The organism is Frigidibacter sp. SD6-1 (genome assembly GCF_030143255.1).
GTDB lineage: Bacteria > Pseudomonadota > Alphaproteobacteria > Rhodobacterales > Rhodobacteraceae > TMP-24.
On sequence record NZ_JARJNR010000001.1, the window covers coordinates 166612 to 222799 of the forward strand.

Consider the following 56188-nt stretch of genomic DNA (forward strand, 5'->3'; position numbering starts at 1 on the left):
GGTCATCGCGAACGCCTTCGGCGCCTGAACCCGACCGTCCGGGGGCCATTGCATCCGCCCGCCCGCTCGGCCATCACTGGCCCGACAGTGAAAGGACACGCGCCATGAAGCTCAAGGTCGCCCTGCAGATGGACCCGATCGAGCGGGTCAATATCGACGCCGATTCGACCTTCCGGATCGCCCTGGAGGCCCAGGCGCGCGGCCATGAGCTCTTCTACTACACGCCCGACCGGCTCTCCTACCGCGAGGGCCGGGTGCTCGCGCGCGGCTGGCCGCTGACCGTCCGGCGCGAGAAGGGCAACCATTTCACCCTCGGGCCGGAAACCGAAATCGACCTCGCCGACTGGGACGTGGTCTGGCTGCGTCAGGACCCGCCCTTCGACATGGGCTATATCACCACGACCCATATCCTCGACATGATCCACCCCAAGACCTTGGTGGTGAATGATCCGTTCTGGGTGCGCAATTACCCCGAGAAGCTTCTGGTCCTGACCTTCCCGCATCTGACGCCGCCCACGCTCATCGCCCGCGACCTCGCGACGATCCGCGCCTTCAAGCATGCCCATGGCGACATCATCCTCAAACCGCTCTACGGCAACGGCGGGGCAGGGGTGTTCCGCCTCGACCCCAACGACCGCAACCTCGCCTCGCTGCACGAGCTGTTCACCGGCATCAACCGCGAGCCGCTGATCGCGCAGAAATACGTCCCCGCCGTGGTCAAGGGCGACAAGCGCATCATCCTCGTCGATGGCGAGCCTGTGGGGGCGATCAACCGGGTGCCCGCCGAGGGCGAGACGCGCTCGAACATGCATGTGGGCGGGCGGCCCGAGAAAGTGGGTCTCACCGACCGCGACCGCGAGATATGCGCCGCCATCGGCCCCACCCTGCGCGAAAAGGGCCAGATCTTCGTCGGCATCGACGTGATCGGCGACTGGCTGACCGAAATCAACGTGACCTCGCCCACCGGCATCCAGGAACTGGAACGGTTCGACGGCACCAATGCGGCGGCGAATATCTGGCAAGCCATCGAGGCGAAGCGCCGGGCATGAGCCTCAGGCTGCGCCTCGCGACCCTCGGGGCGCGCTGGTTCGTGCGGCCCTGGCTGTCATCGACGGCGACGCCCGCGCGGGCGCGGCGCGACTTGGAGGTCTTCTCGCTTCTGATACCCGTGCCGCGCAAAACGCTTGTCCACATCGAGACCGGGGCGCGCCCCGTTCATCGCATCGCCGCGGGTGCTGTCAGAGAGCGGCCCGTCATCCTCTATTTCCACGGCGGCGCCTATGTTGCGGGCAGTCCGCGGAGCCATCGGTCGTTGCTGGCGCGACTGTCCGCCCTGACCGGGCTTGAGGTTGTGGCCCCTGCCTACCGGCTGGCCCCGGAACACCCGGCTCCTGCGGCCTTCGAGGATGCGCGGGCCGCCCACGAGAATTTGCTGCGCGAGGGGTTGCGACCGGACGAGATCGTTCTGGCCGGGGACAGCGCCGGGGGCGGTCTGGCGCTGGCGCTCTTGGCGCACCTCTGCGCGGAGAATCTGCGGCCCGCCGGGCTGGTGGCCTTCTCGCCTTGGGCCGATCTGACGATGAGCGGAGCTTCGCTTCGCGAGAACGCGGGGCGCGACCCGCTCATCCCGGCGGCGCGCATGGAGGATACGGCGAGGCTGGTCGCGGGTGGTCTGTCCCGCGCCGATCCACGGCTCTCGCCGCTCTTTGCAGATGTCCATCGCCCGCCGCCGGTCCATCTGCAGGTCGGATCCAGCGAAGTTCTGCGCGACGATGCGCGTCGCATGGCGGACCGGCTGCGGGTTGCGGGCGGGACGGTCCGATTGACCGAATGGGCCGGTGCGCCCCATTGTTTCCAGTTTCTCAGCCCGTTCGTTCCCGAGGCACAAGCCGCATTGCAGGACGCTGCCGATTTCATCGCCAGACTGTCTTCGGACGTCGCGTGACCCGACGCTTGCCCCGTGCCACGCGGCGCGCGGGCAGCCCGAACCGCCGGGGTGGGGGCGGGCACCGAGTATCGGAGAATGCGCTGACTTGTGACCCCCTTCCCGCCCTTCTCCAGAACGGCTATACGGCCCGCCATGACCGAGCTTTCTCAGATCCGCAATTTCTCCATCGTGGCCCATATCGACCACGGCAAATCCACCCTTGCCGACCGGCTCATCCAGTCGACCGGAACGGTGGCCGACCGTGACATGAAGGCCCAGCTTCTCGACTCGATGGATATCGAGCGTGAGCGCGGCATCACGATCAAGGCCAACACCGTCCGCATCGACTACAAGGCCAAGGACGGCAAGGCTTACGTCCTGAACCTCATCGACACGCCCGGCCATGTCGACTTCGGCTATGAAGTCTCCCGCTCCATGCGCGCGGTCGAAGGCTCGCTCCTCGTCGTCGACGCCTCGCAAGGGGTCGAGGCGCAGACGCTCGCCAACGTCTACCAGGCAATTGATGCCAACCACGAGATCGTCCCGGTCCTGAACAAGATCGACCTTCCGGCGGCCGAACCCGAACAGGTCAAGGCCCAGATCGAGGATGTGATCGGCCTCGACGCCTCGGACGCCATCCCGATTTCCGCGAAATCCGGCCTCGGCATCCCCGACGTCCTCGAAGCCATCGTCACCCGCCTGCCCGCCCCCAAGGGCGACCGCAACGCGCCGCTGAAGGCCATGCTCGTCGACAGCTGGTATGACGCCTACCTCGGCGTCGTCGTCATGATCCGCGTCATGGACGGGGTGATCCGCAAGGGCGACCGGATCAAGATGATGCAGACGGGCGCGCTTTACGGCGTCGACAAGCTCGCGGTCCTCCGCCCCCGGATGGTCGACATCGCCGAACTGGGGCCGGGAGAGATCGGCGTCTTCACCGCCTCGATCAAGCAGGTCCGCGACACCCGCGTCGGCGACACGATCACCCACGAACGCAAACCCTGCGCCGCCGCCCTCCCGGGCTTCAAACCCTCGCAGCCCGTGGTCTTCTGCGGCCTCTTCCCCGTCGACGCCAACGATTTCGAGGCACTCCGCGACGCGATCGAGAAACTCGCCCTTAACGACGCCTCCTTCTCGACCGAGATGGAAACCTCCGCCGCCCTCGGCTTCGGCTTCCGCATGGGCTTCCTCGGCCTTCTCCATCTGGAAGTCGTCCGCGACCGGCTGGAACGCGAATATGACCTCGACCTGATCACCACCGCGCCTTCGGTCGTCTTCCACCTGCACATGAAGGACGGCGAGGTGCGCGAGCTGCACAACCCCGCCGACATGCCCGACCTGACCTACGTCGACCATATCGAGGAGCCACGCATCAAGGCCACGATCATGGTCCCCGACGATTACCTCGGCGACGTCCTCAAACTCTGCCAGGACCGCCGCGGCATCCAGATGGACCTGACCTATGCCGGCAACCGCGCCATGGTCGTCTATGACCTGCCGCTCGCCGAGGTCGTCTTCGACTTCTACGACCGGCTGAAATCGGTGACCAAGGGCTATGCGAGCTTCGACTATCAGATGATGGGCTACCGCGAGGATTGGCTCGTGAAGATGTCGATCCTCGTGAACGACGAACCGGTCGACGCGCTTTCGATCATGGTCCACCGCGACCGGGCCGAGGCGCGAGGCCGGGTGATGGTGGAAAAGCTGAAAGAGCTGATCCCCCGCCACATGTTCAAGATCCCGATCCAGGCGGCCATCGGCGGCCGGGTGATCGCGAGGGAGACCCTGTCGGCGATGCGCAAGGACGTGACCGCCAAGTGCTACGGCGGGGATGCCACGCGCAAGCGCAAGCTTCTCGACAAGCAGAAGGCCGGCAAGAAGAAGATGCGGCAGTTCGGCAAGGTGGAGATTCCGCAGGAAGCGTTTATCAATGCGTTGAAGATGGATGGGTGAGTAACTTTTTGCTTTCAAACATCTTGTGGTTGTGATTCTTTCGAGTCAAAGGACCCGACTCGGAGATGATGCAGTGGACCAGCAGCTCGTTTTCAAACTAGACGGCGGGATGGCGTCGGACGGCGAAGTTCCTGCATTTGCGTCGCTAGAAAGCGTTCACGGTTTTTCGCAAGCGATAATGATGATCTTGCACTTCTCCGAGACGGGTGAGATTCGCAGGCGAGGCTTTAAAGAGTTAGATACTGACCTTCGCTTGGTCGCTACAAAAGACGGGTCGTTCGATTTCCTATTTGAATTTAAGGATGTTGTTCCAGTTTTTGTCGAGGCTTATGGCAAGGGGCTGGCAAACGCATCTTGGGAATTAATTCGGACTGTTTTTTCTAGAGCGATTGGTGCTGCGGGTTCTCCTGAAATCGAAGCTGTCGAGGAAGAGGGAGCACTCAATACTGGCGACTTGGGCGCGCTCGTGCAGGCCGCGGAGCCGGCAATTCGAAAGGCTCATTCTGTCATTAACAATGGCTCAAGCAACATTAACATATTCATAAATGGCGACGGCAATAGAATAATTCTTGATTCCAGATCCAAAGAATATATGCACGAGAACATTTTTAACGATGAAACCCGTTCACAGAGGTTTCTTGTCACAAGTTTTGATGGCCGAAACAGAACTGGTCGCCTTTTCGATCTTGAGGCCGAGCAGGCATTTACCTTTGATCTAACGCAGGAAGCGGACCGGGCATCTCTTACTGTCATCGTTGACGCCGCTCGAGCTTACGCGCTTAGAGAGAAAGGGAAGTTCGACGAGTTGATGGAAGTGGTTTGTGCATTTACTTCCATTGACGCCGCCGACGGTAGGACCAAGAGACTCAAGGTGTACGCCGCTGCTCGCGACTTTGATACGTTGGAGGCGGGTGAGTTCATTCCCGTTGTGAAAGCCGCCCCACGAGCGATTGGTGGCGACGACGATCTCATCGAACGCGATGACAGTTAAGCGCGTTTGCAAGCGGGCCGTAGCGAGCTACGTCCCGTAGGGTGCGTGCTCGCACGCACCATTTCATCTCGCCATTGGTGCGTGAAATCACGCACCCTACCCAATTCCATCCCCCAAAGCGCGGGGCCATCGCCCCGCGCGTTCGCGACCGGCCGCCGCCGTCCCGGCCGTGCGCCCCGAGCACGGCCGGCCCCTCCCGGCCGCGCCACGGGCGCGGCGTTCTTCGGGGAAACGTGCCACTGGCACGTTTCTTATCCCTCATCACCCCCCCGGGCGGCGGGGGCTTCGCCCCCACCGGGGCGGGCGCCGTCCGTGCCCCAGCGTCCGGCTCATCCCTCTTCCCCGCCCGCGCGACGCGCGCGGGCGTTCGGCGGGGGAAGCGTCCACTGGACGCTTCCTTGATCCCGCCTCACCCCTTGGCGCTTCGTTGCCTCAGCGCCAATCGGACCGGGCATTCGGGGGCTTACGCCGCGCCACTGGCGCGACGGTCCCCCTCATATGCCACTGGCACGTTTCCTGCCGGTCCTCTGACCCCGCCCCACGCCCGGCCGCCGGGTGCTTCCCTCCCCCCTCGTGGGGGAGGGAGAGGGTGGGGGGCTCCCACATGGCACCCGCGCCCCGGACCTGCTCCGGGGCCTCGGCTCCCTCCCGCACCGAGGTCCCGGGTCAAGCCCGGGACGCGCTGTCTCTGCGCCCCACCTTCACATCCCCCCGCAACCCGGCCCAAACGCTGATCAAATCGACTTCCCCACAGGATATCCACAAGGAAAATCAAATATTTATCCCCCGAAAACTTGCGCCGCACCCCGATTTTCCCTTGCGCGACTCACCCCTGCCGTCCCACCCTTTCCTTACCGCAACGGATCGCAAGATGACCGGGCGGGCGCAACGGCCTCCGGGCGGCTGCGGGCGGGACGGTCGGGTGCAAGCCCGGGTCGGACCAACCGAAAGCGAACGGACGAGCGCGGATGCAAAGGGTCTCACGACCTGAAGGATCGGCGGGGAAACGGGCGGAGCGGCTGCGGACGGTTTTCGGACCGGACGTGGCAGGGGTTCTCACGAATCCCGGATGCGGGAAATCCGGCAACGGACGTACCCATCAGGAAGGCGTCAGGGGGGTCGCAAGACCCGTGCAAGGACCGCGTCCGAGCACCTGGCGCCTTTTCTGATTCCCCCCCTCGTAAAAAAGAAACGGGACCCGTCATTGCTGGGGGTCCCGTTCCCGTCAGGGTTACTTTCCGCGTCCGTAGCACCTGTGCCTGATCCATAACGCGGATCGGTCTCGCGATCAACCAGATCATGCGGGGCAGCGGGCGCCGCATCCCATATCTTCGCGGGCCCACCATGGATTGTGGCCCCGCCGCAACGCGCCTCGACTACCGGGGATGCGTGCCTTACCCGTTCCTTGCCGCACCGCGCGATCCTGTCGGGACGGATGCCATACGCTTGCAGGACGCGTGTGGGACGCGTGCTGGCCCCCGGTCTTCTTAAGGCTTCGTTAACCAGGAGCCGTCACTCTGGCGCCATGCGTGGTCTGATCCTGCCCCTTTTCCTTGCCGCCTGCGGCGCCTCCCCGGCCCCGCAATTCTTCGGTGCCACCCGGCATGAGGTGACGAAGGGCGGGATAGATTTCGTTATCTTTCAAAAGGATAGCTATGCAGAGGTCGTGCGCCTTGGCTATCTGACCCGCGCCGAGCGCGCGCCGGTGCCGCAGTTGATGGAAGAGGTGGTCGAGCAGGCGACGGGCTGCCGCGTCGTCCCCGGTTCCATGGTCACCGGCCTGCCGGGCGACACCGGCGAGGCGAAGTTCCGCCTGAGCTGCTGATCAAGGCGTCGTCGACGCCTCCGCCTCGATCGCGGCCCCCGCGCTCTGCAGGTCGCGACCGGCCCCCTTGACGGTTTCGCAGGCGGACAGCGCCAGAAGTGAAAGGATAATCAAGGTATTACGGATCATGACGCCTCTCCGGACAGTCCTGTTGCCTGCCGAGCCTAGCAAACCGGTTGGCGGATGCTCAAGACAGAAAAGTGCGCAAGGCCGCCTCGAACTCCCGTGGTTTCTCGGCATGCAGCCAATGCCCGGCGCCCGGAATTTTCGCCATCACCGCCTTGGGAAAATAGCCCTTAATCCTTTCGCGGTAATCTGCCGTCACATAATCGGACAAAGCCCCGGAAAGGAACAGAACCGGCCCTTCGTAAACCCCGTCAACCTCTTCCGGCCAGCCGGTGATCTTGTCCATCTCGACATCAAGGACCGACAGGTTCAACCTCCAGCGTGGCGGTTCTGCTTTGAGATCAAGGGATTGCAGCAGAAATGCCCGCGTCCCCGGATCGGTTACGGAAGTCTGAAGCCGCCGGTCGGCCTCGCTGCGCGCGCTTAACCCGTTAACGTCGAGATCGCGCATCGCATGGACGAGATGCCGGTTCGAATGGCCGTAAGCCACCGGCGCGATATCGGCAACGACCAGCCGGTTCACCAGATCGGGCCGCGTCAGCGCCAGCACCATCGCGGCCTTGCCCCCCATGGAATGGCCGACGACATCCATGGGAAATCCTTCGCTTTCGATGACTTCGGCAAGGTCGGCCGCCATGTCATGATAGCTCTGCGTCTCTGCACGGAAGCTTTCGCCATGATTGCGCTGGTCGACCGCCAATACCCGCCGGTCCGATGCCATCCGCTTCTGGATCGCGCCCCAGTTCCGCGCCGAGCCGAAAAGCCCGTGCACGATCAACAGGGCCTGAAAGGCGCCATCGTTTCCAGCCTCGATCCGGTTCAGCATCGCCGACAATCCCCCCTTCCCCCTGCCGGGGATTCGGTCTTAACCTGCCTTTCCGGGGGTAAACGACATGTCGATCTCAGTCCAGCAGATGGCCGACCGCGTGGCCGAACTGATGGAAGCGCGGCTCAGGGTGAAGGGCGAGGGGCTGCCCGCCAAGCTCCGCCGTGGCGGGCGGCATCTGCCGCGCAAGGTTCTGCACGCGGCCGAGGCGCTGGCCCGGCAGGCCCAGATCGCGGCGATCCCGCGCCTCCAGATGCAGGTCGATCCGGAAGAGGCGGCCGAAGCCTATGACGCCTGCGTGCGCTACCTTAAGCCGCTGGGCGCCGGCGCGCGCCGCCGGGCAATGCTTTGGCAGGTGACGACCGCGATCGCGACGGGCCTTTTCGTCACGCTTGTGGCGCTGGCCGCGGTTCTGGCCTGGCGCGGCTTTCTTTGAGCGGCTCGCGCACCACCAGCGTCACGGTCACGAAGCTGACGTAGAGCAGAAGATACCACGACCCCATCTTGGCAAGGCTCACCATCTGGCCCGCATGCTGGCCGCCATAAAGCCAGGTGCCGGTCTGCGTGCCGATATTCTCGGCCAGCCACAGGAAGCCGCTGGTCAGGAAGGCAGCAAGCGGCAGGGGCATCCAATAGTCATGCTGCGCAATCCGGAACCAGATCCGGGTGCGCGCGTAAAGCAGGACCGTGGCGGCGAAGAGGCCGAGCCGCATGTCCGGCAGGAAATGGTGGGCGAAGAAATTCGTATAGATTGCCAGCGCCAGTGCCACCGTCATCCAGAACGGCGGATAGGGCGCGAAGCGCATGTCGAAGAGGCGGATCACGCGGGCCATGTAGCTGCCGACGGAGGCATACATGAAGCCGGAAAAGAGCGGGACGTTCAGGATCTTGAACAGCCCGGGTTCAGGATAGGCCCACGACCCTGCACCCACCTTGAACCATTCCATCACCGTGCCGGTGAAGTGGAACAAGAGGATGACCCGTGCCTCGGCCCAGGTCTCCAGCCGCGCCCAGAGGAAAAGTGCCTGAACCGCGATCGCGAAGAGAAAAAGCGCGTCATAGCGGTGAATTGGCCAGTCGGCCTGCCATATGGCCTTGGTGATCATAAGGGCCGCCAGCAGCAGTCCGCCGAACAGGCAGGCCCAAGCCTGTTTCAGCCCGAACATCACAAATTCCGCCAGCGCGAAGGGCAGGCGGGCGCGGGCCCAATCGCCGAGCCTGCGCTCGATCCGGTCGGTCGTTTGGTGCATTCAGTTAGTCCCCTAACGCTTCCGGCCTTTTGGCATGTGCTCAGGACACGGTCCAGCCATCCCCTTGTCCGCCGAGGATCACGCGTTCGCGCTTGACCCCCTGTGCTTCCGGGCTCAGGAACTCGCGGGCGAAGCGGTGGCCATCATGGACGGCGTGGGCGATCAGGCCGGGCGCGCGGGCGTCGCCGATGCGGGCGAGCGTGGCGAGCCCTCGGTCCTTCAGCGCCTGCCAGAGGCCATCTTGCGGCTCGCGCGACGTCACGGGGACGAAGGTGCCGCAGGGCAGGCGGCTCGGGCCACCCGAATAGGCGCAGGCAAGGAGCGCCTCACCCGGTGCGAGGCCGGAGACGACATGAGACGTGATGATCTTCACGCCCCGCTCGATCAGCCGGGCCTGCAGGCGGGCCTGTTCGACGGTATAGCTCGTCCAGTCTGCGACCGCGCCGAAGGGCGTGACATAGGTCACCTCATGCCCCTCGCCCGCCAAGAGATCGGCGAGGCCCGCGGCGATGTGATAGCCCTCGTCATCGAAGATCACCACCGGCCCGCCTGACGGCCTTCTGCCGTCGAGCAGCTGGTCGGGTGTGATCGTGCGCGCCTCGGCGAAACTCGGAACCGGCCTTGCATGGCTGCGCCCGCGCCCGTCTGCGCGCCAGAGGCTCCCGGTCGCCACCATCACATGCCGTGCTTCGGTTGCCAGCACATCCTCGACCGACATCGGGCTGGCCGGATAGAGGCTGACGTTGGCCATCTGGCGAAGCTGCGAGACCCGCCAGTCCCGGACCCGCGCCCATTCCGCTAGGCCCGGCAGGCGCGCCTCGCGGCTGACCCGTCCGCCCGGCTCGTCCGACGCCTCGGCCAGCAGGACCGTCGCCCCGCGCCGCCCGAGCGTCAGCGCCGCCTCGAGGCCCGCGGGGCCCGCGCCGACGATCAGCACCGGTTCCTCGGACCGTTTCAGCGCGGGCACGCGTTCGGGGTGCCAGCCGCGCCGCCATTCCTCGCCCATCGTCGGGTTCTGGGTGCAGCGGATCGGGGCGCCGAGGCCATCGTGCGCGTAGCAGATATTGCAGCCGATACATTCGCGGATGTCTTCAAGCCGCCCCTCGCGGATCTTTGCGGGCAGAAAGGGATCGGCGATCGAGGGGCGGGCGGCTCCGATGAAATCCAGAACCCCGCGCCGGACCTGGCCGAGCATCGTGTCGGGGCTGGTGAAGCGGCCGACAGCCACCACCGGCTTTCCCGTCGCGGCGCGGACATGGGCGACATGATCCTCCAGCGCCGCTTCCCTGACGAAGCGGGATGGCCCCATTTCGGTGCCGTAATCGGGGATCGTCACGTCGAAGACATCGACGAAGGGGGCAAGATCGGCCAGCAGGCGTGCGCGTTCCTCGGCGCCGGTGCCATCCTCATCCGTCACCTCGATGCGGATCGCGACCGCGCAGCGGTCGCCGACGGCGTCACGCGTTTCCTCGACCAGTTCCCGCACCAGCCGGGACCGGGCGGCGAAGTCTCCACCATAGTCGTCAGCACGCGGATTGGTGGAAGGATCAAGGAACTGGGTCAGCAGGTAGGTATGCGCGGCGTAGACGTAGACGACGTCGAAATCCGCCGCCTTCGCCCGGATCGCCGCCGCCCGGTGCCAGTCGCGCAAGGCCTTGATATCCTGCCGGTCCATGCGCTGGCTTTGCCAGGGCACGGTTTCGGCCAGCATGCTTTCGGGTCCCAAAGGCGCCTCGCGGGAAAGCACATTGCCCGACCGCCAGCCGCCGTGCCACAGCTCCACGCCTGCAAGCGCGCCATGTTCGTGAACCGCCCCGGTCATCGCCGCCATGTTGGCGATGTCGCCCGCGTCCCAAAGCGAAGCATAGGGCGCGGGCGTGTCGTCGGAACTGGGATGGATCGAGCAATATTCCGTGTTCACCACCCCCCAGCGGCCCTCGGCCTTCACGGCCCGCATGGCGGCGAGCGTGGCGGGCAGCGCGAACCCCATGCCGGTGCAATGCGGCACCTGCCAGAAGCGGTTCGGGGCGATGACGGGGCCGATCTTCACCGGCTCGAACAGGATATCGAAACGCGGATCGCGGGGCATGAGGCTCTCCTTGCGCCGCGATTTTGGACGGGCGGTCAAAATCCTGTCAAGGCAGTTGCAGCGGGTGCCGGAGCCGGTGTGCAGTCGGCGCCGGAAACTTTCAAAGTTTCCGGCACGATTTCTTTCAAGAAATCGTCGCCCCACCCAAACGAAAAGACCCCCCGCCGCGCGGGGGCCTTTTGCCTGATCAGGTCCCGCTCACAGCGTCGGGTACATCGGGAACTTGGCGCAGAGCGTCGCGACCTCGCCCTTGACCTTGGCTTCGACCGCCGCATTGCCTTCCTCGCCGTTCGCGGCAAGGCCATCGACGACCTCGACGATCCAGCGGGCGATCTGGCGGAACTCGGCCTCGCCGAAGCCGCGCGTGGTGCCTGCGGGCGCGCCGAGGCGGATTCCGCTGGTCACGAAGGGCTTTTCGGGGTCAAACGGCACGCCGTTCTTGTTGCAGGTGATGTGAGCGCGGCCAAGGGCGGCCTCGGTCGCCTTGCCGGTCACCTTCTTGGGGCGAAGGTCCGCAAGGCACAGATGGTTGTCGGTGCCGCCCGAGACGATGTTGATCCCGCCCTTCATCAGCTCGTCGGCCATCGCGGCGGCGTTCTTCTTCACCTGCGCGGCATAGGCCTTGAACTCGGGCCGCAGCGCCTCGCCGAAGGCCACGGCCTTGGCCGCGATCACATGCATCAGCGGACCGCCCTGAAGCCCTGGGAAGACGGCCGAATTGATCTTCTTAGCGATCTCTTCGTCATTGCACAGGATCATGCCGCCACGGGGGCCGCGCAGCGATTTGTGCGTCGTCGTGGTGCAGACATGGGCATGCGGCAAGGGCGAGGCATGGACGCCACCGGCAACGAGGCCCGCGATATGGGCCATGTCGACATGCAGGTAGGCGCCGATCTCGTCGGCGATGGCGCGGAACGCTGCCCAATCCCATTCGCGGCTGTAGGCGGTGCCACCCGCGATGATCAGCTTCGGCCGGTGCTCCAGCGCCTTGGCGCGGACGTCTTCCATATCCAGCCGTTGGTCCTGCTGGCGCACGCCGTAGGAGACGACGTTGAACCATTTGCCCGACATGTTGACGGGCGAGCCGTGGGTCAGGTGACCGCCGGAATTGAGGTCAAGGCCCATGAACGTGTCGCCGGGCTTCAGAAGTGCCAGGAACACCGCCTGGTTCATCTGGCTGCCGGAGTTCGGCTGCACGTTGGCGAACTTGCAATCGAACAGCTGCTTCGCCCGTTCGATCGCCAGCGTCTCGGCGACGTCGACATACTGGCAGCCGCCGTAATAGCGCTTGCCCGGGTAGCCCTCGGCATATTTGTTGGTCATCACCGAGCCCTGGGCTTCCAGCACCGCGAGCGACACGATGTTTTCCGAAGCGATCAGCTCGATCTCGTCGCGCTGGCGACCAAGCTCTGACGTGATCGATCCCCAAAGCTCGGGGTCGCTCGACGCAAGATGCTCGGTGAAAAAGCCTTTCTGGGCGGTCATTCTGGTCTCCTCGCGGTCCGGTTCGGGCGGGTTGTAGCCGAGCTTCCCCGCCCGAGGAAGGCGAATTCCGACCTTCCCGCATCACGGGGCGAACGTTACCGCTACCCTTTGCGGCCAGGCGGCGCTCAGACCACGGTGAACTGCTTCATCATGCCCTGATCCTCGTGCTCGAGGATATGGCAATGCATCATGTAGGGGCTGACCGGATCGGCATAGTCGGTGAACTCCATCCGCAGTTCTACCCTTTCGCCGGGCTGGGTCAGGACCACGTCCTTCAACCCCGCCTCGCGCGGCGCAGGCGGCTGGCCATTGCGCGAGACGATGCGGAATTGCACGTCATGGACATGCATCGGATGCAGCATCTGCGATCTGTTCTCGAACACCCAGGTCTCGACCGCGCCAAGGGGGACGGTGAAGTCGATGCGGTCATGGTCATAGGGAGTGCCGTCGATGACTGGCGTGCCCATCAGTCCCTCGCCGGTCATGCCCAGCGTGAAGGTCCGCGCGGCGCCGGTGGCATCCGGGACGGGCGGCAAAACCGCCAGCCGGTCGGGCAGGGCGGGCGGCGCGGGCCGCGCGCGATCGGGGCGGATCTCGATCACGTCGCGCACGCCATTCGATCCGGCAAAGGGCGCCTCGGCGCCATAGACCTCGGCGCGCAGCATCAGGGGCGCGCCCGCGCTCAGATCGACCAGCAGTTCCACCCGCTCGCCCGGCGCGACGAGTGCCTCGGTCAGCATGACCGGGGCTTCGAGGAGCCCGCCGTCGGAGGCGATCTGCACGAAAGGCACATCCCCCGCGACATGCAGCCGGTAGATCGAGCCATTGGCGCCGTTCAGGATCCGCAGCCGGGCGAGCGGCGCGGCGACGGGCAGGTACGCGCCCACCTGGCCGTTCACCAGCATCACGTCACCGACCTTGCCTGCCATCAGGTCGTGCATGTCGGGGGCGTAGGTCATGGCGCCGTCCGCGCCGAAACGCCGGTCCTGCAGGACCAGCGTGAAGTCATCCTCGCCATGCATGCGGGGCAGCGGCAGTGCCCCCTCCTCCTCATCCTCGACCCGGATCACGCCCGCGAGCCCCGACCAGACCTGCGCCGCCGTCCGGCCATGCCGGTGCGAATGGAACCAGAAGGTCCCGGCCTTCTGCTTCAGCGGAAATTCGGCCGTCCAGCTGTCGCCGGGCGCGATCGGCTGGTGCGGTCCGCCATCCATGGCGGCCGGCAGATGCAGCCCGTGCCAGTGCAGCGTCGATGCCTCTTCGAGCCCGTTCTCGACACGCAGCGATAGCGCTTCGCCCGCCCGCGCCCGCAGGATCGGCCCGAGGTAGGCGCCATTTATCCCGTTGGTTTGCGTCGCCAGCCCCGCCAGAAACTCTGTCTCGCCCGTCAACAGGCGCAGATCGAAGGCGCGTCCGCCCGCCGTCACCGTCCCCTCCTCGATCGCGGGCAGGGCCAGCGCCCGCCCCTCCGACGCGAATGCAGGCCGCAGCCGCAGAAGCGCGGGGCTGGCCAGAAGACCGGTCAGGAAGGCGCGGCGGCTGGATGTCATCGGTCGGTCCTGTCGAATGCGGGGTTGCACAGATGTCCGCAACGGTGATCAATGCCGATGTGGAAGCGGAGCGGAAGATGTGAAGAGGTCGCAGCGTATCACTTTTCTGGCAAGCGAGGCCGAGGCCGCGCGCGAGGCGCTGGCACGGCTGAGCGCGCGCTATGGGTCGGTCGCGTTCGAGGAAGCGGATGTGATCGTGGCCCTTGGTGGCGACGGGTTCATGCTGCAGACCCTGCACGCGACCGAGGCGCGCGACCTGCCGGTCTATGGCATGAACTGCGGCACCATCGGCTTTCTCATGAACGAATATGCCGAAGACGCGCTCTTGCAGCGGCTGGCGGCAGCCGAGGAAACCGAGATCGCGCCTTTGCGCATGCGGGTCGTCGATGCCGATGGCGCCATGCACGAGGCGCTGGCGATCAACGAGGTGGCGCTCTTGCGCGCCGGGCCGCAGGCGGCGAAGCTGAGGATCAGCGTCGATGGCCGCGTCAGGATGGACGAGCTGGTCTGCGACGGGGCGCTCCTGTCCACGCCCGCCGGGTCGACTGCCTACAATTATTCTGCCCACGGCCCGATCCTGCCGATCGGGTCCGACGTGCTGGCGCTGACCGCAATGGCGGCCTTCCGGCCAAGGCGCTGGCGCGGCGCCATCCTGCCGAAGGCGGCGGTGGTGCGCTTCGACGTGCTCGAGGCCGCGAAGCGGCCGGTGATGGCGGACGCCGACAGCCGGTCCTCGGTGCGCGATGTGCTCAGCGTCGAGATCAGTTCCGACGCCACGATCCGCCACCGCATCCTTTTCGACCCCGGTCACGGACTGGAAGAACGGCTGACGCGCGAGCAGTTCATCTGAGCGAGGCTGTCAGCGCTCGTCGCTGTCCCTGGCGTCGTCCGCCTTCGCCTGCCAGGCCTCGATCTTGCGGTAAAGCGTCGAAGGGGCCACTTCCAATACCCGCGCCGCACGGGTGATCGAGCCGCCGTGCATGGCGATTGTCGCCTCGATGATCATCCGTTCGGCCTCTGCCAGCGGGCGGCCCAGGATGGCGCCGATCTCGATCTTGCTGGCGGCAGGGCGCGGCGCACCCGCGAGGTTCGGCTTGACCGGCGCCTCGGTCAGTTCCGGGGGCAGCATCGCGGGCGTCACCTCGCGCCCGTCCTGCATCACCACCACCTGACGGATGACGTTCAGAAGCTCGCGCACATTGCCGGGCCAGGCATAGAAGCGGAACAGCGCCGCCGCCTCGTCGCTGAGACTGCGGAAGCGACGGCCTTCTTCCCTCGACATCCGGGCAAGCGCCTGTTCGGCGATCTCGATCACATCCGCGCCGCGATCACGCAGGGGCGGCATATGCAACGGCACGACATGCAGGCGGTAATAGAGGTCCTGCCTGAGCTGCCCCATCCTTATCGCCTGCGCCGGATCGCGGTTGGTGGCGCAGATGATGCGGACATTGACCTTGCGCGGCCGGTTCGAGCCGACCGGCTGGATGGTCGAGGTCTGGACGAATTTCAGAAGCTTCGCCTGAACCGAGGGGTCAAGCTCGCAAATCTCGTCAAGAAAGAGCGTGCCGCCGTCGGCCGCCGCCGCAGCCCCGGTCCGCTCGGCGATGGCGCCGGGGAAAGAGCCCTTCATATGGCCGAAAAGTTCGGATTCCAGCTGATCCGGCGGGATCGTGCCGCAGGACAAGGTGACGAAGGGCTTCGCCGCGCGGCTTGACAGATGGTGGATCGCTTCGGCGCACATCTCCTTGCCGGTGCCGCTTTCCCCGGTGATGAAGACCGGCGCCATCGAGCGGGCAACCGAGCGGATGCGGGCATAGACCTGCGCCATGGCGGCCGACGATCCGACGAAATCGCCGGGCGACGGCGCGGTGCGGTCCGCCGCCTTGGCGGCGGCAGATGCGGTCTCGGCCGCGGCTATGGCATTGTCGACCGCATTGAGCAGTCTCTGCTCGTCGAACGGCCTGACCAGGAAGTCATGCGCTCCTGCCCGCATCGCCTCGACCGCGAGGCTTGTAGAGCCGTTCGCAGTGATGACAATGACCGGGAGCCCCGGTCGCTGCGCCAGAAGATCGGCCGTCAGCTCGATCCCGTCGCGGTCAGGCAGGGCGAGATCGACGATGACGGCCTGCGGGGCGGTATCGAGAAAGAGGGCAAGCCCCGTCTCTGCGGTTCCTGCGGTCGTTACCCGGTATCCCTGTTGGCGCAGGACCGAGGCATAGGTCACCTGCAGCGAGACGGTGTTCTCGATCAGAAGTAGGGTACGGTCAGATGTCATGTCGGCCACTTGCGTGGACCCGAATGCCAGGGGTCAAGGGCGATTCAAGCGAAAGTTGCATAATGCAACGTTTTTACGTGACGAATCGCCCCGCGCCAACTTGTCTGAATCGCCATGACCTTCGGGCAGCAACGAAAGGCAGTGACCTTCGGCCTCTCGTGCGGATAGCCGCCGGTGCCTAGCCGCGCGGATAGCCGAGCGCCTTCAGCGCCTCGGTGATCTCGTCGAGGATGGCCGGATCGTCGATTGTCGCGGGGGTCTTGTAGGCCTCGCCGTCGGCGATCTTCACCATCGTCCCGCGCAGGATCTTGCCCGACCGGGTCTTCGGCAGCCGGTCGACCACGCAGGCGGTCTTGAAGGCCGCGACCGGACCGATCTTCTCGCGTACAAGCCCCACGCATTCCTTCACGATCTCGCCGTGCGGGCGGTTCGTGCCCTTGTTGAGGCAGAGGAACCCCAAGGGCGCCTGGCCCTTCAGATCGTCCGCGACCCCGATCACCGCGCATTCGGCGACATCTTCGTGCGCTGCCAGCACCTCCTCCATCGCGCCGGTCGACAGGCGGTGGCCCGCCACGTTGATGACGTCATCGGTGCGCGCCATGATATAGAGATAGCCGTCCTCGTCGATATAGCCCGCGTCGCCGGTTTCATAATATCCGGGGAAGTGGTCGAGGTAGCTCTTCCTGAACCGTTCATCGGCGTTCCAGAGGGTCGGCAGCGTGCCGGGGGGCAGCGGCAGCTTGACCGCGATGGCACCCAATGTGCCGGGCGCGACCGGATGGCCGCCCTCGTCCAGCACCTGGACGTCGTAGCCGGGCATCGGCACCGAGGGCGAGCCGATCTTGACCGGCAATTCCTCGATCCCGATCGGGTTGGCCGCAATCGCCCAGCCGGTCTCGGTCTGCCACCAATGGTCGATCACCGGTACCTTGAGGTGCCTTTGCGCCCAGAGGATCGTATCGGGGTCGGCGCGTTCGCCTGCAAGGAACAAGGCCCTGAGGCCGGAGATGTCGTAATCCTTGATCAGCTCGCCCTGCGGATCCTCGCGCTTGATGGCGCGGAAAGCGGTGGGGGCGGTGAAGAAGCTTTTCACCCCATGGTCCTGGATCACCCGCCAGAAGGTGCCCGCGTCGGGGGTGCCGACCGGCTTGCCTTCGAAGACGATGGTGGTGCAGCCCGCGATCAAGGGGCCATAGCAGATGTAGCTGTGGCCGACGACCCAGCCGACGTCCGAGGCCGCCCAGAACACATCGCCTGCGCCCACCTTGTAGATATTGCCCATCGTCCAGTTCAGCGCGACGAGGTGGCCTGCGGTCGGACGTACAACGCCCTTCGGCTGGCCGGTGGTACCGGAGGTGTAGAGGATATAGGCCGGATGGTCGCCCGAGACCGGAACGCATTCGGCGGGCTGCACGCCATACTGGAAGGAATGCCAGGCAAAGTCGCGCCCGTCGATCAGCTTCGCCACTTCCTGCTCGCGCTGGAGGATCACGCAGAAGGCAGGCTTGTGGCTGGCCTGGTCGATGGCGGCGTCGAGAAGCGGCTTGTAATGGACCACCCGCCCCGGCTCGAGCCCGCAGGAGGCGGCGATGATCGCCTTGGGCTTGGCATCGTCTATGCGCACGGCCAGTTCGTTCGCGGCAAAGCCGCCGAACACCACCGAATGGATGGCGCCAAGCCGCGCGCAGGCCAGCATCGCCTCCAGCGCCTCGGGCACCATCGGCATGTAGATGATGACCCGGTCGCCCTTCTCGATCCCCTTGGCGCGCAGCGCACCGGCAAGCGTCGCCACCCGGTTCCTGAGTTCCGCATAGGTGATCTTGCGGACCGAGCGGGTGATGGGGCTGTCGTGGATGATGGCAATCCGTTCGCCATGGCCCGCCTCGACATGGCGGTCGACGGCATTCCAGCAGGCGTTGACCTCGGCATCCTTGAACCATTCGTAAAGCGGCGCTTTCTCGGCGCTCAGCGCCTTCGAGGGCGGCCTCACCCAGTCGATGGCGCGGGCGGCGCCCATCCAGAACCCTTCAGGGTCCGTGCGCCAGCCGTCATAGATATCCCGGTAACTCCCCGCCGTCGCCATCTGTCGCCTCCTCCAAAGCTCGGGCGGAGCCTAGGGCAGGGGGCGGGGGCGGATCAATCGCGTTAGCGGTCGCAGGGGGCGTCGGTGTGGTGGTATTTGCAAAAATGGCCGGTCGGATACGGCAAATTTTTGCAAACTCTCCGCATGTGCGCAAAGTCGAGCGTCTGGCGGGGCGGGTTTGCAAATTGTTGCCGCGTCTCTGCAGAATCGCCCTGGCCTAACTGTAAACGGTCACCGGCGTTCCGGCGATGGCCGACATGTTCAGAAGCCCGCGCGCGGTGATCGACGGCGTGACGATATGCGCCCTGTTGCCCATGCCCATCAGGATCGGCCCGACCTCGAGCCCGCCCGCCCGCATCTTCAGGATGTTGCGCGCGGTATTGGCCGCATCGGTGAAGGCGAAGATCAGGATGTTGGCCGCACCCTCGAACCGCCCGTTCGGGAAGATACGCGCCCGAAGTTCTGGGTCGAGCGCGGCATCGACCGACATTTCGCCGTCATGGGCGAAATCGACGCCCTTCGCCGCCAGTATGTCCATCGCGCCGCGGGTGCGGCGGCCGGAATCGGTGTCGAGATTGCCGAAGTTGGAGTGCGAGCAGATCGCGACCTTCGGCGTCACCCCAAAGCGGCGGGCGTGCCGCGCGGCGCCGATGGCGGCGCGGGCGATCTCCTCAGGTGTCGGCACCGCATTCACATGGGTGTCGCCGACGAAGAGGGGTCCATCCTCCTGGATCATAAGGCTGAGCGCGCCATGCGGGCAAAGGCCGCCCCGGCCGAGGATCTGGTTCACATAGTTCAGGTGCCACAGATACTGGCCGAAGGTGCCGCAGATCAGGCTGTCGGCCTCGCCGCGATGAACGGCCACGGCGGCGATGGCGGTGGTATTCGTCCGCATCACGGCGCGCGCGATGTCGGGCGTGACGCCGCGCCGTTCCATCAGCGCGTGATAGGTTTCCCAGTAATCGCGGTAGCGGGGGTCGTTTTCGGGGTTCACGATCTCGAAATCGCGGCCCGGGCGGATCGGCAGGCCCGCGCGTTCGCAGCGCCGCTCGATCACCTCGGGGCGGCCGATCAGGATCGGGCTGTCGGTCATCTCCTCGAGCATCGCATTGGCGCATCTCAGCACGCGCTCATCCTCGCCTTCGGCGAAGATGATGCGCCGTGCCGCCTGACGTGCGGCCTCGAAGACCGGGCGCATGATCAGCGCCGATTTGTAGACTGACCCGTCGAGCTTCTGCTTGTAGGCGGGCAGGTCGGCGATGGGGCGCATCGCGACCCCGGTTTCCATCGCGGCCTTGGCGACCGCGCTTGCCACCACGCCGATCAGGCGGGGATCGAAGGGTTTGGGGATAAGGTAGTCCGGCCCGAAAGTCAGCTTCTCGCCCCGGTAGGCCGCCGCCGCCTCGGCGCTGGTCGTGGCGCGGGCAAGCGCGGCGATACCGTCGATGCAGGCCAGTTCCATCTCGTCGTTGATCGTGGTCGCGCCCACGTCGAGCGCGCCGCGGAAGATGAAGGGGAAGCAGAGGACGTTGTTGACCTGATTGGGAAAATCGCTGCGCCCCGTGGCGATGATCGCGTCCGGCGCCACCGCGCGCACCTCGTCGGGCAGGATTTCCGGTGTGGGATTTGCCAGCGCGAAGACGATCGGGCGTGGCGCCATCTTCTGCACCATTTCCTGCGTCAGCACGCCCGGGCCGGACAGGCCAAGGAACAGGTCCGCGCCCTCGATCACCTGGTCGAGCGTCGCAGTCGCCGTGCCTTGCGCATAGTCTTCCTTCTGCGGCGTCATCTGCTCGCCCCGGCCTTTGAAGACGAGGCCGGCCAGATCGCAGAGCCACACGTTCTCGCGCTTCACACCAAGCTTCAGAAGCATGTTGAGGCAGGCGATCCCGGCCGCACCACCGCCGGTCGAGACGACCTTGATGTCCTCGAACTTCTTGCCCGCCACATGCAGCGCGTTGGTGGCCGCCGCGCCGACGACGATCGCGGTGCCATGCTGGTCGTCATGAAAGACCGGGATGTTCATCCGCTCGCGGCACAGTTTCTCGACGATGAAACAGTCGGGCGCCTTGATGTCTTCGAGGTTGATCGCGCCGAAGGTCGGCTCCAGCGCGCAGACGATATCGGCCAGCTTCTCGGGGTCGGGTTCGTTCAGTTCGATGTCGAAACAGTCGATATTGGCGAATTTCTTGAAAAGGACCGCCTTGCCTTCCATCACTGGCTTCGAGGCGAGCGCGCCGATATTGCCAAGGCCCAGCACGGCGGTGCCGTTCGAGACGACGGCAACCAGATTGCCGCGCGCGGTATAGCGGCTGGCGCTGGCGGGATCGGCCTTGATCTCCAGACAGGCCTCGGCCACGCCGGGGCTGTAGGCGCGGGAAAGGTCACGACCGTTGGCCATCGGTTTGGTCGGGCGGATCTCCAGTTTGCCGGGCTTGGGAAACTCGTGATAATCAAGTGCCGCCTGCCGCGCGCTGTCTTGCCGTGTCTCGTCCAAATCCGCCTCCCGCCTGATTTGTTTAATATTAAACTATTCACAGAGTCGCGCAAGTTCCTCGACTTTCCGACAGATACAATCGCCATACAAGAATTTCCTTGAAAAGTTATTTTGAACTTGAAGAATGCCGTCAGACCCGGAGGAGACAGGGATGAGCGACATGCGCGCCGAAGTGCTTTTGCCGACGACGGCCCTGACGAAGGACCTCGGCTTCTTCACCAGGGACCTCGGCTTCCGGCTCGACATGATCTACCCGGCCGACAATCCGGCGGTTGTCGTCCTCTCCGGCCACGGCCTGCGCCTAAGGCTCGATGCCCATCTCAAGGCCGCGCCCGGACAGATTCGTATCCTGACGGACGATTATCTGACGTTTGCAGAAGGAAAGACCGAGCTGACCTCGCCCGGCGGCACGATCGTCACATTGCACGAACTGAACCCGCCGCTCGTGCTGCCCGCCACCGAACATGCCTTCGTCGTTCGCCGCCTCGCCGACCAGGCGCCCTGGGTGATCGGCCGCGCCGGGATGGCCTACCGCGATCTGGTGCCCACCCGCCTCGGCGGCGCGATCATCGCCAGCCACATCCGCGTGCCCGACGGCAAGGTGCCGGACATGGTGCATTACCACAAGGTGGGCTTCCAGCTCATCTTCTGCGTCAACGGCTGGGTCGATGTGCTTTACGAGGATCAGGGTGGACTGCGTCGCCTGACGCGCGGCGACTGTTTCATCCAGCCGCCGCAGATCCGCCATCGGGTGATGGAGGCGGGCGAGGATATCGAGGTGATCGAGATCGGGGTTCCGGCCGAGCATGTCACCGAGATCGACCATGAGATGACACTGCCCACGCCCCACGACCGCCCCGACCGGGAATGGGACGGCCAGCGTTTCGTCCACAATCTGGCACAGGGCGCCGCCTGGACCGCATTCCGCCAACCCGGCTACATCTGCCGAGACACGACGATCAACGCCAATACCAAGGGCGTCGCGGGCGTGCAGGTGGTGCGCCGGGGCGAGGGCGCGCCCGTGCCCACCCGCCATGACAGCGACATCCTTTTCGGCTTTGTCATGGGCGGCGAAATGACCCTGAAAGGCGAGGGCAAGGAGCCCTACCGCCTCGTCCGCGGCGATGCCTTCGTCACGCCGCCCGGCATGGTGACCGAATGGGCCGATCCGACGGACGATATCGAAATCCTCGAAGTTTCCCTGCCCGGCGCATTTTCCACCACCGCAGCCTGACCTTTTCCTGTCCCTTTCACTTTGGCTCAAATATCCTGCGGGGGTCCGGGGGTGCAAAACCCCCGGTCGCTGCCGTTGCGTTCACGCTAACGGTCGAATAGTCAGACCGGATGGTCAAAAAACGGGAGGCGGGAATGACCGAGGACGAACTGGTCGCGGCGGCGCGTGCCGTGCGTGAAAATGCCCATGCCCCCTACAGCCGCTTCAAGGTCGGCGCGGCGGTGCGCGCGGCGTCCGGCAAGGTCTATCTCGGCTGCAATGTCGAGAATGTCGCCTATCCGGAAGGCACCTGCGCCGAGGCGGGCGCCATCGCCGCCATGGTCGCGGCCGGCGAAAAGCGGCTGACCGAGGTCGCGGTCATCGCCGACAGCCCCGCGCCGGTGCCGCCCTGCGGCGGTTGCCGCCAGAAGCTTGCGGAGTTTGGCGCGGGCGACGTGGCCGTCACCTTGGCCACTACAGATGGTGCCAGACTGGCGACGACCATCGGCGCACTTCTGCCCGGATCGTTCGATGCCAGCCATATGGAAAGGGCCTGAGATGGACGCGCGCCAGATCATCGCACGTGTGCGCGACGGCGGCGGCCTGCCCGCCGATGCGGCGCGCTGGTTTGCGGACGGGCTCGCCTCGGGCGAAGTCACCGATGCGCAGGCCGGGGCCTTCGCCATGGCCGTTTTCCTCAACGGCCTGCCGGTCGAGGAACGCGTCGGCTGGACGCTCGCCATGCGCGACAGCGGCCAGGTTCTGCACTGGGATATGCCCGGGCCTGTCGTCGACAAACACTCGACCGGAGGCATCGGCGATGTGACCTCGCTGCTGCTCGCGCCCGCGCTTGCTGCCTGCGGTGCCTATGTGCCGATGATCTCGGGCCGCGGCCTTGGCCATACCGGCGGCACGCTCGACAAGCTAGAGGCGATCCCCGGCTACAAGGTCGATCAATCCGGCGAGGCACTGACCCGCATATTGCATGAGGTCGGTTGCGCGATCGTCGGGGCGAACGCCGATATCGCGCCCGCCGACCGGCGGCTTTACGCGATCCGCGACGTGACGGGGACGGTCGAGAGTATCGACCTGATCACCGCCTCGATCCTCTCGAAGAAACTGGCGGCAGGACTGGAAGCCCTTGTTCTGGATGTGAAAGTCGGCTCCGGCGCCTTCATGAAGACGCTCGACCGCGCGCGGGCGCTGGCCCGTTCGCTCGTCGATACGGCCAATGGTGCGGGCTGCAAGACGGCGGCGCTGATCACCGACATGTCGCAGCCCCTGGCGGCGGCGGCGGGCAATGCGCTCGAGGTGATCGAGGTGATGGAAACGCTGACCGGCCAGGCGATCAGCCAGCCCTTGTGGGACACGACCGTGGCACTTGGCGGCGAGGCCTTGGTGCTTGCAGGTCTGGCCGAAGATGCGCTGGAAGGCGAGGATCAGATCGCCGAGGCGCTGGACTCGGGCCGAGCAGCCGAGATCTTCGGCGAGATGGTCGCGGCGCTAGGCGGACCGCATGACTTCGTTGACCATTATCCTGACCGTCTGCCCGCCGCGCCTGTGGTGCGCGAGGTGAAGGCGCCTGAGGGCGGGTTCATCGCCAGCATCAATGGCGAGGCGCTTGGCCATGCCGTGGTTCATCTTGGTGGTGGGCGGCTCAGGGGCGGCGACCGGATCAATCCGGCGGTCGGGCTGTCGGACCTTGCGCCCATCGGCGAGCCGGTGGCGGCGGGTGAGGCCTTCGCCTTGGTTCACGCAGCGTCGGACGCAGATGCGGAACGCGCGGTGGCCGAAGTGCTCGCCGCCTACCGGATCGCGCCCGAGGCGCCGGACGAGCCGGAGCTGATCATCGAAAGGATCGCCTGATGGGACGCGCCTTCCTGATCGTGATGGATTCCGTCGGTGCGGGCGGCGCGCCGGACGCGGGCGCCTTCTTCAACGGCAAGGTGCCGGATACCGGCGCCAATACGCTCGCCCATATCGCTCAGGCCTGCGCGGCGGGCCGGGCGGAAGAGGGGCGCAGCGGCCCCTTGCACATGCCGAACCTCGACCGGATGGGCCTGTCGGCAGCCGTGGCTTTGGCGTCGGGCGAGGCGATGCCGGGCCTGCGCCACAGCCCGCAGGGCCTTTGGGGGGCCGCGACCGAACTGTCGAAGGGCAAGGATACGCCCTCGGGCCATTGGGAACTGGCGGGTGTGCCGGTGCCGTGGGACTGGCACTATTTCCCCGACACCCAGCCCGCTTTCCCGCAGGGTCTGATGGACGAGGTCGCGCGGCTGTGCGGGGCAGGGGGCACGCTTGGCAATTGCCATGCGTCCGGCGTGCCGATCATCGAGGCGCATTGCGCCGAACATATCCGGACCGGCTGGCCGATCTGCTATACCTCCGCCGACAGTGTCTTTCAGATCGCCTGCCATGAGGAGACCTTCGGGCTCGACCGACTTCTGAAGTTGTGCGAGGACATCGCGCCGCGCCTGCATGCGATGAAGGTGGGGCGTGTGATTGCCCGGCCGTTCGTGGGCAGCCCCGGCAATTTCAGGCGCACCACCAACCGCCACGATTATGCGATCGCGCCGCCCGCGCCGACGCTTCTGGACTGGGTGCAGGGCGCCGGACGCAAGGTCCATGCCATCGGCAAGATCGGCGACATCTTCTCGATGCGCGGAATCGACGATGTGAAGAAGGGCGCAGATATTTCACTTTTCGAACATCTGATGGATTTTGCGCGTCAGGCCGAGGATGGTTCCTTGACCTTTGCCAACTTCGTTGAATTCGACAGCCTCTTCGGCCACCCGCGCGATGTTTCGGGCTATGCCCGTGCGCTGGAATGGTTCGATGCCCGGGTCGGCGACTTCCTCGCGGCTCTCCGCCCCGGCGATCTTGCGCTGTTCACGGCCGATCACGGCAATGACCCGACCTGGACCGGCAACGATCATACGCGCGAGCGTGTGCCGGTCATTGGTCACGGCTACGGCCGGAAGGAGATCGGGCATGTCGGCTTTGTCGACGTTGCCGCCTCGGTCGCGGCCCATCTCGGCGTGCCGTCGCAGGGGCCGGGGCGGAGTTTTCTGTGAGCCTTCCCGGCGTCGAGGCCCCCACCCCCATCCCCTCCCCACAAGGGGGAGGGGAGGCGCGGAGCGGGCTGGCGTTCGTCCCGCAAGCGTCTGGCATTCGTCCCGACAGCGTCCCGACAAGAGAGACATGAACATGACCGCCAATCTGCCGAAGATCGAACTGCACCTGCATCTGGAAGGCGCGGCGCCGCCTGCCTTCATCCGGGGGCTGGCGAAGGAAAAGGCGATGGACCTGTCGGGCATCTTCGACGAGCGCGGTCATTATGCCTACCGCGACTTCTGGCATTTCCTGAAGGTCTACGAGGCTGCCACCGAAACGCTGAAGAGCCCCGAGGATTATCACCGTTTGACGCTTGCCGTGCTGGAGGAGAGTGCGGCCTCGGGCGTCGTCTATTCCGAGACCTTCCTCAGCCCCGACTTCTGCGGCGGGCGGGACGTGGAAGCCTGGAAGGATTATCTGGCCGCGATCCGCGAGGCGGCCGATCTGGCCGAGAAGCGCGACGGCATCACGCTCAGGGGCATCATCACCGCGATCCGCCATTTCGGGCCGGAGAAGGCGCGCGAAACCGCGCTGTGCGCGGCGGAAACGGCTGGCGACTGGATCGTTGGCTTCGGTCTGGCCGGTGACGAAAAGATGGGAAAACCCAAGGACTTCGCCTGGTCCTTTGATGCAGCGCGTGAAGCGGGGTTACGCCTGACGGCGCACGCGGGCGAGTGGGGAGGACCGGACAGCGTGCGCGACGCGATCCGCGATCTGGGCGTCGAACGGATCGGCCATGGCGTCCGCGCGATCGAGGATCTGGCGCTGGTTGACGAGATCGCCGAGAAGGGCGTCGTGCTTGAGGTCTGCCCGGGTTCGAACGTGGCGCTGGGCATCTACAGGACCTGGCGCGACCATCCGATCCACCGGCTGCGCGAGCGGGGGGTAAAAGTCACGGTCTCGACCGACGATCCGCCTTTCTTCCACACCACGATGAAGAATGAATATGACAGGCTGGCGGATGCCTTCGACTGGGACGAGGGCGTCTTCGACGCAATCGCCCGCACCTCGATTGACGCGGCCTTCTGCGATGGCGATACAAGGGACCGGATCGTCAAGAAGCTGGAGGCTGCCCGTGCGTGATCATCTGACCGTCGTCAAACATCCGCTGGTGAGCCACAAGCTGACCCTGATGCGCGAGAAAGACACGTCGACCAACTCCTTCCGCCGCCTCCTGCGAGAGATCAGCCAGCTTCTGGCCTATGAGATCACCCGCGAGATGGAGATGACGACGAAGCGGATCGAGACACCCTTGTGCGAGATGGACGCGCCGGTCATCGACGGCAAGAAGCTGGCGCTGATTTCGATCCTGCGTGCGGGCAACGGGCTTCTCGACGGGGTGCTGGAGCTCATACCGGCGGCGCGGGTGGGGTTCGTGGGTCTCTACCGCGACCCCGAGACGCTGCAGCCGGTGCAATATTATTACAAGGTGCCATCGGGGCTGGAGGATCGTCTGGTCATCGCGCTCGACCCGATGCTGGCGACGGGCAATTCCTCGGCCGCCGCAATCGACCTTCTGAAGAAGTCGGGCGCGAAGAACATCCGCTTCATGTGCCTTCTCGCCGCGCCCGAGGGCGTGGCGCGGATGAAGGAGGCGCATCCCGATGTGCCGATCGTGACGGCGGCGCTCGACAGCCATCTGAACGATCACGGCTATATCGTGCCCGGCCTTGGCGACGCGGGCGACCGGATGTTCGGCACGAAGTGAGTGGGGGCTTTACCGGCGCTTGGGCCTTTGCCAATCTGGCCGCGGGGTGGAGGCAGGGCAGGCAATGAGATTTCTTCCGGTACTGGTGTCTTTTGCGGTCTTGGCCGCTCAGCCCACGGTCGGGCAGGTGGGTGGTCCGGCAGAACCGCCGCCCGCTGACTATGCCGGGCGAGAGTACACAGATAGCAAGGGCTGCCTCTTCCAGCGCGCGGTGGTGAACGGCGCGGTCCACTGGGTGCCGCGTCTGGACCAGGCGAACAAACCGGTCTGTGGTCAGGCATCAGGCGCTGCGCCGGTGGGCGAGGTGATAGCGGCGGCACCGGAGAGCAGGCCGAGAATGCCACAACCTGCTGCGATGGAACCCAGACGCGCGCCTGCAGCGCTGATGATCGTCGGAACAGAGACCGTACCGCCGGGCGACGCGCTCTGTCGGCAGGGCGGTGCGCGGGGCTGGCTGAACGACGGGCGGCGGATCAGCCGCTGCGGCGGCGGCGCACTTGACCCCGCGAGCCTGAATGCATTGGGGGTGCCGGGATTGGCGCTTGCGGGGACTTCCGACGATCCGGCGGCGCTCGCCCGCGCAAAGGCTTTGGGCGCGGGCGGTTACCGGCTGGTCTGGTCGAGCGATGGGACGGTGGAAGAGCGGCCGGTGACCGGCGCGGCGCTTTGGGTACAGGTCGGCGCATTCGCCGATCCGGCGAATGCCGCGGCCGCCGCCTCGGCGGTGAAAGGCGCGGATTTCCCGGTGGCCCGGCAGAAGCTCAGGGGCGGGGCGCTGACCGCGATCCTCGCAGGGCCTTTCGCCACGCTTTCAGAGGCAGCGGCAGCGCGGGCGAAGCTGGTCGCGCGGTTTCCCGGCACTTTCGTCCGGCCTTAGCCACAGATACCCTGCAGCCCGACCCAGTCGGTATCGCTGATGATCGGCACCACCTCGCCCCCGTCCGGGCGGGCGAGCGGCGCGCCTGTCGCCTTGGAATAGGGTGCGAGGTCGAGGCGGACGCGCGCCGCCATCGCCGTAAGCGCGTCTGTCGGAACAGGGTTTGCCGACGCTTTCAGGAGACGCTCGCCATAGCCGTGGAAGGCGCCCGCAGTCACATCGCCGGTCGTCAGGAGGTGGAAGCTGGCGCGGAACCCGGCATGGGTCAGCGCCTCGGTCAGGGCGTCGGTCTGGCGGGCGCGAAGCTCCTCGGCAAGCAGATGGCCCGCGAAAAGCGCAGGATCATCACCGCTGTCCAGAAGCGGGCGGCCCGCGAGGATGAGGCCGCCGGGCAGATGCAGCGTGCCCTGAAGCCCCTCGGGCAGGATGACGAGCGCCGCGGAGCGGCCGAGGAGCCGGTCCGAGAGAAGATCGGCGGCGGACAGGCCTTCGGGCTCGGCGCAGGGCGGCCCGGTCAGACGGGTGATATCGGCAAGGATCGCCTGGCCGACGGCGGCGCGGACCGGCGCGGGCAAGACCCTGGCCGTATGGGCAATGAGCGCCCCCGGCAGCCAGAAGACCATCGCGCCGAGGAAGGCCGCGAGGAGCGTGGCGACGAGCGCGCCGCGCAGGCGCCCGGGATGGGGGCGACGCGCCTCGATCAGCCGGTGGACCTTGCCGATGGCGGCGATCATCACCTCGTCGTCGATCTCAAGCTCTTCCTCGGCCTCGGGGTCGGGGCGGAAGAGGGCGGGCATTTCGCCCGGATTGGCGCGCGTGAGCGCGGGCAGAGACCAGTGGGCAAGCGCGCGGTCTGACGCCGCCTCCTTCAGCATCAGCGTCGCATCGCCGAACGTGACGATCACTTCGCGCCGCTGCGCGCCCGCATGCTCCCGCCAGAGGCCGGTGCATTCCAGTCGCTGATATTCGCTGAGCGCGGTCATGCGCGGTTGCTGCTCTTGCCTGTTTTCCCGCAGTCTAGCGAAGCGGAGGGGGGCGGGCAATCTTTCCGGGCCGCCACCGGGGGCCGCCACCGGGGGCCGCTCGTCGAGCCCTGTCGCGCTCTCCTCGCTGTCGGCGCCGAAGAGAGCCCGCATGGGCTCGATGAGGCGCTCCTTGGCCGGTCAGAGATCCTTCGCCCGGGCGCGAAGTTCGAATTTCTGGATCTTGCCGGTCGAGGTCTTGGGCAGCTCCTGGAACACAACCTTCTTCGGCGTCTTGAAGCCTGCGAGCCGCGCGCGGGCGAAGGCGATCAGTTCGTCCTCGCTCGCTGCCGCACCCGGCTTCAGCTCGACGAAGGCGCAGGGGACTTCGCCCCATTTGTCGTCCGGCTTTGCCACGACCGCACACAGCGATACGGCGGGATGGTGCATCAGCGCGCCCTCGACCTCGACCGACGACACATTCTCGCCGCCCGAGATGATGATGTCCTTCGCCCGGTCGGTGATCTTGATATAGCCGTCCTCATGCTGGAAGGCGATGTCGCCCGAGCGGAAGAAGCCGCCCCTGAACGCCTCCGCCGTCGCGTCGGGGTTCTTGTAATAGCCCTTCATCACCGCGTTGCCGCGAATGGCGATCTCGCCGAGGCTCGATCCGTCGCGCACAACGGGCGCGCCGGTCTCGCCATGGACATTGATATCTTCCATGAAGGGCATGAGGACACCGGTCCGCGCCTTGATCGCGGCGCGGTCTGCCTCTGGCAACCCGTCCCACTCCCCCCGCCAGAGGCATTCGGTGACATGACCGAAGGTTTCGGTCAGGCCGTAGACCTGGGTCACGGAAAAGCCCAGGGGCTCGATCGCGGCCAGTGTTGCGGCAGGCGGCGGGGCCCCTGCCGTATAGGTCTGGACGATATGGGAAAAATCGCGCCGGTCCTCCGGTTTCGCATTGATGATCATGTTGAGCACGATCGGCGCCCCGCCCATATGGGTCACGCCTTCCTCGGCGATGGCGCGGTAGATGGCGGCGGCGGTGATGTCGCGGCAGCAGACGATGGTGCCGCCAAGCGCTGGGATCGTCCAGCTGTGGCACCAGCCGTTGCAGTGAAAGAGCGGCACGATGGTCAGATAGACCGGCCTCAGCCCCATCTGCCAGGCGACCGCTGTGCCCATCCCCAGCAGATAGGCGCCGCGATGGTGGTAGACCACGCCTTTGGGCCGCCCGGTGGTGCCGGAGGTGTAGTTCAGCGCAAGGCTTTCCCATTCGTCCTGCGGCATTTTCCAGGGCGCTTCCGCCGCGCCGGTGGCGAGCAGCGCTTCGTAGGTCTGATAGCGCCCGCTCGCCGCCAGCCCCGCGACGGGGTCCGGGACCTCGATGATCTCTGGACCCGTTCCGCCATTCAGCGCGACGGCTTCCTCTGCGAGGGGCAGGAGCTGACTGTCGACAAGGGCGACTTTGGCCTCGCCATGGGCAAGGATATAGGCGACCGTATCGGCGTCGAGCCTTGTGTTGATCGCATTGATCACCGCGCCCGCGGCCGGGATGCCGAAATGCGCCTCGACCTGGGCGGGCACGTTTGGCAGCAGTGTCGCCACCACATCGCCCGGCGCCACACCGGCCCGGGTTAGCGCCGAGGCAAGTCGGCTGACGCGCGCGCTCATCTCGCGGTAGGTCCAGCGTTCGCTGCCATAGACGAGCGCGGTATCAGCGGCGAAAACGTCAGCAGCGCGCGCCAGGAAGGAGAGCGGCGTCAGCGGCACGAAATTCGCCGCGTTCCTGCCAAGCCCGGTTTCGTCCTTGAGCCAACCCATGCGTGCCTCCCCCTCGCACATGTCGTTTCCAGACATGGGTAACCCGCGCCGGGCCGCTAGCATATCCAAATTCGACCTGAGAGGCCCAATGACCGTCCCCGATACCTTCCGACCCGCTGGCGCCAACCCGACCCTTCGCGCCGCTGCGATGGTCGTCACCTATGCTTTCCTGATCGGCTTCACCGACAATTGGGTCCGTGTGATCGCCGCCGAGGGCGGGCTCTGGCAGTTCCATGCCACCCGCACGGGGATGGCGGCGGCACTTCTCTTCCTTCTGGCCCGGCCGCTCGGGCTTTCGCTTCGCCCGCGCCGCCCGCGCGCGGTTCTGGCGCGCAGCCTGATCCATGCCGTTGCCATGGTGATCTATTTCGGCTGCCTCGCCTTCCTGTCGGTGGCCGAAGTGGCGGCGGGTCTCTTCACCGCGCCGATCTTCGTCCTTATCCTCAGCCGGTTCGTCTATGGCCATCCGATCGGGCCGTTCCGCGTCCTTGCGGTCCTGGTCGGTTTCGCGGGTGTCATGCTCGTCCTCGGCTTCGGGCTGCGCGCGGTCACGCCGGCCATGGTGCTGCCGATCGTTGCGGGGCTTTTCTATGCGCTCGGCAATCTTGCGACCCGGGAATGGTGCGCGGGCGAAACCGCCGAGACCCTGCTCTTGGGCTTCTTCCTCGGGCTCGGTTTCTTTGGCCTGATCGGCATGGCGGTGCTGTCGGTCTGGAACCCCGAGGTGGCAGAGGGGACCGCCGGGTTCGTTCTGCGCGGGCCGGTCTGGCCCTCGTCTGCCTTCCTCTTCTGGACGTTCGTGCAGGCCGCAGGCTCGCTTCTCGGCGTCGGCCTGATGATCCGGGCCTATCAGGTGGCCGAGGCGAGCCGGGTCGCGGTCTTCGAATATGCGATCCTGCCGATGAGCGCGCTTTGGACCTGGGCGATCTGGGGCGAGGGGATTTCGCTGAGTGCGGTTCTCGGGATGGCGCTGATCGTTTTCGCGGGGGCGATCATTGCGCTTCGGGCGCGCTGAGGCTTAGTCTCGGCCCATGTATCTCTCGCGCGGCCGCCGCTTCCTGTTCCTTCATGCGCCGAAGACCGGCGGCACGGCGCTGACGCTGGCGCTGGAAGCGCGGGCGATGAAGGACGACGTGATCGTCGCCGATACGCCGAAGGGCCGGTCGCGGGCGGGGCGGCAGACGGCGATCAGGACCGTGGGGCGGCTCTGGAAGCATTCGACGCTTGCCGATCTCGAGGGGCTTGCCGGGGTCGAGGACACGGGGCTTCTCATCGTGACGTTGGTGCGCAACCCCTGGGACCGGGTGGTGAGCTATTACCACTGGCTCAAGTCGCAGCGCTTCGGTCATCCGGCCGTGGGGCTGGCACAGACACTCGATTTCAGCGCCTTCCTGAACCATCCCGGGATTGCCGAGAGCTTCCGCCGCTGGCCCTACGGCGCGTGGCTGCGCGATGGGGCGGGGGCGGAGAGGCCCGGCCTCTTCCTGCGGCTGGAACATATCGACGTCGATCTTGTGCCGTTCGAGGCGCATCTCGGCTTTCGCCTCTCGCCCCTGCCGCGCGTGAACGAAAGTGCCCGGCCGCGCGACTGGCGGCCCTTCTATTCCGACCGCGACGCTGCTTTACTCGCGTCGATCTGCGCCGAGGATGTCGCGCGGTTCGGCTACAGATTCGACGCTTGAAATCAGGAGTTTGCCATGAGTGACCCAAAAGTTGCCCTCGTCACCGCCGGGGGCTCCGGCATGGGCGCCGCGGCGGCGCGCCATCTGGCGGGGCAGGGCTGGCAGGTGGGTATCCTGTCGTCCTCCGGCAAGGGCGAGGCTTTGGCCGAGGAGCTGGGCGGGCTGGGCGTGACCGGATCGAACCAGTCCTCTGCCGATCTGGCGCGGCTTGTGGATCAGGCGATGACGCGTTGGGGCCGGATCGACGGGCTGGTGAATTCCGCCGGTCACGGCCCGCGCGCGCCGATCCTTGAGATCAGCGACGAGGATTGGCACAGGGGGATCGACGTCTATTTCCTGAACGTGGTGCGCGCGACGCGGCTGGTGGCGCCGGTCATGGCGGCACAGGGCGGCGGCGCGATCGTCAATATCTCGACCGCCTGGGCGTTCGAGCCTTCGGCGATGTTCCCGACCTCTGCCGTGGCGCGGGCAGGGCTGGCGGCCTTCACCAAGGTCTTCAGCGACGAATATGCCGCGAAGAACGTGCGGATGAACAATGTCCTGCCCGGCTGGATCGACAGCCTGCCCGGCACCGAGGAACGGCGGCAGATGGTGCCGCTGGGCCGCTATGGAAAGGCGGAGGAGGTCGCGGCGACCGTCGCCTTCCTGCTCTCGGAGGGCGCGGGCTACATTACCGGCCAGAACCTGACGGTTGACGGCGGGCTGACGCGCCGCATCTGAGGTTTCGCCCGAAGGCGCGCCTCGTCGAGCATTTCATGCACTCCTCGGGCGGGTCCGACGAGTGCACGAAGTGCTTCGAGGAGGTCCGCCCGGGCAGACGGCGCTCAGGCGGCCTTTGCCGCCGTGCCGCCGTAGAAGCTTTCGCCCTTGGCCGCCATGTCGACGAGAAGCTTCGGCGCCTTGAACCGGGCGCCATGACGGGCTTCCAGCGCCTCGCAGATCTCGACCGCGCGGGCCGCACCCACGATATCGAGCCAGCCGAACGGGCCGCCCGACCAGGGGCAGTAGCCCCAGCCGAGGATCGCGCCGACATCGCCTTCGCGGATGTCTTCCAGCACGCCTTCCTCCAGTGCGCGGACGGCTTCCAGCGTCTGGACCATCAGCATCCGGTGCTGGGCTTCGGTCAGCTCGGGCTGGTCGTCAGACACCGGCCAGAGCGTTTCCAGACCGTCCCACAGACCCTGCCGCTCCCCCTTTTCATCATAGGCATAGAAGCCTGCCTTCGCCTTGCGGCCCAGGCGCCCCTTGTCGGCCATGGCAAAGAGGACGGGATCGACCGCGCTGTCGGGATAGGCGTCGCCCATCGCGGCACGGGTCGCCTTGGCGATCTTGACGCCGAGGTCGATCGAGGTTTCGTCGACCAGTTGCAGCGGCCCGAGCGGCAGGCCGAGCAGTTTGGCGGCATTCTCGATCAGCGCCGGTTCCACCCCTTCGGCGACCATGCGGATGCCTTCGTTGATGTAGGGGATGATGCAGCGGTTGGCGTAGAAGAAGCGCGCGTCATTGACGACGATCGGGGTCTTCCTGATCTGGCGGACGAAGTCGAGCGCCTTGGCGACGGCGACATCGCCGGTTTCGCGGCCCTTGATGATCTCGACCAGCATCATCTTGTCGACGGGCGAGAAGAAGTGGATGCCGATGAACTGCTCCGGGCGCTTCGATGCCTTGGCGAGATCGGAGATCGGCAGGGTCGAGGTGTTGGTGGCAAAGATCGCGGCTTCCGGGATCGCGGCTTCGGCCTTGGCGGTGACGTCGGCCTTGACCTTGGGGTCTTCGAAGACAGCCTCGACGATCAGGTCGCAGCCTGCGAGCGCGGCGTAATCGGTGGTGGCACTGATGCGGCCCAGCACTTCGGCCTTTTTCTCGGCCGTCACCTTGCCGCGCTTCATGCCCTTGTCGAGGATGCCTTCGGAATGGGCGCGGCCGCGGTCGGCGGCCTCCTGGCTCGCGTCGATCAGCACGACCTCGATCCCGGCATTGGCCGAGACATAGGCGATGCCCGCGCCCATCATGCCGGCGCCGAGGACGCCGACTTTCCTGACCGTCTGATCCTCGACCTTCGGCCGGTTCGCGCCTTTTTCCAGCGCTTCCTTGTTGATGAAGAGCGAGCGGATCATCGCGGAGGAGGAGGGGTTCATCAGGACATTCGTGAACCAGCGCGCCTCGATCTTCAGTGCCGTGTCGAAGGGGACGAGTGCGCCTTCGTAGGCGGCTGCCAGCAACGCTTTCGCCGCCGGATAGACGCCCTGCGTCTTGCCGTGGACCATGGCCGAGGCGCCGACATAGGTCATGAAGCCCGTCGGGTGATAGGGGGCGCCGCCGGGCATCTTGTAGCCCTTGGCATCCCAGGGTTTCACCATATCCTCGGGCTTGGCGTTCAGGACCCATTCCCTGGCGCGGGTCATCAGGTCTTCCGGCGCCACCACCTCGTCGATGATGCCCGCGGCCTTCGCGGCCTTCGGGTCGGAGAGCTTGCCTTCGAGAAGGAAGGGCGAGGCGGCCATGGCGCCCATCTTGCGGACGAGCCGCGTGGTGCCGCCCGCGCCGGGGAAGATGCCGACGAGGATCTCGGGCAGGCCGATCTTGGCCTTCGGGTTATCGGCGGCGATGATCCGGTGGCAGGAAAGCGGCAGTTCGAGGCCGATGCCGAGCGCCGTGCCGGGCAGCGCCGCGACGATCGGTTTGCCGCCCTTGCCCGTTTTCAGATCGCGGCCCATCAGTTCCATCTTCCGCTCGAGCGCGTGGAAATTCATGATCCCCTCGAAAAGGCCCCGCGCCGGGTCGTCGCCCGCGCTTTCCTTCATCCTGGCGATGATGTTGAGGTCCATGCCGCCCGCGAAATCCTTCTTGCCGCTGGTCAGGATCACGCCCTTCACGCTGTCATCCGCGATGGCCTTGTCAATGAGCGCGCCGAGGTCCGCCGCTGCCTCGAGATTGAGGACGTTCATCGACTTGGACTTCACGTCCCAGGTGATGGTGGCGACGCCGTCGGCGTCGAGGGAATAGGTGAAATCAGACATGTGTGGTCTCCTGTCTTTTCGCGGTGAAGCGGGGGTTTTCCACCCCCGCACCCCCGGAAGGTATTTGTACCAAGATGAAGGGGTGCGGGCTCATTCGAGCGGGCTTCCGTCGCGGCGGGTGCGGCGGACCACGCCGTTTTCGCGGGTGTAGAGTTTGTCGATGTCGCTGTAGTGGACGCGATCGGAAGGTGCTCGGGTGCCGACGATGAGGTAGCTGCAGGGATGGGCGGAGCGGTTCACGACCTGATGGCCGTTCGCAACGCCCGCAGGCCAGCAGGCGGCGTCGCCGGGGGTGAGGCGATGTTCGCCATCATCTTCGATGATGATCGCCTCGCCAGCGAGCATGTAGAGGAATTCATCCTCTTTCTCGTGCCAGTGCCGGTCGCCCGACCGAGCGCCCGGGGCGAGCGTTTCGGTGAAGGCGCCGAACTGGGTCAGGTGACCGGTATCGGAGAGGAGGTCAGCGGTGAAATGGCCAAGCATTGCTGCCTGTTCGGGTGTAGCCTTATCGGTGCGGGCGGTGCCCTTGCGGATGATCATCTCGGCGCCGTGAAATCCGTGCCGTCGCGGTATGTGAAACGGGCCGTTCCGCCGTCGATCTCGACCCGCAGGTCGATATCGGAATAGGTCGCGACCTCGCGCGGGGCCTTGGTGCCGATGACGAGGAATTTGGCAACCTTGTCGGTGCGGTTGACGAAATGGTGGCCGTTGTCGTCACCCGCCGGGAAGGCGGCGCAGTCGCCGGGCCGCATGGTGTGCTCGCCAGTGTTGTCGATGAGGGTGCATTCGCCTTCCGTCACCATGACGAATTCATCCTCTTGCGCGTGCCAATGACGGAGCGAGGAGAGCGCGCCCGGTTCGAGCATCACGAGGTTGACGCCATATTGGGTCAACCCGCCTGCCTCGCCGAGGCGCAGCGACGAGCGCCCCTTCATCATGGACGCATAGGGCTCGGGGTAGATCGAACCGGTTTTGACCGGGCATCTGGTCTGGTCGATGATCGGCATTTCTTCCTCCTCGTCGGCCCCCCTCCCCATCCCTCCCCACGAGGGGGGAGGGAGGCGCGGGACGGGTTCATTGTTTCTCGTACCGACCGTTGCCGGACGGGCGCTTCCCCTCCCCCTCGTGGGGAGGGGAGAGGGGTCAGACCCGCTCGATGATCGTGGCCGCCCCCATGCCGGAGGCGACGCAGAGCGTGGCGAGGCCGGTGCCCTTGCCGGTGCGCTCGAGCTCGTCCAGAAGCGTGCCGATGATCATCGCGCCGGTCGCGCCGAGGGGGTGGCCCATGGCGATCGAGCCGCCGTTGACATTGACCTTGTCGGGCGAGACGTCGAAGGCCTGCATGAAGCGCAGGACGACCGAGGCGAAGGCTTCGTTCACTTCGAAGAGGTCGATGTCGGAAATCGACATGCCCGAGTCCTTCAGGATCTTTTCGGTGACCGGTACGGGACCGGTCAGCATGATCGTGGGGTCGGTGCCGATCTTGGCCGTCGCGCGGATCTTCGCGCGGGGCTTCAGGCCGTGCGCCTTGCCGAACTCCGCATTGCCGATCAGGACCGCAGCCGCGCCGTCGACGATGCCGGAGGAGTTGCCGGCATGGTGGATGTGATTGATGCGCTCGAGATGGGGATATTTCATCAGCGCGAGCTTGTCGAAGCCCGGCATGACCTCGCCCATGCCCTTGAAGGAGGGATCGAGCCGGCCCAGCGTCTGCATGTCCGTGCCCGGGCGCATGTATTCGTCGCGGTCGAGGATGGTGAGGCCGTTCTGATCCTTCACCGGCACGATGGATTTCGCGAAGCGGTTCTCGGCCCAGGCTGCGGCCGCGCGGCGCTGGCTTTCGACAGCCAGCGCGTCGGCGTCGTCGCGGGTGAAGCCGTATTCGGTGGCGATGATGTCGGCCGAAATGCCTTGCGGCACGAAATAGGTCTTTATTGCGAGCGTGGGATCGACGGCGATCGCGGCGCCGTCCGAGCCCATGGCAACGCGGCCCATCATCTCGACGCCCCCGGCGATATAGGCATTGCCCGCCCCGCCCCGCACCTGATTGGCCGCGATATTCACCGCCTCCATGCCGGAGGCGCAGAAACGGTTGATCGCAAGGCCGGGGATGCGTTCGTCAAGGTCGGAGAGGAGGACGGCCGAACGGGCAAGGCAGCCGCCCTGTTCGCCGACCTGAGTGACATTGCCCCAGATCACATCCTCGATGACATGGCCGTCGAGGCCATTGCGGTCCTTCACGGCGTTCAGAAGGCGGGCGGAGAGGGAAACGGCGGTCACCTCATGCAGCGCGCCGTCGGCGCGGCCCTTGCCACGCGGGGTGCGGGCGGCGTCGTAGATATAGGCTTCGGTCATCGTCGGTCCTCTCCTTGGGCGTCCGCCGCGCGATTCGCGATGATGCGGGGGACAACTTTCGGGGCAGTTTACCTGCGCGTCAGCCTTTGTCCCGCGTGACGCTGCGGCGCAATATCAGCTTTTCTGCGACCGCTCGGACGGGTTGCCGGGCATCAGGTCGTAAGGGTGCTTCCAGCCGCGCAGGGCCGCGATCCTGTCGAGCCAGCCATCGATATGGGGCCAGTCCTTGCGGTTGAAACCGAAGGGCTCGGGGTAATAGAGATAGGCACAGCAGGAGAAGTCGGCAATGGTCGGACCCCGGCCCACCAGCCAGTCGCGGCCCTTAAGGTGGCCGTCGAGCGCGGAATAGGCGGCCTTGAGGCGGCCCTGCATGAAGGCGATGACCTCGGCGGGTCGCTTGTCTGCGGGCAGGAAGTTCATCAGGAAGCGGGTCATGCCCGCCTGGCTCGACATCTTGTGATTGTCCCACAGGATCCAGCGCAGGACCTCTTCCTCTTCGCCCGGGGCGCCGCCGAATGTGCCGGTGCGTTTCACGACATGATACATGATCGCGCCGGACTGCGAGAGGGTCATGGCGCCCTCCTGAAGGACCGGGACCTCGCCCATCACGTTGAGTTTGCGGAATTCCTCGGTGCGGGTGGCGCCGTTGAAGAAATCGACGAAGACGGGCTGCCAGTCGTAGCCCGAGAGTTCGAGGGCGAGCGCCGCCTTGTAGGCATTGCCGCTTTCGCCGAAGCAGTGAAGTTTCGCCGTCATTCCATCCTCTCCGTCGCGGCGGGGGTTTCACACCCCCGCACCCCCGTGGAGTATTTCGACAAAGAAGAAGGAAAGTAAGCCTTTGTTAACCGGGCTCGCGGAGGTTTGAGGCGCGGTACAGGCTGGAGAGCCGATGACCGCCAAAGGAGAAGCCGCCCTCGTCCCGGTTAGCAGCCACGACGCACATCCCCGTGCGGGGACGGGGGCGCACTCCTTTGGTTTCTTCTTTGCGGAAATACTCTGCGGGGGAGTGCGAGGGGGCGCAAAGCCCCCTCGCCGGTTCCGGGCCGAACCAGCGCAACCCGTCAGAATGCCTCCGCCGCGAGCGCCATCACCGGGCCCGCGCCCGACTGGATGCGGGCGAGGTGCATCATGGTCGCGGGCAGCTGGCGGGCCATGTAGTAGCGGCCGGTCGCAATCTTGGTCTCGTAGAATGTCTTGTCGCCGGTACCTGCGGCCAGTGCGGCGCGCGCGGCCTTGGCCTGACGGGCCCACATGTAGCCGAAGCAGACATGTCCGAAGAGATGCATGAAGTCGTAGGAGCCAGACAGAGCGGCATTGGGGTTCTTCATGCCTTCGGCCATGAAGAACATCGCGGCCGACTGCAGGTCTTTCGAGGCGGCCTTCAGCGGATCGAGGAATTGGGCCTTCAGCTCGGCATCGCCCTCGTTTTCCTTGATGAAGCCCTTCAGCATCTCGAAGAACCCCATCACATGCTTGCCGCCGCCCTCGGCCAGCTTGCGGCCGACGAGGTCGAGTGCCTGCACGCCGTTCGCGCCCTCGTAGATCATCGCGATGCGGGCGTCACGGGCGAACTGGGACATGCCCTGTTCCTCGATATAGCCGTGCCCGCCATAGATCTGCTGGGCAAGAACGGTGCAGTCAAAGCCCTTGTCGGTCTGAAAGCCCTTGATGACCGGGGTGAGAAGCGAAATCAGCCCCTCGGCCGCAGCATCGCCCGAACGGTGCGCCTTGTCGATCAGCGTGGCGCCCCAGAGGGTGAAGGCGCGGGCGCCTTCGACGAAGCTTTTCTGGTCCATCAGCGCGCGGCGGATGTCGGGATGGACGATCAGCGGGTCGGCGGGGCCGGTCGGGTTCTTCGCGCCGGTCACGTCGCGGCCTTGCAGACGGTCCTTCGCGTATGCGAGCGCGTTCTGATAGGCGGTTTCGGCCACCGCATAGCCTTGCAGGCCCACGCCCAGACGCGCCTCGTTCATCATGGTGAACATGGCGCGCATGCCCTTGTGGAGCTCGCCCAGCAGAAAGCCGGTCGCGCCGTCATAGTTCATCACGCAAGTGGCATTGCCGTGGATGCCCATCTTTTCCTCGATCTTGCCGACCGAGACGGCGTTGCGGGCACCGAGCGAGCCGTCCGCATTCACCATGAATTTCGGCACGATGAAGAGCGAGATGCCCTTCGTGCCCTCGCCGCCACCCGGGGCCTTGGCAAGGACCAGATGGATGACGTTGTCGGACATGTCGTGATCGCCCGCCGAGATGAAGATCTTCTGGCCAGTGATCTTGTAGGAGCCATCCGCCTGCGGCTCGGCCCTGGTGCGGAGCTGCCCGAGGTCGGTGCCGCAATGCGGCTCGGTCAGGTTCATCGTGCCGGTCCAGTCGCAGGTGACCATCTTCGGCAGATAGGTGGATTTCTGCTCTTCGGTCCCGTGCGCATGGATCGCCGAATAGGCGCCGTGCGTCAGGCCCTGATACATGTTGAAGGCCATGTTGGCCGAGACGAAAATCTCGCCCACGGCGGTCGCGAGCACATAGGCCATGCCCTGACCGCCGTAGGCGGGGTCGCAGTCAAGGGCGGTCCAGCCGCCCTCTTTCATCGCCTCGAAGGCTTGCTTGTAGCCCTTGGGCGTGTAGACCACGCCATTTTCCAGACGGCAGCCTTCCTGATCGCCCGAGGCGTTCAGCGGGTGAAGGACGTCGCGGGCGATCTTGCCCGCTTCTTCCAGAACGGCGCCGGTGAAGTCCGGCTCCAGCTCCTCGTGACCCGGAACGCCCGACCTGGTCACCTCCAGCACTTCGTGCAGAAGGAATTGCATGTCGCGGGTGGGGGCGTTGTATTGGGTCATTCGGTCCTCCGGGGTCTTCGGTCTGGTCGCGGGTCAGGCGGCTTGGGTTTCCGCCCGGCCCAGGGTCTGTTCGGCATCGGCAATATGGCCGGCCAGTTCATTGATGACGGCGTCGAGTGCCGCGCGCTGTTCCATCATTTCCGCCAGGCGGCGGCGGGCGGTTTCGATCGCCTTGGTGATCTGCAGGCCCTCGCCGTCATGTTCATAGAGGTCGAGGATCTGGCGGATCTCTTCAAGGCTCACGCCGTATTTCTTGCCGCGCAGGATCAGCTTCAGCCGCGCACGGTCGCGCCGGTCATAAAGCCGTTTCTGGCCCTCGCGCAGCGGGAACAGAAGTTCCTTCTGCTCGTAGAAGCGCAGCGTGCGCGGCGTGACGTCGAACGCCTCGCACATGGCACGGATGCCCATCAACTGTTCACTCACGTCTATTACCCTTTCGACTGTTTCGCAGGGAAACAGCAGATGACGATCGACTGTGGATGGTACAAGCCAAGATGACGTTAAGGTAAGGATGACGTGGCGTAACAAATTTTCTGACGAAACGTCATTGCGAAAGGATCGTTTCAGGAGAAACTTTTTGACCTCGCGTAAAGCGGTTTACCGCCCCGAGGTGACGCAGGGGAATAGCTCAGTCATCGAGATTCGCGGCGCTCGAATCTCTCAGGGCGCGCAGGTCGGCGATGGTTGAATCCAGCTCGGACCGCTGCTTTTCCAGTTCCTTCAGTTGCCGGTCGGCAAGCTCCACCCAGGCCAGGTTTTGCGCGCGCGTGCCCTTCTGATTGTACAGAAGCAGCCACTGGCGAATCTCCTCAAGGCTGAAGCCGAAGCGGCGGCCGCGCAGGATGAGCTTCATCCGCGCGATTTCCCGCGGGCCGTAGAAGCGCGCGCGGCCTTCCTTTATCGGGGCCAGCAGTTCGATATACTCATAATAGCGCAACGTTCGCGGCGTCACGTCGAAGCGCACGCACATGTCCTTGAAGCTGATCGGCTGGTCCGACATCTCGTCCTCCTTGCCGTGAAGGTAAGGCGAGAAGAGGGGGCGTGACAACTCAGTTCAGAAAGCCGGGCGCGAAGAAAAACAATCCATAGGCGACGATCAGCGCGGGGATGGTGGAAAAGACGGTGGCCATGATTGCCGCGCGGGGCGCAAGCGCGATGGCGGGGAAGAGCGCGTCGCCGTCGTTCGAGATGGCGTTCGCCGCGAGTGCCGCGAACGGGATGGCGCCGTTGACATAGAGCGTCGCCACCAGAACCTGCGGACCGCAGCCGGGGATGAAGCCGATGGCCGCACCGACCAGCGGCAGCACCGGCGCGATCGCGGCAAAGAGCGCCTTGAGGTCGAGGCCCGCGAACTGCGCGAGATAGTCGTAGGCGAGATAGGCGGCAATCACCCAGACCGAGATGAAGGACGTCTCCTCGGCCATGCGGGTCACCGGCCGGTCGGCCGGGTTGGTCATGGCGTTGACCGGCGAGAAGGCCCAGATCAGCAGGCCGGTCGCCACGCCCGCCAGCGCGATCCACTCGACGGGCAGGGGGCCAAAAGCCGCGATCTCGACCTGGCCGATCTGCGCGGCGCCGACGACAAGGCCGGGGATGACGAGCGCCAGATAGGCCCAATCGCGGGCGCGCGGACGGCCGATGCGCGGCGCGATCTCGCACGCGCCGCCGGTCGGGCGGTAGTCGACGGTGACAAACCTGTCGATCAGCCAGCCGGTGAGGATGCCGACCGAGAATTGCAGGGGCAGAAGGGCGAGCGCGGCATCGGGCCGTGTGGCGATGAGAAGGAAGGCTGCGTCGCCCATCGTCGCGGTCAGCGTGGCGACAACCGCACCGAAGGACACCTTGCCCGAGGCATAGGCCGCCACGACCACCACCGCGCCGCCGCAGCCGGGCGTCGCCCCGAGAAGGGCGGCGATCGGCACCTGCAGCGCTTTCGACCGGCCCATCGCCTCGCCAAGGTCGAAGCCGAACAGCTTCTCGGCGCCATAGAAGAGGAGGAGCGTCGCGGCGACGAAGACCGAGACCTGGACGAACGCATCGACCATCAGCCCGCGCGTGACCTCGCCCAGAAGTCCGGGCACGAGCGCCAGCGCTGCGAGAAGCGCGACGGCGAGCAGGCGGCCGCGTCTGAGGTTCGCAAGCGGCAGGCGCCTCTCGGCGACGGTCGGGGCGGGGGCTCTGGTGCTGAGGTCGGTCATGGTCTTTTATTGCGACTAATTCTCAATTGCAAAAGATAGCGCTTGCGGGCGGTTTTGCAAGCGCCAATAACTGCCGGGTGCCCCAGACCCCGGAGATGTGATGAGCGAGGCCGAGAAGCTGAAGATCGGCGCCCAGTTCGTGGCGGCGCTGCCGCATGCCCGCGCGCTTGGCATGACGCTCGATGCGATCGGGCCGGGGACGGCCGCGATCTCGATGCCCTATGACGAGCGGCTGATCGGCGATCCCGAAACCCGGGTCATCCACGGCGGGGCGGTTTCGGCCCTGATGGACACGTGCTGCGGTACGGCGGTGATGAGCCATCCCTCTGCGCCGAAAGGCACGGCGACGCTGGACCTCAGGATCGATTACATGCGGTCCGCGACGCCGGGACAAAGGATCACGGCGCGGGCGGAATGCTACAATGTCACCCGCTCGGTCGCCTTCGTGCGCGCGACCGCGCATGACGAAGACGAGGCGCGCATCGTCGCCATGGCGACCGGTGCCTTCACGGTCGAGCGCGGGGAGGGGGGCAAATGAGCCGCCGCGCACCACCCGAGCCCGTCCATCTGGTGAAGGGTCGCCGCGACGCGGCGCTGAAGGCGCTGGTCGAGGGCGTGCCCTATATCCGTTTCCTCGGCATCCAGTTCGACCGGCGCGGCGATGAGCTGACCGCCGTCCTGCCGTTCAATGAAAGCCATATCGGCAATCCTCTGCTGCCGGCCCTGCATGGCGGGGTGACGGCGGCCTTCCTTGAGGTCGCCTCGATCGTCGAACTGAGCTGGACGATGATATGGGAGGATCTGGAGAGCGGCGCTCTCGATGCCGCGCGGCTGGCGGATGGTGGTCTGCCGCGGCTGCCGAAGACCATCGATTTCACCGTGGATTACCTGCGTTCCGGCCTGCCGCGCGACGCCTATGCGCGGGCCCGGGTGAACCGGTCGGGACGGCGCTATGCGTCGGTGCATGTCGAGGCCTGGCAGGACAACCGGTCGCGGCTATTCGCGCAGGCGACGGGCCATTTCCTGATGCCCGAACGCCCGGAGCCCTGAGGTGAGTCAGCCGGTCACCCATGCCCGCGTCTTCCGCATCGCGGCGCCCATCGTCCTGTCGAACGCCACGGTGCCGCTTCTGGGCGCGGTCGATACCGGGGTGGTGGGCCAGCTGGGGCAGGCCGCACCGATCGGCGCGGTCGGGATCGGGGCAGTGGTGATCGCTAGCTTCTACTGGGCCTTCGGCTTCCTGCGCATGGGCACGACCGGGCTGGCCGCCCAGGCGCTCGGTGCGGGCGACCGGGCCGAACAGGGCGCGATCCTGATCCGCGCGCTGATGATCGCCTTCGCCGCCGGAACGGCGCTCATCCTTCTGCAGGCGCCATTCTTTGCTGGCGCCTTCGCCCTCGCCCCCGCCTCGGCCGAGGTCGAGGGGCTGGCGCGCGCCTATCTTGGCATACGCATCTGGGGCGCGCCCGCCACCATCGCGATCTATGCACTCACAGGCTGGCTGATCGCGGCGGAACGGACGCGCGCCGTCCTCGTGCTGCAGGTCTGGATGAACGGGCTGAACATCCTGCTCGACCTCTGGTTTGTCCTCGGTCTCGGCTGGGGGGTCGAAGGCGTCGCGGTTGCCACGCTGATCGCCGAATGGACGGGGCTGGCGCTTGGGCTTGTCCTGTGCCGCAACGGCCTGTCACTTGCGGCGCTGAGGGACCGCGCGCGCATCTTCGACCGGGTGAAACTGCGGCGCATGGCCTCGGTCAACGGCGATATCATGCTGCGCTCGATCATCTTGCAGGCCGCCTTCACCTCGTTCGTCTTCCTCGGCGCCCGGTTCGGTGACGTGACGCTCGCCGCCAATCAGGTGCTGCTGCAGTTCCTGGAGATCACCGCCTACGCGCTCGACGGGTTTGCCTTCGCCGCCGAGGCTCTGGTCGGTCAGGCGGTCGGCGCCCGTTCCGTGCCGCTTCTGCGCCGCTCTGCCTGGCTGCCGTCGCAATGGGGGGCGGGGGGCGCGATCCTGCTGGGCCTGGCCTTCTGGCTGGCGGGGCCGTGGATCATCGACCTGATGACGACCGAGCCTGACGTGCGCGCCGCCGCGCGCGGCTGGCTCTTCTGGGTCGCTCTCTCGCCGGTGGTCGGCATCACCTGCTGGATGCTCGACGGCATCTTCATCGGCGCCACGCGCGGCCGCGACATGCGGATGGCGATGGTCGAGATGGCGTTCTTCTATGTGCCCGCGCTCTGGTTCCTGCCGAGGATGTTCGGCAACGACGGTCTTTGGGCAGCGCTTCTCCTGATGTTCGTCTTCCGCGCCATCAGCCTCGGCCGCCGTTACCCGAGGATCGAACGCGCGCTCGCCTGAGTGCCGCCGCTCTTCTGCTCTTTCGTTTGCAAATATCCCGGGGGTCCGGGGGCAGAGCCCCCGGCCTATCAGTCGCGCGCGGCCTTCTCGGCCAGACCCGAGGTCCCTTCGCGCCGCTCCAGTTCCGCGAGGACGTCGGCCAGCGTCACCTCGCGGGCCGCCAGCATCACGAGGAGATGATAAAGCACATCGGCCGCCTCAGCGGTCAGTCTTTCGCGGTTGCCTTTCACCGCCTCGATGATCGCCTCGACCGCCTCTTCACCGAACTTCTCGGCGCATTTCTCCGGCCCCTTGGCCAGCAGCTTCGCCGTCCAGGACCTGTCGGGATCGGCCCCCTTGCGGGCGGCGATGGTGGCGGCGAGACGGTCAAGCGCGGTCATGAAAGCCTCATCGGAATGCCCGCGCGCGCCATATGCTCCTTGGCCTCGCGGATCGTATAGGTGCCGAAATGGAAGATCGAGGCGGCGAGGACGGCCGATGCATGGCCCTCGGTCACGCCTTCGACGAGATGGTCGAGCGTGCCGACGCCGCCCGAGGCGATCACCGGCAGGTCGACCGCATCGGCGATGGCGCGGGTGAGGGGCAGGTTGAAGCCCGCCCGCGTGCCGTCGCGGTCCATCGACGTCAGAAGGATCTCGCCCGCCCCCTTCGCGGCGACGGTGCGGGCGAAGTCGACCGCGTCGATGCCGGTCGCCTTGCGCCCGCCGTGGGTGAAGATTTCCCAGCGGCCCGGTTCCACGGTCTTCGCGTCGATGGCGACGACGATGCATTGCGACCCGAAACGGTCTGCCGCCTCGGCCACCACATCGGGGTTGGCGACGGCGGCGGAGTTGAACGAGACCTTGTCGGCCCCGGCCAGAAGGAGGGCGCGCACATCCTCATGCGTGCGCACCCCGCCGCCCACGGTCAGGGGAATATAGCATTGTTCGGCGGTGCGGGTGACGAGGTCGAACATCGTGCCGCGGTTTTCATGGGTTGCGTGGATGTCGAGAAAGCAAAGCTCGTCCGCCCCCGCCGCATCATAGGCCTTCGCGGCCTCGACCGGATCGCCCGCATCCACGAGGTCAACGAAATTCACGCCCTTGACCACACGGCCATCGGCCACGTCGAGGCAGGGGATGATGCGGGTCTTGAGCATGGGGCGTCCTTTCGGCCCTCTCCTAGCGTTCCGTGCCCGCGATTGAAAGCGGTCTTGGTGGTCCTGTGCGGCTTGCCCGTCGCGCCGCATCGGGGGCGCTACCGGGCCGATCGACCATCGTCGCCCGAACCGGCATGTCACTTGGCAATTGTCGGAGGTGCTTGCGTGCGCAGGAGCCGGCGCAAGAGCGCGGCGAAGGGCGGGATATCGACGATCTGGCGATTGGGGCTTTCTCCGCTGGAAAGGCCGAGGAGCGCATAGCCGTGGACCATGGTCCAGACGGCAATCTCGACCTCCGGGTCGGCGGTCCCGTCGGCGGCGAACGGGCGGCAGCCCTCGCGCAGGATCTGATAGGCCTCGGCCCCGGCAGCCTTCAGCGCCGGATCGTCGCGGTCGAGGCCGGGGGCCACGAACATCAGGCCGAAAAGTCCGGCGTGATCGCGAGAGAAGTCGAGATAGGCAAGGCAGATGTTGAGCAGCCGCTCCTCATCGCCCCGCGCGGGAAGGTCGCGTCCGGCCATGAGCCGGTCGGTGAACAGCGCATAGGCGCGGGCCGCGATTGCCGTCATCAGGCCCGACAGTCCATCGAAATGGTGGGCGGGGGCGGCGTGGCTGACGCCCGCCCGCGCCGCCGCGCGCCGGAGCGTCAGCCCGCCCAGTCCCTCTTCCAACAAGATGGCGAGGCCCGCATCGACAAGGGCAACGCGCAGGTTGCCGTGGTGGTGGGAGGACTTCGGGCTCTTGCTCATACGCCCGGCATCGCAGGTCGACTTGACGCGGTCAATGCGGCTTGTATGTTGCGCTAACTTTACACTGTCAAGAGACTCATCCATGCGATCCGTGCTGATCTGGCCCTACCGGGTCCTTTCCCTTCTCGTTGCGCTGCTCACCCTTCGCGTGCTTGCCGAACCGATGGCGCTGAGCATGCCGGATCTCGCCTATTACCTTCCCGGCAGGGCGCTGCCGGCCCTGTCGCACCTGATCTTCGGCCCCCTTGCCCTGGCGCTGTCGCCGTTTCAGACGTCGGGCCGCCTGCGCAGCCGATGGCCAGGCTGGCATCGGCGGCTCGGCTACCTCTATGCCTTTTCGGTGCTGATCGGCGGATGTGCCTCGCTCGCCATGCTGCCCTGGTTTCGCGGCAGCCTGTGGGCGGCCACCGGCTTTGCGCTTTTGGGGGCGGGCTGGATCGGTGCGACGGGCCGGGCGATCTGGCTGATACGCGGCGGCGATCTAGCGGGCCATCGACGCTGGATGCTGCGGTCGGTGGCGCTGACCTTCTCGTCGGTCACACTCCGGCTGATCATGGCGCCGTTGATGGCTGCTGGCTGGACCTCGACCGAGACCTACGATGTCACCGCATGGGCCTCATGGCTTGTCAATCTGACGCTTCTCGAGCTGTTCATCCTGCGGGGATGGCGCACCGGCCGCGCACGTGCCGCCTGACGGGAAAACACAAAAGGGCACCGTTTCCGGTGCCCTTTTGAATGGAGCGGGCGATGAGATTCGAACTCACGACCCTAACCTTGGCAAGGTTATGCTCTACCCCTGAGCTACGCCCGCGTCCTTGGGTGCGGCGGGATTTAGTGTCTTCGCCCGCCGCCTGCAAGAGGAAAAACGCGGCCAGTGCAGAAATCGGCGTTGGGCGCACCAAGCGGGCGTTTCCGTCATCGGTCGGGGTGCGAATCGATCCGCACCTGTTGCGCTGACGGTTGTTTCTCAGCGGTCTGTGACTCAATTAAACAGAGTTTTTTCAGACGGTTGCAGAGAATTCTGGTTACGGCTCTGTTAAGCCGGGAGCGTTTGGTTTCCAAAAGGCGACTTCCGGGGTCGATTAAGGATGGCGGCGAAAAAGTGCCGGAAAATTGTCTGGTCTGGGTCGAAATGATGGCGGATTTCCGGAGCGCCCTCAGGATACCGCCCCACAGGTTAATGCGGCCACGACCGGCCCGGGGCTTTCGAAAGGAACCGCCGATGTTCATGCCGTCGCCTTCGAGCTTCCGTCCCGACGCGAAGCTTCTTCTCACACCCGATCTGCTTGCCGCCCCGTCCGCAGCGGACCGAACCGGCCTGCGCGCCGATACGCTGGTCGAGACCGCCAACGGCTGGCGGTCGGCAGGAGAGCTTGAGTCAGGCACACTCGTTCCAACCTACGATGGCGGCCTCGTGCCGGTACGCTCGGTCACGCATGCGGCCGCACTGCCGGGTGGCGGGCGGGGGCTGATCCATTTTCCCGGCGGCGCGCTCGACAATTGCTCCGATCTCTGGCTGATGCCGGGCCAGCGGGTTCTGGTCTGCGCAGCCAAGGCCGAGGCGCTGTTCGACGCGGCGGCGGTCGTTCTGCGCGCGGATATGCTGGCGGGTCATCGCGGCATCCGGCGCGTGCCGTTGCACGCAGCGGCCAAGATGGTCCGCCTGCGCTTCGACCGCGAAGAGACGATCTTCGCCAATACCGGCACGATGATCCGCTGCGGGTCGGTCGGCGGCGCGCAGCGCTCGGCTCTCTATCCGGAGCTGGAGCCCTGGCAGGCGGTGGAGATGCTCTGTCACATCGCAGCGGAAAACGAGCCGCATGTCCCGCGAAGGATCGCTGCCTGAGGCCGGTGCATCAGCGAGCACCTGCGCGCCGTGACCGGAAGGCCGGTGCCCCTTCCTGCGTCTCGGTGCCGAGCGCGTCGCGCAGGAGGCTATCGAGCGTGACACCGGAACCCGGCGCCTGCGGGCCGGTGCAGACGGCGCGCGCGCGGTCCTGCAGCAGTTCAAGCTGATGGTCGAGCCGGTCGAGAAAGGCAGACAGCATGTCCCGGTCGAGGTGCGTTTCGGGGTCCGACAGCCAGGCGATCCAGCCCCGGAGGTTGCCGAGTGTAAGGATGACATCTTCTACCAGAAACCGTTCATGCGCGGCCAAAGTCGCCTCACCCATCGTCGCACCCCTTTCCTGCCCGGTGTGAAGCCTGCCCCAGAAACGCTAAGAAGCGGATAACGAGCGCCCGGGCTCGGCGCCCGTCCGACCGCCGGGGCAGGGGGCATTGACTCTGCGCGCCGCTCCTCTATAAGCCCGCCGTCCCGGGTCGAGAGGCCCGGGGTTTTCATTGGTGTTGGTGGACCCCGCGAGGGGAAGCCTGTCGTCCCGGAAACGGGAAAAGGACAACGCCCTTCATGGCCTTCGTCAGGGGGCAGCACAAAGAAGGAGATCAGCGGTGACCAAACGCACCTCTGCCAAGTACAAGATCGACCGCCGCATGGGCGAGAACATCTGGGGCCGTCCGAAGAGCCCCGTCAACCGCCGCGAATATGGCCCCGGCCAGCACGGCCAGCGCCGCAAGGGCAAACTGTCGGACTTCGGCACCCAGCTGCGCGCCAAGCAGAAGCTGAAGGGCTATTACGGCGATCTGACCGAAAAGCAGTTCCGCCGCATCTATGCCGAGGCCGAGCGGGTCAAGGGCGACACCGGTGCGAACCTCATCGGCCTGCTGGAGCGCCGCCTCGACGCGGTCGTCTACCGCGCCAAGTTCGTGCCGACCATCTTCGCCGCCCGCCAGTTCGTGAACCACGGCCATGTGACCGTGAACGGCACCCGCGTGAACATCGCCTCCTACCGCGTGAAGGAAGGCGACGTGATCGCCGTCCGCGACAAGTCGCGCCAGCTCGCCATCGTTCTGGAAGCCGTGGCGCTCGTCGAGCGGGACGTGCCGGATTATCTGGAAGCCGACCACCACAAGATGACCGCGACCTTCGTGCGCACCCCGGGTCTGGGCGACGTGCCCTATCCGGTGCAGATGGAACCGAACCTCGTGGTCGAATTCTACGCGAAGAACTGATCCTTCGCCTTCCGGTTATCGAAGAGGCCGCCTTCGGGCGGCCTCTTTCGCTTTGCAGGCGGGCCGGGGCGGGCGGCTCGTCGAGCCCTCGCGGCCTCTCCTCGCCGGGATGGCCCGCGACGGACGAAGAGCGCCCGCAGGGCGACGATGAGGCCTAGCCTAAGCGGCGCGCGCCCGCTAGAAAGCGCCGGACCAGCCCGGGAGAGCCTGCCAGATGTCCGAACCGATCCGTCCTCAGCCGGGGATCATGGAAATCGCGCTTTACGAGGGCGGTGCGGCGCAGGTCGCGGGCCTGTCGGACGCGATCAAGCTTTCTTCGAACGAAAACCCGTTCGGCCCGTCGGACCGCGCCAAGGAGGCGTTCCAGCGTGCCGTCCACAAGCTGCACCGTTACCCCGGCACCGACCACAGATCGCTCCGCGAGGCGATCGGCGAGGTTCACGGGCTCGACCCCGACCGCATCATCTGCGGCACGGGCTCGGACGAGATCATCCATTTCCTCTGCCAGGCCTATGCGGGGCCGCGCGACGAGGTCGTCTTCACCGAACACGGGTTCCTGATGTACCGCATCTCGGCCCTTGCCGCCGGGGCGACGCCCATTGCGGTGAAGGAGCGCGAGCGCACGACCGATGTCGATGCGATCCTTGCTGCCTGCGGGCGGAAGACCAAGCTCGTCTTCATCGCGAACCCCAACAACCCGACCGGGACGATGATCGGCCCGGCCGAGGTCGAGCGGCTGGCGGCGGGCCTGCCGAAGCAGGCGATCCTCGTTCTCGACGGAGCGTACGCCGAATATGTCGAAGGCTTCGATGGCGGGGCGGAGCTGATCGGGCGGCGGTCGAACGTGGTGATGACGCGGACCTTCTCGAAGATCTATGGCCTCGGTGGGCTGCGCGTCGGCTGGGGCTACGGGCCAAAGCCGATCATCGACGTCCTGAACCGCATTCGCGGCCCATTCAACCTGTCGGCGGCCCAGCAGGAGGCGGCGGAAGCCGCCGTGCGCGACCGCGAGCATGTGGAGCGCTGCCGCGAAGACAACACAAGGATGCGCGCCTGGCTGGCCGAGGCTTTGGCCGAAAAGGGCGTGCCGTCGGACACGTCCTGCGCCAACTTCATCCTCGCCCGCTTCGCTGACGAGGCGGAGGCCACGGCCTGCGACCAGTATCTGCAATCACAGGGGCTGATCGTGCGTCGCGTCGCGGGCTACGGCCTGCCGCATTGCCTCAGGATCACCATCGGGGATGAGGCCTCCTGCCGCCGCGTCGCCCATGCGGTCGGCCAGTTCAAGGCCGGAAAGGGCGCCGCATGAGCGTGATCTATGATCGTGTCGCCCTGATCGGGCTTGGCCTCATCGCCTCGTCCATGGCGCACGCGACCAAACGTGCGGGGTTGGCCCGCCATATCGCCGGTTACGCCAAGACGGCGTCTACCCGCGAGGCGGCGCTGGAGATCGGCTTTTGCGATTCTGTGCATGAAACCGCTGCCGAGGCGGTCCGCGATGCCGATCTGGTCGTGCTTGCGGTGCCGGTCGGTGCCATGGGCGCCGTCGCGGCCGAGATCGCGCCGCATCTCAAGCCCGGCGCCACCATTACCGATGTCGGTTCGGTCAAGGCGGCGGTCGTCGAGGCGGTCGCACCGCATCTGCCGGAGGGCGTGCATTTCGTACCGGGCCATCCGCTCGCAGGGACCGAACATTCCGGGCCACATTCCGGCTTCGCCACATTGTTCGACAATCGCTGGACGATCCTGACCCCGGTCGAGGGCTGCGACCCCGCCGCAGCCGACCGGCTTGGTACTTATTGGCAGGGCCTCGGCGCACATGTCGACCGGATGGACGCCGCCCACCACGACCTCGTCCTTGCCGTCACCTCGCACACGCCGCACCTCATCGCCTATACGATGGTGGGCGTGGCCGATCACCTCAGGCGCGTCACCGAAAGCGAGGTGATCAAATATTCGGCGGCGGGTTTCCGCGACTTCACGCGGATTGCCGCCTCGGACCCCACCATGTGGCGCGACGTGTTCTTGACAAACAAGGAGGCGACGCTCGACATTCTGGGACGGTTCACCGAAGAGCTTTTCGTCCTGCAGCGGGCGATCCGTATGGGCGATGGCGATGCGCTCTTCGACTATTTCACCCGCACACGCGCCATCCGGCGCGGCATCATCGAGGCGGGGCAGGACACGGCCGCACCGGACTTCGGGCGGGGAAAGGCAGGCGGATGAGGGGCTTCCGGCGCGGCACAAAGGCAGGTCTGGCGGCGGCGCTGGTCGCTGTCGCCCTGCCCGCGCTGGCCGAGGCGCCGGTGAAGTCGCTGCTTCCGCCGGTCCGGCCGTCTGGTATCGCCCCCGCTGCAATTGCTGTCGCCGAGGCGACACTGCCAGCCGCCGGACCGGCGAGCCCGCTGGCGCCGCTCTCCTCGCCCTTGCCGCCGCCGCGCGGCGCTTCCCTGGCGCCCGACGTGACGCGTTTCGTCACGCCGACCGATGTTTCCGCGCTGACCGCGCCCGGGCGCCATGCGCCGCTCGTCTCGCTTCTGCCGCTGGCGCGGCCGCGCGGGCTCGATAGGGATGGTGGCGCCGAAGAGATCGTGCTTGCCGCCGCGCCCGCGCCGAAGAAGCGCGACAAGGCGAGCCGCAAGGGCTCGGTCTGCGGCAATCCCTCGATCAAGGGCGAGGAGATCGCGCCGATCAAGGCGGCGGCGCGGGGCTGCGGGCTGGACGAGGGCGTGAGGGTCACCTCGGTTTCGGGCGTGGCCCTGTCGACCCCCGGCAACATGGATTGCCACACCGCCGAGGCGCTGAATGACTGGGTGGAACGCGCCGTCATCCCGGCGGTCGGATCGACCGGCGGCGGGGTGGCCAAGCTGCAGGTCGCAGCAACCTATGCCTGCCGCCCGCGCAACAACCAAAAGGGCGGCAAGATCAGCGAACATGGCAAGGGCCATGCGGTCGATGTCTCGGGCCTGATCCTTGAAAACGGCAAGGTGATCAGCGTCCTGACCGACTGGGGCAGGGGGCGCGAGGGAAAGATCCTGAAAGCCATCCGCAAGGCGGCCTGCGGTGGCTTCACCACGGTTCTCGGCCCGGGGTCGGACCGGTTCCACCGCGATCACCTGCATCTCGACACCGCGCGCGGTCGCGGCGCCTATTGCCGGTAGACGTGCTCAGAAGCGCGGCGCCGGGCCGAGATAAGCGCCGCCAACCATCGCCATGCCGTCCTCGAAGCTGATCGGAACCGTCAGGCTCCCGTCCTTCGACCCCTGCGCCATCACCGCGAGGATATTCCTGACCTGACCCGCCTGATCCGGTGGCACGAGGCCGGTCGCGACGGCGATATCGAAAAGCCTCTCCCAGTTGCGGGCCTTCACCTCGATCCGGCCCTCTGCGAAGCCGCCGGTATCGGCGGCAAGATCACCGGTCACGTCCAGAGAGGTCTCGCCCCAGCCGAGGTGCCCGTCGATGTCGCGCAGGGCGAGAAGGCGCGGCGGGGCGGCAAGTGCGGCCTTGTCGATGCGCCGGTCGAAATCAGCCGCAGCCCGGAGCCTGAGTTCGTCGGCAGCGGCGGGCAGGGCCGCGCGCGGGTCGATCAGACCCTTGAGAACCGCGCCGGGCGCGAGGCCGGTCAGCACCGCGGCGATATCGTAGCTCGATTGCCCCCGCCCGCTGGGTCGTGCGGCGAGGATCAGCTTCTCGACCGCAAGCGACAGGCCGGGGGCCCGGACGATCTCGACCTGATGCCCCTCCACCTCGGCATGATCAAGCGGCAGCGAGAGCGTGGGCTCGGTGGCGACCGAGGCACGGAGATCCTCGCTGCGGATGGTCAGCGGCTCTCCCGCGATCCGGACGGACTGTTCCTTGGGCCAGACCGCGATCACCTGATTGGGATGGTAGGAGAGTGCCAGAAGCTGCAGGAAATCCGCCGACCAGCCGTTCGCTCCGTCGCTGCTGACAAGGCGCGGCTTGTCGATGGTGATGTCGAAGCGCGAGGGGAAGCCCTTGAGCGAGACCTGGGCATAGTCGCCGACCCCGTCCGCCTTCAGCCCGTCCAGTGCGGCCTCCATCCCCGACAGCGCGGCGCGCGAGCCCACATACCAGTAGCCGCCGTAAAGGGCGGCGAGCGTCATGGTCAGCCACAGAAGCAAGCGCATTCTGCCTCTCTTCCCTCGCCCGGTGTTTCGGGGTTTATAGGGCGCCGGAGCGGGAGAGGCCAGATGGTGGCGGATGTGGATCTTTGGGTGTTCGGCTATGGGTCGCTCATGTGGGACCCGGGCTTTGCCCATGTCCGGCGCGAAACGGCGCGGCTGGAAGGGTGGCGCCGGTCCTTTTGCATGACGTCGATCCATTATCGCGGCACGCCCGAAGCGCCGGGTCTGGTGCTGGCGCTGGATGCGGCAGAGGGCGCGGCCTGCGATGGCGTCGCCTTCGGCGTTACGGCAGAGGCACGGGCCGGGGTTCTGGCCTATCTGCATGACCGCGAGCTGGTATCGGATGCCTATCTTGAACGGCGTCTGCCGGTGCGGCTGGCGGATGGTGCGAAGGTCGAGGCGGTGACCTATGTGATCGATCATGACCATGTGCAGTACCGGGCGGGCCTGACGCTTGAGGAACAGGCCACGATCATCGCGCGATCTTCCGGACGCAATGGCACCAACGCCGATTATCTGTGGAACACGGTCGATCATCTCGGCGCGCTCGGCCTTGCCGATCCCGACCTCGACTGGCTCGCCGAACAGGTTCGGCGCCTCAAGGCCGAGGGCTGAGCCACCGGGGCGCGGCTCGTCGTTGCACTGCGTGCCTCCTCGTCCGCGCCTGACGGCTGTCTCTCGGCGCTTGGCAGGGCAGGCTCGCGCGCCTATTGTCGCGATCAAGACAGGCAGGGACCGATGACGATGGACAGACCGGCGCGCCGTGCGGCGCCCTATTTCTCGCAGCCGTTCCAGCAGATCTTCATGATGCTGGTGATCACCGGTCTCGTCGGTGCCGGCGGCTATCTGGTGGCGGCCAAGGTCTGGCCGGTGGTTGTGGAAAACCCCTGGCTGAACGGGCTGATCTTCGGGGTCTTCTTCCTGGGCATCCTCACCTGCTTCTGGCAGGTCTTCGCACTCGTGCGCTCGGTGCGCTGGATCGAGGGGCTGGCCTCGGGCCGCCCCGGACATGAAATCACCGTGCCGCCGCGCCTGCTTGCGCCGCTTGCCCACCTTCTCAGGTCGCGCGGCACCAAGGGCGGGCATATCTCCTCGACCGCCGCCCGGTCGATCCTCGATTCGGTTTCCGCCCGCATCGAAGAGGCGCGCGACCTTACGCGCTATCTGACCAACCTTCTGATCTTCCTCGGCCTTCTCGGCACGCTTTACGGCCTTTCCGTTACGGTCCCGGCGGTGGTCGATACGATCCGCGCGCTGGCGCCGAAAGAGGGCGAATCGAGTGCCGAGGTCTTCACCAAGCTGATGACCGGCCTCGAATCGCAGCTGGGCGGCATGGGCATGGCCTTTTCCTCCTCGCTCATCGGGCTTGCGGGCTCGCTGGTCGTGGGGCTTCTGGAACTGTTCGCGAGCCACGGCCAGAACCGGTTCTACGGCGAGCTGGAGGAATGGCTGTCGAGCTTCACCCGTCTGACTTTCGGCGGCACTGACACCGAGGGCGACGGCGCGAGCGCGGTCATCGCCGCGCTTGCCCAGCATCTGGAGGATCAGGCGGAGTTTTTCGCCGCCGCGCGCGAACAGGCCGAGGCAGACCGCCTGCGCGGCGAACAGGCGCTGGCGACGCTGACCGGCTCGATCGGCGTTCTGACGGAACGGCTGGAACGGGCGATGTCCGCAACCGGCGATACATTCGAGCGTCTGGCGGAGGGCCAGGAACAGGTGGCAGCGCTTCTGACTGAGCGGGGCGGCGGCGACGCGGGGCCGGACGCTGAAAGCCGCATGCGGCTCCGCTCGATCGATACGCAGATGCTCAGGCTCCTCGAAGAAGTGGCGGCGGGCCGACAGGAGGCACTTGGCGATCTGCGTGCCGATCTCGCGCAGCTTACCCGTGCCGTCCGCTCGCTTTCGCTGCGCGGCGAGGCGGGGCCGGGCGAGCGGGGCTGAGCCATGGCAGGTCCGGGACGCGGACGATCGGGGCAGGCGGCGGCGATCTGGCCGGGGTTCCTCGATCTCATGACCTCGCTCGTGATGGTCCTGATGTTCGTCCTGACCATC

55 protein-coding genes and 1 tRNA gene (2 of these 56 running past the window's edge) are annotated in these 56188 nt (G+C 66.1%); 30 read left to right on the forward strand and 26 right to left on the reverse strand.

All coding sequences use genetic code 11. The features are described 5' to 3' along the window. The 6 genes from P0645_RS00830 to P0645_RS00855 form a co-directional block, all read left to right on the forward strand. Positions 1-28 carry the 3' portion of a YraN family protein gene (locus P0645_RS00830; protein ID WP_284162652.1) on the forward strand. The gene continues 326 nt to the left of window position 1, outside the view, so 28 of the gene's 354 nt are visible here — the last part of the coding sequence; its start codon lies beyond the left edge, outside the window; it ends in the stop codon at positions 26-28. A gap of 76 nt (positions 29-104) precedes the next feature. After that, the gene (gshB, locus tag P0645_RS00835) at positions 105-1049 is read left to right on the forward strand and encodes a glutathione synthase (RefSeq protein ID WP_284162653.1); all 945 of its coding nucleotides are present in this window, start codon (positions 105-107) and stop codon (positions 1047-1049) included. After that, a complete protein-coding gene (locus P0645_RS00840) occupies positions 1046-1945 on the forward strand; it encodes an alpha/beta hydrolase (RefSeq protein ID WP_284162654.1) in 900 nt (299 codons plus the stop codon). Before gshB ends, P0645_RS00840 begins: the two co-directional genes overlap by 4 nt. 135 nt (positions 1946-2080) lie before the next feature. Continuing rightward, positions 2081-3880: a translation elongation factor 4 gene (lepA, locus tag P0645_RS00845; RefSeq protein ID WP_284162655.1), complete on the forward strand. Its 1800-nt coding sequence runs from the start codon at positions 2081-2083 to the stop codon at positions 3878-3880. Positions 3881-3953: 73 nt separating this feature from the next. Beyond that, the gene (locus P0645_RS00850) at positions 3954-4871 is read left to right on the forward strand and encodes a DUF7946 domain-containing protein (RefSeq protein ID WP_284162656.1); all 918 of its coding nucleotides are present in this window, start codon (positions 3954-3956) and stop codon (positions 4869-4871) included. Positions 4872-6396: 1525 nt separating this feature from the next. Beyond that, a complete protein-coding gene (locus P0645_RS00855; RefSeq protein WP_284162657.1) occupies positions 6397-6696 on the forward strand; it encodes a hypothetical protein in 300 nt (99 codons plus the stop codon). On the opposite strand, the gene P0645_RS00860 is transcribed toward P0645_RS00855, so the two are convergent. Then, positions 6697-6825: an entericidin A/B family lipoprotein gene (locus P0645_RS00860; protein ID WP_284162658.1), complete on the reverse strand. Its 129-nt coding sequence runs from the start codon at positions 6823-6825 to the stop codon at positions 6697-6699. It lies immediately after the preceding gene. Between the two features lie 58 nt (positions 6826-6883). After that, positions 6884-7648, reverse strand: coding sequence for an alpha/beta fold hydrolase (locus tag P0645_RS00865; protein WP_284163354.1), 765 nt, complete (start codon positions 7646-7648; stop codon positions 6884-6886). Between the two features lie 67 nt (positions 7649-7715). On the opposite strand from P0645_RS00865, the gene P0645_RS00870 reads away from it, so the two are divergent. Beyond that, positions 7716-8084 (forward strand): hypothetical protein, encoded by a 369-nt coding sequence (locus tag P0645_RS00870; protein WP_284162659.1) that lies wholly within the window; start codon positions 7716-7718, stop codon positions 8082-8084. On the opposite strand, the gene P0645_RS00875 is transcribed toward P0645_RS00870, so the two are convergent. From P0645_RS00875 to P0645_RS00890, 4 genes are all read right to left on the reverse strand, one after another. Next, a complete protein-coding gene (locus P0645_RS00875) occupies positions 8035-8898 on the reverse strand; it encodes a DUF817 domain-containing protein (RefSeq protein ID WP_284162660.1) in 864 nt (287 codons plus the stop codon). The genes P0645_RS00870 and P0645_RS00875 overlap by 50 nt on opposite strands. A gap of 40 nt (positions 8899-8938) precedes the next feature. Beyond that, complete coding sequence (locus tag P0645_RS00880) at positions 8939-10987, reverse strand: oxidoreductase (protein ID WP_284162661.1); 2049 nt, start codon at positions 10985-10987, stop codon at positions 8939-8941. 198 nt (positions 10988-11185) lie between these two features. Beyond that, positions 11186-12472 (reverse strand): serine hydroxymethyltransferase, encoded by a 1287-nt coding sequence (glyA, locus tag P0645_RS00885; protein ID WP_284162662.1) that lies wholly within the window; start codon positions 12470-12472, stop codon positions 11186-11188. Between the two features lie 125 nt (positions 12473-12597). Then, complete coding sequence (locus P0645_RS00890) at positions 12598-14022, reverse strand: multicopper oxidase family protein (RefSeq protein ID WP_284162663.1); 1425 nt, start codon at positions 14020-14022, stop codon at positions 12598-12600. Between the two features lie 79 nt (positions 14023-14101). Here P0645_RS00890 and P0645_RS00895 point away from each other — a divergent pair, with 79 nt between their 5' ends. Beyond that, positions 14102-14872, forward strand: coding sequence for an NAD kinase (locus P0645_RS00895; RefSeq protein ID WP_284162664.1), 771 nt, complete (start codon positions 14102-14104; stop codon positions 14870-14872). 9 nt (positions 14873-14881) lie between these two features. Here the strand turns inward: P0645_RS00895 and P0645_RS00900 are convergent, their stop codons facing one another. The 3 genes from P0645_RS00900 to P0645_RS00910 all read right to left on the reverse strand — a co-directional run bounded on the left by P0645_RS00900 (position 14882) and on the right by P0645_RS00910 (position 20877). Next, the gene (locus tag P0645_RS00900) at positions 14882-16297 is read right to left on the reverse strand and encodes a sigma-54-dependent transcriptional regulator (protein ID WP_284162665.1); all 1416 of its coding nucleotides are present in this window, start codon (positions 16295-16297) and stop codon (positions 14882-14884) included. Between the two features lie 178 nt (positions 16298-16475). Further along, positions 16476-18380, reverse strand: a complete 1905-nt coding sequence (prpE, locus tag P0645_RS00905; RefSeq protein WP_284162667.1) for a propionate-CoA ligase PrpE — start codon at positions 18378-18380, stop codon at positions 16476-16478. A 217-nt stretch (positions 18381-18597) separates the two neighbouring features. Then, positions 18598-20877: an NADP-dependent malic enzyme gene (locus P0645_RS00910; protein ID WP_284162668.1), complete on the reverse strand. Its 2280-nt coding sequence runs from the start codon at positions 20875-20877 to the stop codon at positions 18598-18600. Between the two features lie 151 nt (positions 20878-21028). Here P0645_RS00910 and P0645_RS00915 point away from each other — a divergent pair, with 151 nt between their 5' ends. The 7 genes from P0645_RS00915 (at position 21029) to P0645_RS00945 (ending at position 27789) form a co-directional block, all read left to right on the forward strand. Then, positions 21029-22111, forward strand: coding sequence for a cupin (locus tag P0645_RS00915; RefSeq protein ID WP_284162669.1), 1083 nt, complete (start codon positions 21029-21031; stop codon positions 22109-22111). Between the two features lie 134 nt (positions 22112-22245). Continuing rightward, a complete protein-coding gene (locus P0645_RS00920; protein WP_284162670.1) occupies positions 22246-22647 on the forward strand; it encodes a cytidine deaminase in 402 nt (133 codons plus the stop codon). A gap of 1 nt (position 22648) precedes the next feature. Next, positions 22649-23956, forward strand: a complete 1308-nt coding sequence (locus tag P0645_RS00925) for a thymidine phosphorylase (protein WP_284162671.1) — start codon at positions 22649-22651, stop codon at positions 23954-23956. Further along, on the forward strand, positions 23956-25164 hold the full coding sequence (locus tag P0645_RS00930) for a phosphopentomutase (RefSeq protein WP_284162672.1): 1209 nt from the start codon (positions 23956-23958) through the stop codon (positions 25162-25164). Before P0645_RS00925 ends, P0645_RS00930 begins: the two co-directional genes overlap by 1 nt. Before the next feature lie 133 nt (positions 25165-25297). Further along, positions 25298-26287 (forward strand): adenosine deaminase, encoded by a 990-nt coding sequence (locus P0645_RS00935; RefSeq protein ID WP_502854713.1) that lies wholly within the window; start codon positions 25298-25300, stop codon positions 26285-26287. Beyond that, positions 26280-26912: a uracil phosphoribosyltransferase gene (gene upp / locus P0645_RS00940; protein WP_284162674.1), complete on the forward strand. Its 633-nt coding sequence runs from the start codon at positions 26280-26282 to the stop codon at positions 26910-26912. Before P0645_RS00935 ends, upp begins: the two co-directional genes overlap by 8 nt. 64 nt (positions 26913-26976) lie before the next feature. Further along, a complete protein-coding gene (locus P0645_RS00945) occupies positions 26977-27789 on the forward strand; it encodes an SPOR domain-containing protein (RefSeq protein ID WP_284162675.1) in 813 nt (270 codons plus the stop codon). Here the strand turns inward: P0645_RS00945 and P0645_RS00950 are convergent. Beyond that, positions 27786-28772: a hypothetical protein gene (locus P0645_RS00950; protein ID WP_284162676.1), complete on the reverse strand. Its 987-nt coding sequence runs from the start codon at positions 28770-28772 to the stop codon at positions 27786-27788. The genes P0645_RS00945 and P0645_RS00950 overlap by 4 nt on opposite strands. A gap of 180 nt (positions 28773-28952) precedes the next feature. After that, positions 28953-30578, reverse strand: a complete 1626-nt coding sequence (locus tag P0645_RS00955) for an AMP-binding protein (protein WP_284162677.1) — start codon at positions 30576-30578, stop codon at positions 28953-28955. An 88-nt stretch (positions 30579-30666) separates the two neighbouring features. On the opposite strand from P0645_RS00955, the gene P0645_RS00960 reads away from it, so the two are divergent. Genes P0645_RS00960 through P0645_RS00970 form a run of 3 tightly spaced genes read left to right on the forward strand, consistent with a single transcriptional unit; the run spans position 30667 to position 32980 of the window. Beyond that, positions 30667-31593, forward strand: coding sequence for a DMT family transporter (locus tag P0645_RS00960; RefSeq protein WP_284162678.1), 927 nt, complete (start codon positions 30667-30669; stop codon positions 31591-31593). A 16-nt stretch (positions 31594-31609) separates the two neighbouring features. Further along, on the forward strand, positions 31610-32260 hold the full coding sequence (locus tag P0645_RS00965; protein ID WP_284162679.1) for a Type II secretory pathway, pullulanase PulA: 651 nt from the start codon (positions 31610-31612) through the stop codon (positions 32258-32260). A 15-nt stretch (positions 32261-32275) separates the two neighbouring features. Beyond that, entirely contained in the window at positions 32276-32980 is a 705-nt protein-coding gene (locus P0645_RS00970; protein WP_284162680.1) for an SDR family oxidoreductase, read from the forward strand. A gap of 104 nt (positions 32981-33084) precedes the next feature. Here P0645_RS00970 and P0645_RS00975 read toward each other — a convergent pair whose 3' ends face one another. The 9 genes from P0645_RS00975 to P0645_RS01015 all read right to left on the reverse strand — a co-directional run bounded on the left by P0645_RS00975 (position 33085) and on the right by P0645_RS01015 (position 42673). After that, positions 33085-35280, reverse strand: coding sequence for a 3-hydroxyacyl-CoA dehydrogenase NAD-binding domain-containing protein (locus P0645_RS00975; RefSeq protein ID WP_284162681.1), 2196 nt, complete (start codon positions 35278-35280; stop codon positions 33085-33087). 90 nt (positions 35281-35370) lie between these two features. After that, positions 35371-35820: a cupin domain-containing protein gene (locus P0645_RS00980; protein WP_284162682.1), complete on the reverse strand. Its 450-nt coding sequence runs from the start codon at positions 35818-35820 to the stop codon at positions 35371-35373. After that, positions 35817-36287 (reverse strand): cupin domain-containing protein, encoded by a 471-nt coding sequence (locus P0645_RS00985; RefSeq protein WP_284162683.1) that lies wholly within the window; start codon positions 36285-36287, stop codon positions 35817-35819. The genes P0645_RS00980 and P0645_RS00985 overlap by 4 nt, the downstream gene beginning before the upstream one ends. Before the next feature lie 136 nt (positions 36288-36423). Further along, positions 36424-37635: an acetyl-CoA C-acetyltransferase gene (locus P0645_RS00990; RefSeq protein WP_284162684.1), complete on the reverse strand. Its 1212-nt coding sequence runs from the start codon at positions 37633-37635 to the stop codon at positions 36424-36426. A 114-nt stretch (positions 37636-37749) separates the two neighbouring features. Next, a complete protein-coding gene (locus tag P0645_RS00995) occupies positions 37750-38391 on the reverse strand; it encodes a glutathione S-transferase family protein (protein WP_284162685.1) in 642 nt (213 codons plus the stop codon). A 305-nt stretch (positions 38392-38696) separates the two neighbouring features. Then, on the reverse strand, positions 38697-40475 hold the full coding sequence (locus tag P0645_RS01000) for an acyl-CoA dehydrogenase C-terminal domain-containing protein (protein ID WP_284162686.1): 1779 nt from the start codon (positions 40473-40475) through the stop codon (positions 38697-38699). A gap of 33 nt (positions 40476-40508) precedes the next feature. After that, on the reverse strand, positions 40509-40898 hold the full coding sequence (locus tag P0645_RS01005; protein WP_284162687.1) for a MerR family transcriptional regulator: 390 nt from the start codon (positions 40896-40898) through the stop codon (positions 40509-40511). Positions 40899-41103: 205 nt separating this feature from the next. Continuing rightward, positions 41104-41475: a MerR family transcriptional regulator gene (locus tag P0645_RS01010; RefSeq protein WP_284162688.1), complete on the reverse strand. Its 372-nt coding sequence runs from the start codon at positions 41473-41475 to the stop codon at positions 41104-41106. 49 nt (positions 41476-41524) lie between these two features. After that, a complete protein-coding gene (locus tag P0645_RS01015) occupies positions 41525-42673 on the reverse strand; it encodes a putative manganese transporter (RefSeq protein ID WP_284162690.1) in 1149 nt (382 codons plus the stop codon). A gap of 100 nt (positions 42674-42773) precedes the next feature. Here P0645_RS01015 and P0645_RS01020 point away from each other — a divergent pair, with 100 nt between their 5' ends. From P0645_RS01020 to P0645_RS01030, 3 genes are read left to right on the forward strand one after another with little or no spacing between them, the layout of a single operon-like run. Beyond that, the gene (locus tag P0645_RS01020) at positions 42774-43211 is read left to right on the forward strand and encodes a PaaI family thioesterase (protein WP_284162691.1); all 438 of its coding nucleotides are present in this window, start codon (positions 42774-42776) and stop codon (positions 43209-43211) included. Next, on the forward strand, positions 43208-43723 hold the full coding sequence (locus P0645_RS01025; RefSeq protein WP_284162692.1) for a PaaI family thioesterase: 516 nt from the start codon (positions 43208-43210) through the stop codon (positions 43721-43723). The genes P0645_RS01020 and P0645_RS01025 overlap by 4 nt, the downstream gene beginning before the upstream one ends. A 1-nt stretch (position 43724) precedes the next feature. After that, positions 43725-45032: an MATE family efflux transporter gene (locus P0645_RS01030; RefSeq protein WP_284162693.1), complete on the forward strand. Its 1308-nt coding sequence runs from the start codon at positions 43725-43727 to the stop codon at positions 45030-45032. A gap of 68 nt (positions 45033-45100) precedes the next feature. Here the strand turns inward: P0645_RS01030 and P0645_RS01035 are convergent, their stop codons facing one another. From P0645_RS01035 to P0645_RS01045, 3 genes are all read right to left on the reverse strand, one after another. Further along, a complete protein-coding gene (locus P0645_RS01035; protein ID WP_284162694.1) occupies positions 45101-45412 on the reverse strand; it encodes a phosphoribosyl-ATP diphosphatase in 312 nt (103 codons plus the stop codon). Then, entirely contained in the window at positions 45409-46170 is a 762-nt protein-coding gene (gene hisF, locus P0645_RS01040; RefSeq protein WP_284162695.1) for an imidazole glycerol phosphate synthase subunit HisF, read from the reverse strand. Before hisF ends, P0645_RS01035 begins: the two co-directional genes overlap by 4 nt. 137 nt (positions 46171-46307) lie before the next feature. Continuing rightward, the gene (locus tag P0645_RS01045; protein ID WP_284162696.1) at positions 46308-46919 is read right to left on the reverse strand and encodes a TetR/AcrR family transcriptional regulator; all 612 of its coding nucleotides are present in this window, start codon (positions 46917-46919) and stop codon (positions 46308-46310) included. Between the two features lie 82 nt (positions 46920-47001). Here P0645_RS01045 and P0645_RS01050 point away from each other — a divergent pair, with 82 nt between their 5' ends. Next, positions 47002-47613, forward strand: a complete 612-nt coding sequence (locus tag P0645_RS01050; protein WP_284162697.1) for a DUF2306 domain-containing protein — start codon at positions 47002-47004, stop codon at positions 47611-47613. A gap of 42 nt (positions 47614-47655) precedes the next feature. Here the strand turns inward: P0645_RS01050 and P0645_RS01055 are convergent. Continuing rightward, a tRNA-Gly gene (locus tag P0645_RS01055) sits at positions 47656-47730 on the reverse strand. A 411-nt stretch (positions 47731-48141) separates the two neighbouring features. On the opposite strand from P0645_RS01055, the gene P0645_RS01060 reads away from it, so the two are divergent. Further along, a complete protein-coding gene (locus P0645_RS01060; RefSeq protein WP_284162698.1) occupies positions 48142-48765 on the forward strand; it encodes a Hint domain-containing protein in 624 nt (207 codons plus the stop codon). A 10-nt stretch (positions 48766-48775) separates the two neighbouring features. Here the strand turns inward: P0645_RS01060 and P0645_RS01065 are convergent, their stop codons facing one another. Beyond that, positions 48776-49090: a hypothetical protein gene (locus tag P0645_RS01065; RefSeq protein ID WP_284162699.1), complete on the reverse strand. Its 315-nt coding sequence runs from the start codon at positions 49088-49090 to the stop codon at positions 48776-48778. A 277-nt stretch (positions 49091-49367) separates the two neighbouring features. Between P0645_RS01065 and rpsD the strand changes: the two genes are divergently transcribed. The 4 genes from rpsD to P0645_RS01085 all read left to right on the forward strand — a co-directional run bounded on the left by rpsD (position 49368) and on the right by P0645_RS01085 (position 53149). Next, entirely contained in the window at positions 49368-49988 is a 621-nt protein-coding gene (gene rpsD, locus P0645_RS01070) for a 30S ribosomal protein S4 (RefSeq protein WP_267632678.1), read from the forward strand. 214 nt (positions 49989-50202) lie between these two features. Then, positions 50203-51297, forward strand: coding sequence for a histidinol-phosphate transaminase (gene hisC, locus P0645_RS01075; RefSeq protein WP_284162700.1), 1095 nt, complete (start codon positions 50203-50205; stop codon positions 51295-51297). Continuing rightward, positions 51294-52214 (forward strand): prephenate/arogenate dehydrogenase family protein, encoded by a 921-nt coding sequence (locus P0645_RS01080; protein ID WP_284162701.1) that lies wholly within the window; start codon positions 51294-51296, stop codon positions 52212-52214. Before hisC ends, P0645_RS01080 begins: the two co-directional genes overlap by 4 nt. Then, positions 52211-53149, forward strand: a complete 939-nt coding sequence (locus P0645_RS01085; RefSeq protein ID WP_284162702.1) for an extensin-like domain-containing protein — start codon at positions 52211-52213, stop codon at positions 53147-53149. Before P0645_RS01080 ends, P0645_RS01085 begins: the two co-directional genes overlap by 4 nt. 6 nt (positions 53150-53155) lie before the next feature. Here P0645_RS01085 and P0645_RS01090 read toward each other — a convergent pair whose 3' ends face one another. After that, a complete protein-coding gene (locus tag P0645_RS01090; RefSeq protein ID WP_284162703.1) occupies positions 53156-54139 on the reverse strand; it encodes a DUF2125 domain-containing protein in 984 nt (327 codons plus the stop codon). Positions 54140-54202: 63 nt separating this feature from the next. On the opposite strand from P0645_RS01090, the gene P0645_RS01095 reads away from it, so the two are divergent. From P0645_RS01095 to P0645_RS01105, 3 genes are all read left to right on the forward strand, one after another. Then, on the forward strand, positions 54203-54751 hold the full coding sequence (locus tag P0645_RS01095; protein ID WP_284162704.1) for a gamma-glutamylcyclotransferase: 549 nt from the start codon (positions 54203-54205) through the stop codon (positions 54749-54751). A gap of 123 nt (positions 54752-54874) precedes the next feature. Then, complete coding sequence (locus tag P0645_RS01100; protein WP_284162705.1) at positions 54875-56077, forward strand: biopolymer transporter ExbB; 1203 nt, start codon at positions 54875-54877, stop codon at positions 56075-56077. A gap of 3 nt (positions 56078-56080) precedes the next feature. Next, positions 56081-56188, forward strand: the 5' end (the start) of a protein-coding gene (locus P0645_RS01105; RefSeq protein WP_284162706.1) for a peptidoglycan -binding protein. Its footprint extends 1368 nt past the window's final position; only the first 108 of its 1476 coding nucleotides appear in the window; its start codon is at positions 56081-56083; its stop codon lies beyond the right edge, outside the window.

Coding starts and splice junctions, on each gene's coding strand:
- gshB (WP_284162653.1), top strand. CDS start 105: ATGAAGCTCAAGGTCGCCCTGCAGATGGACCCGATCGAGCGGGTCAAT.
- P0645_RS00840 (WP_284162654.1), top strand. CDS start 1,046: ATGAGCCTCAGGCTGCGCCTCGCGACCCTCGGGGCGCGCTGGTTCGTG.
- lepA (WP_284162655.1), top strand. CDS start 2,081: ATGACCGAGCTTTCTCAGATCCGCAATTTCTCCATCGTGGCCCATATC.
- P0645_RS00855 (WP_284162657.1), top strand. CDS start 6,397: ATGCGTGGTCTGATCCTGCCCCTTTTCCTTGCCGCCTGCGGCGCCTCC.
- P0645_RS00860 (WP_284162658.1), bottom strand. CDS start 6,825: ATGATCCGTAATACCTTGATTATCCTTTCACTTCTGGCGCTGTCCGCC.
- P0645_RS00865 (WP_284163354.1), bottom strand. CDS start 7,648: ATGCTGAACCGGATCGAGGCTGGAAACGATGGCGCCTTTCAGGCCCTG.
- P0645_RS00870 (WP_284162659.1), top strand. CDS start 7,716: ATGTCGATCTCAGTCCAGCAGATGGCCGACCGCGTGGCCGAACTGATG.
- P0645_RS00875 (WP_284162660.1), bottom strand. CDS start 8,898: ATGCACCAAACGACCGACCGGATCGAGCGCAGGCTCGGCGATTGGGCC.
- P0645_RS00880 (WP_284162661.1), bottom strand. CDS start 10,987: ATGCCCCGCGATCCGCGTTTCGATATCCTGTTCGAGCCGGTGAAGATC.
- glyA (WP_284162662.1), bottom strand. CDS start 12,472: ATGACCGCCCAGAAAGGCTTTTTCACCGAGCATCTTGCGTCGAGCGAC.
- P0645_RS00890 (WP_284162663.1), bottom strand. CDS start 14,022: ATGACATCCAGCCGCCGCGCCTTCCTGACCGGTCTTCTGGCCAGCCCC.
- P0645_RS00900 (WP_284162665.1), bottom strand. CDS start 16,297: ATGACATCTGACCGTACCCTACTTCTGATCGAGAACACCGTCTCGCTG.
- prpE (WP_284162667.1), bottom strand. CDS start 18,380: ATGGCGACGGCGGGGAGTTACCGGGATATCTATGACGGCTGGCGCACG.
- P0645_RS00915 (WP_284162669.1), top strand. CDS start 21,029: ATGAGCGACATGCGCGCCGAAGTGCTTTTGCCGACGACGGCCCTGACG.
- P0645_RS00920 (WP_284162670.1), top strand. CDS start 22,246: ATGACCGAGGACGAACTGGTCGCGGCGGCGCGTGCCGTGCGTGAAAAT.
- P0645_RS00925 (WP_284162671.1), top strand. CDS start 22,649: ATGGACGCGCGCCAGATCATCGCACGTGTGCGCGACGGCGGCGGCCTG.
- P0645_RS00930 (WP_284162672.1), top strand. CDS start 23,956: ATGGGACGCGCCTTCCTGATCGTGATGGATTCCGTCGGTGCGGGCGGC.
- P0645_RS00935 (WP_502854713.1), top strand. CDS start 25,298: ATGACCGCCAATCTGCCGAAGATCGAACTGCACCTGCATCTGGAAGGC.
- P0645_RS00945 (WP_284162675.1), top strand. CDS start 26,977: ATGAGATTTCTTCCGGTACTGGTGTCTTTTGCGGTCTTGGCCGCTCAG.
- P0645_RS00950 (WP_284162676.1), bottom strand. CDS start 28,772: ATGACCGCGCTCAGCGAATATCAGCGACTGGAATGCACCGGCCTCTGG.
- P0645_RS00955 (WP_284162677.1), bottom strand. CDS start 30,578: ATGGGTTGGCTCAAGGACGAAACCGGGCTTGGCAGGAACGCGGCGAAT.
- P0645_RS00960 (WP_284162678.1), top strand. CDS start 30,667: ATGACCGTCCCCGATACCTTCCGACCCGCTGGCGCCAACCCGACCCTT.
- P0645_RS00965 (WP_284162679.1), top strand. CDS start 31,610: ATGTATCTCTCGCGCGGCCGCCGCTTCCTGTTCCTTCATGCGCCGAAG.
- P0645_RS00970 (WP_284162680.1), top strand. CDS start 32,276: ATGAGTGACCCAAAAGTTGCCCTCGTCACCGCCGGGGGCTCCGGCATG.
- P0645_RS00975 (WP_284162681.1), bottom strand. CDS start 35,280: ATGTCTGATTTCACCTATTCCCTCGACGCCGACGGCGTCGCCACCATC.
- P0645_RS00980 (WP_284162682.1), bottom strand. CDS start 35,820: ATGATCATCCGCAAGGGCACCGCCCGCACCGATAAGGCTACACCCGAA.
- P0645_RS00985 (WP_284162683.1), bottom strand. CDS start 36,287: ATGCCGATCATCGACCAGACCAGATGCCCGGTCAAAACCGGTTCGATC.
- P0645_RS00990 (WP_284162684.1), bottom strand. CDS start 37,635: ATGACCGAAGCCTATATCTACGACGCCGCCCGCACCCCGCGTGGCAAG.
- P0645_RS00995 (WP_284162685.1), bottom strand. CDS start 38,391: ATGACGGCGAAACTTCACTGCTTCGGCGAAAGCGGCAATGCCTACAAG.
- P0645_RS01000 (WP_284162686.1), bottom strand. CDS start 40,475: ATGACCCAATACAACGCCCCCACCCGCGACATGCAATTCCTTCTGCAC.
- P0645_RS01010 (WP_284162688.1), bottom strand. CDS start 41,475: ATGTCGGACCAGCCGATCAGCTTCAAGGACATGTGCGTGCGCTTCGAC.
- P0645_RS01015 (WP_284162690.1), bottom strand. CDS start 42,673: ATGACCGACCTCAGCACCAGAGCCCCCGCCCCGACCGTCGCCGAGAGG.
- P0645_RS01020 (WP_284162691.1), top strand. CDS start 42,774: ATGAGCGAGGCCGAGAAGCTGAAGATCGGCGCCCAGTTCGTGGCGGCG.
- P0645_RS01025 (WP_284162692.1), top strand. CDS start 43,208: ATGAGCCGCCGCGCACCACCCGAGCCCGTCCATCTGGTGAAGGGTCGC.
- P0645_RS01035 (WP_284162694.1), bottom strand. CDS start 45,412: ATGACCGCGCTTGACCGTCTCGCCGCCACCATCGCCGCCCGCAAGGGG.
- hisF (WP_284162695.1), bottom strand. CDS start 46,170: ATGCTCAAGACCCGCATCATCCCCTGCCTCGACGTGGCCGATGGCCGT.
- P0645_RS01045 (WP_284162696.1), bottom strand. CDS start 46,919: ATGAGCAAGAGCCCGAAGTCCTCCCACCACCACGGCAACCTGCGCGTT.
- P0645_RS01050 (WP_284162697.1), top strand. CDS start 47,002: ATGCGATCCGTGCTGATCTGGCCCTACCGGGTCCTTTCCCTTCTCGTT.
- P0645_RS01060 (WP_284162698.1), top strand. CDS start 48,142: ATGTTCATGCCGTCGCCTTCGAGCTTCCGTCCCGACGCGAAGCTTCTT.
- P0645_RS01065 (WP_284162699.1), bottom strand. CDS start 49,090: ATGGGTGAGGCGACTTTGGCCGCGCATGAACGGTTTCTGGTAGAAGAT.
- hisC (WP_284162700.1), top strand. CDS start 50,203: ATGTCCGAACCGATCCGTCCTCAGCCGGGGATCATGGAAATCGCGCTT.
- P0645_RS01080 (WP_284162701.1), top strand. CDS start 51,294: ATGAGCGTGATCTATGATCGTGTCGCCCTGATCGGGCTTGGCCTCATC.
- P0645_RS01085 (WP_284162702.1), top strand. CDS start 52,211: ATGAGGGGCTTCCGGCGCGGCACAAAGGCAGGTCTGGCGGCGGCGCTG.
- P0645_RS01090 (WP_284162703.1), bottom strand. CDS start 54,139: ATGCGCTTGCTTCTGTGGCTGACCATGACGCTCGCCGCCCTTTACGGC.
- P0645_RS01095 (WP_284162704.1), top strand. CDS start 54,203: ATGGTGGCGGATGTGGATCTTTGGGTGTTCGGCTATGGGTCGCTCATG.
- P0645_RS01100 (WP_284162705.1), top strand. CDS start 54,875: ATGACGATGGACAGACCGGCGCGCCGTGCGGCGCCCTATTTCTCGCAG.